58 protein-coding genes, 1 tRNA gene, 1 other RNA gene and 2 riboswitches (1 of these 62 cut by a window edge) are annotated in these 53,110 nt (G+C 63.8%); of the genes, 28 read left to right on the forward strand and 32 right to left on the reverse strand.

Annotated elements, in window-relative coordinates; translation table 11 throughout:
- Window position 1 precedes the first annotated feature (1 nt).
- The 8 genes from Q9Q94_RS06330 (at window position 2) to tpx (ending at window position 6,927) form a co-directional block, all read left to right on the forward strand.
- Window positions 2-622, forward strand: coding sequence for a hypothetical protein (locus Q9Q94_RS06330; RefSeq protein ID WP_305979176.1), 621 nt, complete (start codon window positions 2-4; stop codon window positions 620-622).
- Between the two features lie 33 nt (window positions 623-655).
- Window positions 656-1,243, forward strand: a complete 588-nt coding sequence (locus tag Q9Q94_RS06335) for a TlpA disulfide reductase family protein (RefSeq protein WP_305979177.1) — start codon at window positions 656-658, stop codon at window positions 1,241-1,243.
- A 41-nt stretch (window positions 1,244-1,284) separates the two neighbouring features.
- Window positions 1,285-1,797 carry a type II 3-dehydroquinate dehydratase gene (gene aroQ, locus Q9Q94_RS06340; protein ID WP_305979178.1) on the forward strand — a complete coding sequence of 171 codons (513 nt, stop codon included), beginning with the start codon at window positions 1,285-1,287 and terminating at the stop codon, window positions 1,795-1,797.
- Window positions 1,798-1,854: 57 nt separating this feature from the next.
- Window positions 1,855-2,307, forward strand: a complete 453-nt coding sequence (gene accB, locus Q9Q94_RS06345; RefSeq protein ID WP_305979179.1) for an acetyl-CoA carboxylase biotin carboxyl carrier protein — start codon at window positions 1,855-1,857, stop codon at window positions 2,305-2,307.
- 83 nt (window positions 2,308-2,390) lie between these two features.
- Complete coding sequence (accC, locus tag Q9Q94_RS06350; RefSeq protein WP_305979180.1) at window positions 2,391-3,737, forward strand: acetyl-CoA carboxylase biotin carboxylase subunit; 1,347 nt, start codon at window positions 2,391-2,393, stop codon at window positions 3,735-3,737.
- A 2-nt stretch (window positions 3,738-3,739) separates the two neighbouring features.
- Window positions 3,740-4,633: a 50S ribosomal protein L11 methyltransferase gene (prmA, locus tag Q9Q94_RS06355; protein WP_305979181.1), complete on the forward strand. Its 894-nt coding sequence runs from the start codon at window positions 3,740-3,742 to the stop codon at window positions 4,631-4,633.
- Window positions 4,627-6,018 carry a DUF3426 domain-containing protein gene (locus Q9Q94_RS06360; protein WP_305979182.1) on the forward strand — a complete coding sequence of 464 codons (1,392 nt, stop codon included), beginning with the start codon at window positions 4,627-4,629 and terminating at the stop codon, window positions 6,016-6,018. Before prmA ends, Q9Q94_RS06360 begins: the two co-directional genes overlap by 7 nt.
- Window positions 6,019-6,429: 411 nt before the next feature.
- Entirely contained in the window at window positions 6,430-6,927 is a 498-nt protein-coding gene (gene tpx / locus Q9Q94_RS06365) for a thiol peroxidase (protein WP_305979183.1), read from the forward strand.
- 65 nt (window positions 6,928-6,992) lie between these two features.
- Here the strand turns inward: tpx and Q9Q94_RS06370 are convergent, their stop codons facing one another.
- From Q9Q94_RS06370 to rfaQ, 5 genes are read right to left on the reverse strand one after another with little or no spacing between them, the layout of a single operon-like run.
- The gene (locus Q9Q94_RS06370; protein WP_305979184.1) at window positions 6,993-7,217 is read right to left on the reverse strand and encodes a hypothetical protein; all 225 of its coding nucleotides are present in this window, start codon (window positions 7,215-7,217) and stop codon (window positions 6,993-6,995) included.
- A complete protein-coding gene (locus Q9Q94_RS06375) occupies window positions 7,214-8,347 on the reverse strand; it encodes a glycosyltransferase family 9 protein (RefSeq protein WP_305979185.1) in 1,134 nt (377 codons plus the stop codon). Before Q9Q94_RS06375 ends, Q9Q94_RS06370 begins: the two co-directional genes overlap by 4 nt.
- Window positions 8,344-9,474, reverse strand: a complete 1,131-nt coding sequence (locus Q9Q94_RS06380; RefSeq protein WP_305979186.1) for a glycosyltransferase family 4 protein — start codon at window positions 9,472-9,474, stop codon at window positions 8,344-8,346. Before Q9Q94_RS06380 ends, Q9Q94_RS06375 begins: the two co-directional genes overlap by 4 nt.
- A 33-nt stretch (window positions 9,475-9,507) precedes the next feature.
- Window positions 9,508-10,701 carry a glycosyltransferase family 4 protein gene (locus Q9Q94_RS06385; protein WP_305979187.1) on the reverse strand — a complete coding sequence of 398 codons (1,194 nt, stop codon included), beginning with the start codon at window positions 10,699-10,701 and terminating at the stop codon, window positions 9,508-9,510.
- On the reverse strand, window positions 10,698-11,804 hold the full coding sequence (rfaQ, locus tag Q9Q94_RS06390; protein WP_305979188.1) for a putative lipopolysaccharide heptosyltransferase III: 1,107 nt from the start codon (window positions 11,802-11,804) through the stop codon (window positions 10,698-10,700). The genes Q9Q94_RS06385 and rfaQ overlap by 4 nt, the downstream gene beginning before the upstream one ends.
- Before the next feature lie 140 nt (window positions 11,805-11,944).
- Between rfaQ and Q9Q94_RS06395 the strand changes: the two genes are divergently transcribed.
- Entirely contained in the window at window positions 11,945-12,367 is a 423-nt protein-coding gene (locus tag Q9Q94_RS06395; protein WP_305979189.1) for a hemerythrin domain-containing protein, read from the forward strand.
- Here Q9Q94_RS06395 and cobC read toward each other — a convergent pair.
- The 14 genes from cobC to btuB all read right to left on the reverse strand — a co-directional run bounded on the left by cobC (window position 12,364) and on the right by btuB (window position 25,922).
- On the reverse strand, window positions 12,364-12,882 hold the full coding sequence (cobC, locus tag Q9Q94_RS06400) for an alpha-ribazole phosphatase (protein WP_305979190.1): 519 nt from the start codon (window positions 12,880-12,882) through the stop codon (window positions 12,364-12,366). The genes Q9Q94_RS06395 and cobC overlap by 4 nt on opposite strands.
- Window positions 12,879-13,649 (reverse strand): adenosylcobinamide-GDP ribazoletransferase, encoded by a 771-nt coding sequence (locus Q9Q94_RS06405; RefSeq protein ID WP_305979191.1) that lies wholly within the window; start codon window positions 13,647-13,649, stop codon window positions 12,879-12,881. The genes cobC and Q9Q94_RS06405 overlap by 4 nt, the downstream gene beginning before the upstream one ends.
- Window positions 13,649-14,704 (reverse strand): nicotinate-nucleotide--dimethylbenzimidazole phosphoribosyltransferase, encoded by a 1,056-nt coding sequence (cobT, locus tag Q9Q94_RS06410; protein WP_305979192.1) that lies wholly within the window; start codon window positions 14,702-14,704, stop codon window positions 13,649-13,651. Before cobT ends, Q9Q94_RS06405 begins: the two co-directional genes overlap by 1 nt.
- 78 nt (window positions 14,705-14,782) lie before the next feature.
- Window positions 14,783-15,292 carry a bifunctional adenosylcobinamide kinase/adenosylcobinamide-phosphate guanylyltransferase gene (gene cobU, locus Q9Q94_RS06415; RefSeq protein ID WP_305979193.1) on the reverse strand — a complete coding sequence of 170 codons (510 nt, stop codon included), beginning with the start codon at window positions 15,290-15,292 and terminating at the stop codon, window positions 14,783-14,785.
- Window positions 15,289-16,191 carry a cobalamin-binding protein gene (locus tag Q9Q94_RS06420; RefSeq protein ID WP_305979194.1) on the reverse strand — a complete coding sequence of 301 codons (903 nt, stop codon included), beginning with the start codon at window positions 16,189-16,191 and terminating at the stop codon, window positions 15,289-15,291. The genes cobU and Q9Q94_RS06420 overlap by 4 nt, the downstream gene beginning before the upstream one ends.
- The gene (locus tag Q9Q94_RS06425; RefSeq protein WP_305979195.1) at window positions 16,188-17,030 is read right to left on the reverse strand and encodes an ABC transporter ATP-binding protein; all 843 of its coding nucleotides are present in this window, start codon (window positions 17,028-17,030) and stop codon (window positions 16,188-16,190) included. Before Q9Q94_RS06425 ends, Q9Q94_RS06420 begins: the two co-directional genes overlap by 4 nt.
- Window positions 17,027-18,001, reverse strand: a complete 975-nt coding sequence (locus Q9Q94_RS06430; protein ID WP_305979196.1) for an iron ABC transporter permease — start codon at window positions 17,999-18,001, stop codon at window positions 17,027-17,029. Before Q9Q94_RS06430 ends, Q9Q94_RS06425 begins: the two co-directional genes overlap by 4 nt.
- Before the next feature lie 10 nt (window positions 18,002-18,011).
- A complete protein-coding gene (locus tag Q9Q94_RS06435; RefSeq protein WP_305979197.1) occupies window positions 18,012-18,680 on the reverse strand; it encodes a phosphopantetheine-binding protein in 669 nt (222 codons plus the stop codon).
- Window positions 18,680-20,266 carry a cobyric acid synthase gene (locus Q9Q94_RS06440; RefSeq protein WP_305979198.1) on the reverse strand — a complete coding sequence of 529 codons (1,587 nt, stop codon included), beginning with the start codon at window positions 20,264-20,266 and terminating at the stop codon, window positions 18,680-18,682. Before Q9Q94_RS06440 ends, Q9Q94_RS06435 begins: the two co-directional genes overlap by 1 nt.
- Window positions 20,263-21,255, reverse strand: a complete 993-nt coding sequence (gene cobD / locus Q9Q94_RS06445; RefSeq protein ID WP_305979199.1) for a threonine-phosphate decarboxylase CobD — start codon at window positions 21,253-21,255, stop codon at window positions 20,263-20,265. The genes Q9Q94_RS06440 and cobD overlap by 4 nt, the downstream gene beginning before the upstream one ends.
- Window positions 21,239-22,147: an adenosylcobinamide-phosphate synthase CbiB gene (gene cbiB / locus Q9Q94_RS06450; RefSeq protein ID WP_305979200.1), complete on the reverse strand. Its 909-nt coding sequence runs from the start codon at window positions 22,145-22,147 to the stop codon at window positions 21,239-21,241. Before cbiB ends, cobD begins: the two co-directional genes overlap by 17 nt.
- Window positions 22,144-23,427, reverse strand: coding sequence for a cobyrinate a,c-diamide synthase (locus Q9Q94_RS06455; RefSeq protein WP_305979201.1), 1,284 nt, complete (start codon window positions 23,425-23,427; stop codon window positions 22,144-22,146). Before Q9Q94_RS06455 ends, cbiB begins: the two co-directional genes overlap by 4 nt.
- A 6-nt stretch (window positions 23,428-23,433) precedes the next feature.
- Complete coding sequence (gene cobO, locus Q9Q94_RS06460; protein WP_305979202.1) at window positions 23,434-24,048, reverse strand: cob(I)yrinic acid a,c-diamide adenosyltransferase; 615 nt, start codon at window positions 24,046-24,048, stop codon at window positions 23,434-23,436.
- Between the two features lie 53 nt (window positions 24,049-24,101).
- The gene (gene btuB / locus Q9Q94_RS06465) at window positions 24,102-25,922 is read right to left on the reverse strand and encodes a TonB-dependent vitamin B12 receptor (RefSeq protein ID WP_305979203.1); all 1,821 of its coding nucleotides are present in this window, start codon (window positions 25,920-25,922) and stop codon (window positions 24,102-24,104) included.
- 108 nt (window positions 25,923-26,030) lie between these two features.
- Window positions 26,031-26,256: riboswitch (cobalamin riboswitch) on the reverse strand.
- Between the two features lie 76 nt (window positions 26,257-26,332).
- On the opposite strand from btuB, the gene Q9Q94_RS06470 reads away from it, so the two are divergent.
- The 5 genes from Q9Q94_RS06470 (at window position 26,333) to Q9Q94_RS06490 (ending at window position 28,825) form a co-directional block, all read left to right on the forward strand.
- A complete protein-coding gene (locus tag Q9Q94_RS06470) occupies window positions 26,333-26,536 on the forward strand; it encodes a hypothetical protein (protein WP_305979204.1) in 204 nt (67 codons plus the stop codon).
- Window positions 26,536-26,838, forward strand: coding sequence for a cell division protein ZapA (locus Q9Q94_RS06475; RefSeq protein ID WP_305979205.1), 303 nt, complete (start codon window positions 26,536-26,538; stop codon window positions 26,836-26,838). The genes Q9Q94_RS06470 and Q9Q94_RS06475 overlap by 1 nt, the downstream gene beginning before the upstream one ends.
- Window positions 26,839-26,936: 98 nt before the next feature.
- Window positions 26,937-27,118: non-coding RNA, 6S RNA (gene ssrS / locus Q9Q94_RS06480), on the forward strand.
- A 516-nt stretch (window positions 27,119-27,634) separates the two neighbouring features.
- Complete coding sequence (locus tag Q9Q94_RS06485) at window positions 27,635-28,477, forward strand: neutral zinc metallopeptidase (protein WP_305979206.1); 843 nt, start codon at window positions 27,635-27,637, stop codon at window positions 28,475-28,477.
- A 147-nt stretch (window positions 28,478-28,624) separates the two neighbouring features.
- On the forward strand, window positions 28,625-28,825 hold the full coding sequence (locus Q9Q94_RS06490; RefSeq protein WP_305979207.1) for a hypothetical protein: 201 nt from the start codon (window positions 28,625-28,627) through the stop codon (window positions 28,823-28,825).
- Between the two features lie 100 nt (window positions 28,826-28,925).
- On the opposite strand, the gene Q9Q94_RS06495 is transcribed toward Q9Q94_RS06490, so the two are convergent.
- A tRNA-Gly gene (locus tag Q9Q94_RS06495) sits at window positions 28,926-28,999 on the reverse strand.
- Window positions 29,000-29,131: 132 nt separating this feature from the next.
- Here Q9Q94_RS06495 and thiS point away from each other — a divergent pair.
- The 4 genes from thiS to ruvC are packed head-to-tail and all read left to right on the forward strand — an operon-like array spanning window position 29,132 to window position 31,450.
- Window positions 29,132-29,335: a sulfur carrier protein ThiS gene (gene thiS, locus Q9Q94_RS06500; RefSeq protein WP_305979208.1), complete on the forward strand. Its 204-nt coding sequence runs from the start codon at window positions 29,132-29,134 to the stop codon at window positions 29,333-29,335.
- Between the two features lie 24 nt (window positions 29,336-29,359).
- A complete protein-coding gene (locus tag Q9Q94_RS06505) occupies window positions 29,360-30,145 on the forward strand; it encodes a thiazole synthase (RefSeq protein WP_305979209.1) in 786 nt (261 codons plus the stop codon).
- 8 nt (window positions 30,146-30,153) lie between these two features.
- A complete protein-coding gene (gene trmB / locus Q9Q94_RS06510; protein WP_305979210.1) occupies window positions 30,154-30,879 on the forward strand; it encodes a tRNA (guanosine(46)-N7)-methyltransferase TrmB in 726 nt (241 codons plus the stop codon).
- Window position 30,880: 1 nt separating this feature from the next.
- Window positions 30,881-31,450: a crossover junction endodeoxyribonuclease RuvC gene (ruvC, locus tag Q9Q94_RS06515; RefSeq protein WP_305979211.1), complete on the forward strand. Its 570-nt coding sequence runs from the start codon at window positions 30,881-30,883 to the stop codon at window positions 31,448-31,450.
- A 119-nt stretch (window positions 31,451-31,569) separates the two neighbouring features.
- On the opposite strand, the gene Q9Q94_RS06520 is transcribed toward ruvC, so the two are convergent.
- Genes Q9Q94_RS06520 through Q9Q94_RS06530 form a run of 3 tightly spaced genes read right to left on the reverse strand, consistent with a single transcriptional unit; the run spans window position 31,570 to window position 33,532 of the window.
- A complete protein-coding gene (locus Q9Q94_RS06520) occupies window positions 31,570-32,265 on the reverse strand; it encodes an aspartate/glutamate racemase family protein (RefSeq protein ID WP_305979212.1) in 696 nt (231 codons plus the stop codon).
- An 8-nt stretch (window positions 32,266-32,273) separates the two neighbouring features.
- Window positions 32,274-33,065 (reverse strand): PhzF family phenazine biosynthesis protein, encoded by a 792-nt coding sequence (locus Q9Q94_RS06525; RefSeq protein ID WP_305979213.1) that lies wholly within the window; start codon window positions 33,063-33,065, stop codon window positions 32,274-32,276.
- Window positions 33,062-33,532, reverse strand: coding sequence for a hypothetical protein (locus Q9Q94_RS06530; protein ID WP_305979214.1), 471 nt, complete (start codon window positions 33,530-33,532; stop codon window positions 33,062-33,064). The genes Q9Q94_RS06525 and Q9Q94_RS06530 overlap by 4 nt, the downstream gene beginning before the upstream one ends.
- A 138-nt stretch (window positions 33,533-33,670) precedes the next feature.
- Between Q9Q94_RS06530 and Q9Q94_RS06535 the strand changes: the two genes are divergently transcribed.
- Window positions 33,671-35,098, forward strand: coding sequence for a PLP-dependent aminotransferase family protein (locus Q9Q94_RS06535; RefSeq protein ID WP_305979215.1), 1,428 nt, complete (start codon window positions 33,671-33,673; stop codon window positions 35,096-35,098).
- A 144-nt stretch (window positions 35,099-35,242) separates the two neighbouring features.
- On the opposite strand, the gene Q9Q94_RS06540 is transcribed toward Q9Q94_RS06535, so the two are convergent.
- Window positions 35,243-36,682: a carbonic anhydrase gene (locus Q9Q94_RS06540; RefSeq protein WP_305979216.1), complete on the reverse strand. Its 1,440-nt coding sequence runs from the start codon at window positions 36,680-36,682 to the stop codon at window positions 35,243-35,245.
- 99 nt (window positions 36,683-36,781) lie between these two features.
- The gene (locus tag Q9Q94_RS06545) at window positions 36,782-37,315 is read right to left on the reverse strand and encodes a hypothetical protein (protein ID WP_305979217.1); all 534 of its coding nucleotides are present in this window, start codon (window positions 37,313-37,315) and stop codon (window positions 36,782-36,784) included.
- 115 nt (window positions 37,316-37,430) lie between these two features.
- A riboswitch (TPP riboswitch) is annotated at window positions 37,431-37,532 on the forward strand.
- A 105-nt stretch (window positions 37,533-37,637) separates the two neighbouring features.
- Here Q9Q94_RS06545 and thiC point away from each other — a divergent pair.
- From thiC to Q9Q94_RS06560, 3 genes are all read left to right on the forward strand, one after another.
- A complete protein-coding gene (thiC, locus tag Q9Q94_RS06550) occupies window positions 37,638-39,551 on the forward strand; it encodes a phosphomethylpyrimidine synthase ThiC (protein ID WP_305979218.1) in 1,914 nt (637 codons plus the stop codon).
- 82 nt (window positions 39,552-39,633) lie between these two features.
- The gene (locus tag Q9Q94_RS06555) at window positions 39,634-39,858 is read left to right on the forward strand and encodes a hypothetical protein (RefSeq protein ID WP_305979219.1); all 225 of its coding nucleotides are present in this window, start codon (window positions 39,634-39,636) and stop codon (window positions 39,856-39,858) included.
- A gap of 231 nt (window positions 39,859-40,089) precedes the next feature.
- Window positions 40,090-41,220, forward strand: coding sequence for a PQQ-dependent sugar dehydrogenase (locus Q9Q94_RS06560; RefSeq protein WP_305979220.1), 1,131 nt, complete (start codon window positions 40,090-40,092; stop codon window positions 41,218-41,220).
- A gap of 259 nt (window positions 41,221-41,479) precedes the next feature.
- Here the strand turns inward: Q9Q94_RS06560 and Q9Q94_RS06565 are convergent, their stop codons facing one another.
- The 7 genes from Q9Q94_RS06565 to Q9Q94_RS06595 all read right to left on the reverse strand — a co-directional run bounded on the left by Q9Q94_RS06565 (window position 41,480) and on the right by Q9Q94_RS06595 (window position 47,145).
- Window positions 41,480-43,102: a methyl-accepting chemotaxis protein gene (locus Q9Q94_RS06565; RefSeq protein WP_305979221.1), complete on the reverse strand. Its 1,623-nt coding sequence runs from the start codon at window positions 43,100-43,102 to the stop codon at window positions 41,480-41,482.
- 139 nt (window positions 43,103-43,241) lie between these two features.
- Window positions 43,242-43,709 (reverse strand): PaaI family thioesterase, encoded by a 468-nt coding sequence (locus Q9Q94_RS06570; protein WP_305979222.1) that lies wholly within the window; start codon window positions 43,707-43,709, stop codon window positions 43,242-43,244.
- A 178-nt stretch (window positions 43,710-43,887) separates the two neighbouring features.
- The gene (locus tag Q9Q94_RS06575) at window positions 43,888-44,178 is read right to left on the reverse strand and encodes a hypothetical protein (RefSeq protein WP_305979223.1); all 291 of its coding nucleotides are present in this window, start codon (window positions 44,176-44,178) and stop codon (window positions 43,888-43,890) included.
- A 212-nt stretch (window positions 44,179-44,390) separates the two neighbouring features.
- Complete coding sequence (locus Q9Q94_RS06580) at window positions 44,391-44,774, reverse strand: hypothetical protein (protein WP_305979224.1); 384 nt, start codon at window positions 44,772-44,774, stop codon at window positions 44,391-44,393.
- A 23-nt stretch (window positions 44,775-44,797) separates the two neighbouring features.
- Window positions 44,798-45,322, reverse strand: coding sequence for a hypothetical protein (locus Q9Q94_RS06585; RefSeq protein ID WP_305979225.1), 525 nt, complete (start codon window positions 45,320-45,322; stop codon window positions 44,798-44,800).
- Window positions 45,319-46,824, reverse strand: a complete 1,506-nt coding sequence (locus tag Q9Q94_RS06590) for a YifB family Mg chelatase-like AAA ATPase (protein WP_305979226.1) — start codon at window positions 46,822-46,824, stop codon at window positions 45,319-45,321. Before Q9Q94_RS06590 ends, Q9Q94_RS06585 begins: the two co-directional genes overlap by 4 nt.
- Window positions 46,825-46,875: 51 nt before the next feature.
- Window positions 46,876-47,145 (reverse strand): accessory factor UbiK family protein, encoded by a 270-nt coding sequence (locus Q9Q94_RS06595; protein ID WP_305979227.1) that lies wholly within the window; start codon window positions 47,143-47,145, stop codon window positions 46,876-46,878.
- A 259-nt stretch (window positions 47,146-47,404) separates the two neighbouring features.
- Between Q9Q94_RS06595 and Q9Q94_RS06600 the strand changes: the two genes are divergently transcribed.
- From Q9Q94_RS06600 to thiD, 6 genes are all read left to right on the forward strand, one after another.
- Window positions 47,405-48,187 (forward strand): TorF family putative porin, encoded by a 783-nt coding sequence (locus tag Q9Q94_RS06600; protein ID WP_305979228.1) that lies wholly within the window; start codon window positions 47,405-47,407, stop codon window positions 48,185-48,187.
- A gap of 54 nt (window positions 48,188-48,241) precedes the next feature.
- Window positions 48,242-48,580: a P-II family nitrogen regulator gene (gene glnK / locus Q9Q94_RS06605; protein WP_305979229.1), complete on the forward strand. Its 339-nt coding sequence runs from the start codon at window positions 48,242-48,244 to the stop codon at window positions 48,578-48,580.
- Window positions 48,581-48,598: 18 nt separating this feature from the next.
- The gene (gene amt, locus Q9Q94_RS06610; RefSeq protein ID WP_305979230.1) at window positions 48,599-50,092 is read left to right on the forward strand and encodes an ammonium transporter; all 1,494 of its coding nucleotides are present in this window, start codon (window positions 48,599-48,601) and stop codon (window positions 50,090-50,092) included.
- A gap of 322 nt (window positions 50,093-50,414) precedes the next feature.
- On the forward strand, window positions 50,415-52,061 hold the full coding sequence (locus tag Q9Q94_RS06615; protein ID WP_305979231.1) for a hypothetical protein: 1,647 nt from the start codon (window positions 50,415-50,417) through the stop codon (window positions 52,059-52,061).
- A gap of 183 nt (window positions 52,062-52,244) precedes the next feature.
- Window positions 52,245-52,445, forward strand: a complete 201-nt coding sequence (locus Q9Q94_RS06620) for a hypothetical protein (RefSeq protein ID WP_305979232.1) — start codon at window positions 52,245-52,247, stop codon at window positions 52,443-52,445.
- Between the two features lie 132 nt (window positions 52,446-52,577).
- A protein-coding gene (thiD, locus tag Q9Q94_RS06625) for a bifunctional hydroxymethylpyrimidine kinase/phosphomethylpyrimidine kinase (protein WP_305979233.1) crosses the window boundary here: on the forward strand, window positions 52,578-53,110 show its 5' portion. The gene runs 301 nt beyond the window's last position; 533 of the gene's 834 nt are visible here — the first part of the coding sequence; its start codon is at window positions 52,578-52,580; its stop codon lies off the right edge, out of view.

Here is a 53,110-nt window from a genome sequence, read left to right on the forward strand (position 1 = left end):
CATGCCTGCCCGCCCGAATTCCACGGATAACGTCATTGGCAATCTGCGTCGCAGCATTGCCGCTCAGGCTGCGCGCCTGATCGCCGAAGAAGGCATCGACGATTACGCCTTCGCCAAGCGCAAGGCCGCCCGCCAGCTGGGCGTGCCGGAGCGCGATCTGCCCAGCAATGCCGAGGTGGAAGAGGAGCTGGCGGCCTGGCGCCGGCTGTATCGTGATGCGGATGATGATGAACGCCTGAGCCGGATGCGTGCGGCGGCGATCATCACCATGCGCATGCTTGCCCCTTTCCGGCCTTACGTCACCGGGGCGGTGGTGGATGGGTTGGGCGACGCGTTTTCCGAACTGGTGCTGGAAGTATTCGCCGACAGTGCCAAGGATGTGGAAATCTTCCTGCTTGGCAAGGATGTGCCTTATGAACATCGCGAAGTGCGCAGCACCGGCCATGATGCGCCCGAGGCCATTCTCGAATTCGAATGCGACGACGTGCCCGTGAAGCTCTATATTTATGATCATGTGGCTGAGCGCAGCCCGCGCCGCTCCCATGCCGGCACGATTCAGGAGCGCATGCGTCTGGAGGCGTTCGAAGCCATGCTGAACAGCACTGCGGATGTCGCCGACTGAGGTTCACGACGCTCGCCCGAACTGCAGATCAGCATGATGGCAAACCCCTTTTTCCGCCGGTTGTACCCCAAGGCGCTCGCCGGACTGCTGCTGGTTCTGCTCGGTGCTGCCCTGTACTGGGCGGCCCGTGGACTCATGCCGCCTTCGTCGAGGCTGGTGGTGCCGCCGACAGCGACGGCCGCCGCACAAGATCTCCTGTCCCTGAGCCTGCAGGATGCGTCCGGCCGTCCGCAGGCGCTCGCGCAGTGGCGTGGGCGGCCTCTGCTGATCAATTACTGGGCGACCTGGTGCGGGCCGTGCCGTGAAGAAATGCCCTTGCTGGCGACGTTATCCCGTGAGCAGTCTGCTGTGCAGGTGCTGGGCATCGCGTGGGATAGTGCGGCGAACGTTGCCGAATATGCGCGTCAGCATCCGGAAACGGGCTACCCCTTGCTGCTTGCTGACAGTAAGGCGACGAGCTTGCTGCCGGAGCTTGGCAATCCGGCGCGGGGGCTGCCGTTTTCCCTGCTGCTAGGGGCGAACGGCGAGGTGCTCAGCCTGCGGCTGGGGGCTTTTCGCGCCGGTGAACTGGGCGATTTGCTTGAACGCCATTCTGTGGCGAATGGAAGCAAGATGAAGTGAATAATGGACAACGTGCTGCGAATTGCGGCAAACTCCGCCCCATGAAGAAAACCGCAACCAAGAAAACGAAGCCTGCAGAGGAGGCCAGCCGCGCCGAATCCGCGTCGCCTCGTGCGCGCATTCTGGTGTTGCAGGGCCCGAACCTGAACATGCTGGGCGTGCGTGAGCCAGGCGTGTATGGCCGTACCAGCCTCGCGGATATTCACTGCGCGATGGAAGACCGGGCACGCGCCAGTGGCGCGCAGCTGGAATCCTTTCAGAGCAATCATGAAGGTCAGCTGATCGACCGCATCCAGGCTGCCTACACCGAGGGTGTGGATTTCATCATCATCAACCCGGGCGGCTTTGGCCACACCAGCGTGGCCTTGCGCGACGCACTGGCTGCGGTGGCGATTCCCTTCGTCGAAGTGCACATCTCCAACGTGCATGCCCGTGAGCCCTTCCGGCATCACACCTACCTCTCGGCAATCGCCGTGGGCGTGATCTGCGGGCTGGGGCCTGAAGGCTATCAGTACGCCCTCGATTTCGCGCTGACCAAACTGCTCGCGCGCTGATCCGTATCCCTGGCGTGGCATTGTGTGCCGCGCCATTTTTATTCTATGGAGTGAGACATGGACCTCAGGAAACTCAAGAAACTCATCGATCTCGTGGAAGAGTCCGGCATCGCCGAACTGGAAGTCACCGAGGGCGAGGAAAAAGTGCGCATCGCCAAGCATTCTGCCGCTGCGCCAATGAGCTATGTGACCCAGATGCCGGCGTCTGCACCGGCCGCCGCTCCTGCAGCCGCTCCCGTCGCAGCCGCTGCGCCGGCCGCGCCGGCTCAGCCGGAAGGCCATGTGGTCAAGTCGCCGATGGTCGGCACTTTCTATCGCTCTTCGGCTCCGGGCGCCAAGCCGTTTGCCGAACTGGGCCAGAACGTCGCTGTGGGCGATCACCTGTGCCTGATCGAAGCCATGAAGCTCATGAACGAGATCGAATCCGACGCCGCTGGCGTCGTGAAGGCCATCCTGGTTGAAAACGGCCAGCCGGTCGAATTCGGTCAGCCGCTGTTCATCATCGGGTAATCCGTGACAGGTGACAGGTGACAAGTGACAGGTGAGAGCCGTCACGGATCACGTATCACGCATCACATATCACGAGGTTATCTATGTTTGACAAGATCCTGATTGCAAACCGTGGCGAGATTGCGCTGCGCGTGCTGCGCGCCTGCCGCGAACTGGGCATCCGTACGGTTGCCGTGTATTCCGAAGCAGACCGCGAAGCCAAGTATGTGAAGCTGGCTGACGAGTCGGTGTGTATCGGCCCGGCGTCCTCGGCGCAGTCCTACCTGAACGTGCCGCGCATCATCGCAGCCGCTGAAGTGACTGATGCAGAAGCGATTCACCCCGGCTATGGCTTCCTCTCCGAGAACGCCGACTTTGCCGAGCGCGTTGAAACTTCCGGTTTTGTCTTCATCGGCCCGCGTCCGGAAACCATCCGCCTGATGGGTGACAAGGTGTCGGCCAAGCAGGCCATGATCGAAGCCGGCGTGCCCTGCGTACCGGGCTCGGGTGGAGCCCTGCCGGAAGATCCGAAGGAGATCGTCAAGATCGCGCGTACCATCGGTTACCCCGTCATCATCAAGGCAGCGGGCGGTGGCGGTGGTCGTGGCATGCGTGTGGTACACACGGAAGGTGCGCTGGTGTCCTCGGTGACGACGACGCGTACCGAAGCCGGTGCGGCTTTCGGTAATCCGACCGTGTATATGGAGAAGTATCTGGAAAATCCGCGACACGTGGAAATCCAGGTCCTCGCCGACCAGCATGGCAATGCCATCTATCTGGGCGAACGCGATTGCTCGATGCAGCGCCGTCACCAGAAGGTGCTGGAAGAAGCGCCGGCTCCAGGCATCGACCGCAAGATCATCGCCAAGGTGGGCGAGGCTTGCGTGGCGGCCTGCAAGCGCATGAATTACCGTGGTGCGGGTACTTTCGAGTTCCTGTATGAAAACGGCGAATTCTTCTTCATCGAGATGAATACCCGCGTGCAGGTTGAACACCCGGTGACCGAGCTGATCACCGGCGTGGATATCGTGCAGGAGCAGATCCGCGTTGCCGCAGGCGAGAAGCTGCGCTACACGCAGAAGGAAATCCACTTCAAGGGTCACTCCATCGAGTGCCGCATCAACGCGGAAGACCCCTTCAAGTTCACCCCCTCGCCGGGCAAGATCCATCAATGGCACACGCCGGGCGGCCCCGGTATCCGCGTGGATTCGCATGTGTATGCGGGCTATACGATCCCGCCGCATTACGATTCGATGATCGGCAAGGTGATTGCCTACGGTGATACGCGCGAACAGGCGATCCGTCGTCTGCGCATCGCGCTGTCCGAGATGGTGGTGGACGGTATCAAGACCAACATCCCGCTGCATCAGGAACTGCTGGTGGATACGCACTTCCTGCAAGGCGGCACCAGCATTCACTACCTCGAAAAGAAACTCGCCGGCAATAACTGACCATGTGGTATTCCGTTTCCCTCAAGGCTGCCGCAGAGCAGGCTGAAGCACTCTCCGAAGCCTTGATGGAGGCCGGCGCCCTGTCTGTTTCCATCGAGGACGCCGACGCCGGCACCGAGCGTGAAACACCGCAGTTCGGCGAGCCGGGCAGTGTGAATGAACGCCTGTGGGATCACAGCGTGGTCATCGCCCTGTTCGAGAAAACCGCCAACATTCCAGCGGCGCTTGCACAGGCGGCTGAAGCGGTCGGGCTTGATGACGTGCCGCCGTTCCACATCGAGGAAATCGCCGAACAGAACTGGGTGCAACTGACCCAGTCACAGTTTGATCCGATCCGGATCAACGAGCGCCTGTGGATTGTGCCGTCCTGGCATGACGCGCCGGATGCCGCGGCGATCAATATCGAGATGGATCCCGGCATGGCCTTCGGTACCGGCTCGCATCCCACCACCCGCCTGTGTCTGCAGTGGCTGTGCGATGCGGTGATGCCCGGCGCCAGCGTGCTGGATTACGGCTGCGGCTCCGGCATTCTTGGCATTGCGGCGGCCAAACTCGGTGCGGGCACGATTGTCGGCTGCGACATTGATCAGGCCGCCGTTGACGCCAGTCGGGCCAATGCCGAGCGCAATGGTGTGGCGGATGCAACGTGGCAGAATAGTGCCGGACATGTTCAGGGGCAGTACGATATCGTCGTGGCCAACATCCTCACCAATCCGCTCTGTGTGCTGGCGCCGAATCTGGTTTCGCATGTGAAGCCGGGCGGCCGGCTGGCGCTCTCCGGTGTGCTCGCCATCCAGGCCGAGCAGGTGATCACCGCCTATGCGCCTTACATTGCCCTGCAGGTTGGCGATGAACATGAGGGCTGGATCAGGCTGGAGGGCCGCAAGGCATGCTGACCACGCGCTGCCCGCACTGCAGCACGGTGTTCCGGATTCGCCCGGAACAACTCAGTGTGCGTGGCGGGCGGGTACGTTGTGGCCACTGTCAGCAGCCTTTTTCTGCGCTGGCCCATCTTGAAGAAATGGAAGACGAGGACATCGTTCTCGCACCCAAGGCAGCGGTGCCTCCGGGCCCGGCCGTTGCGCCCACACCACCAGCCCGGCCTGCGCCGGTGGTGCCGCCGGCCGCTCCGGCAACCCCAAAGGCCGCGCCGGTACCGGTTCCCGCTCCTGCGCCCAAAACTCCGCCAGCTGCCACTGCATTCCCGGCGATTACGCCGACAGCTCCGGCCCCGGCGCACCCGTCTCACTCCCCCTGGGGAGCTCTGGATGCCGAGAAAGACGCGCGTCTGCCACCCGCGGTGGCGACGCCTCCGACCCCTGTGCAGGCGCCGCTGTTTCAGCCCGAGCCAGCCCGGCGTGTAACCGATCCGGCGCTCGACACGGAAGCGCCGGCGTTCATCAGCATGCCCGTCGAGACTGCATCAACGCATGTGCCGCGCTCCTTCCCGGCAGTTGAAGAGCCTGCAGTCGGCGACGATTTTTCGATGAACATCGTGCTCGACGGCAATAGTCTGCCCGCGCACTCTCCTGCCGGAGACATGGATTTCGATTTCTCCGGGCTGGAGGAAGAGGCGGCGGCCCCTCCGCCTGCGCCCCAGCAGTCTGAACTGGGCAAGGCTTTGGGCGTGCCGGCCTACGACCCGATGCGGGATCAGGATTTTGGCCAGACCGTGATGCTCGAAGAGCCGATCGATCTGGTCGGCATGTCGTCCATCGACAACGGCCCGGACTCCCTCTTCTTTGAACGCGAGCGGCAGCAATCACGCGTCCCGCGTGAGCGTGTCGAAGACCGCCGCCGCTCCGGCAAATTCTGGTACTGGGCTCTGGGCGTCAGCGGGGTTTTGCTGCTGGCGCTGCTGCAGCTGGCCTACATTTTCCGCGTCGAACTGGCGCGTGAAGTTCCGACCCTGCGCCCCGATATCGAACGCGCCTGCTCCTGGCTGGGGTGCCGCGTACCTTATCCGCAGGATGCCGAGCAGATTTCGCTCGAAGGTCACAGCTTCAACCCCGAAGGCGGCGCCGACGGCAAGTTTCGTCTGGTCGTTACCCTGCTCAACAAGGCCGACCATCCACAGGCCTGGCCGCACCTCGAACTGACCGTGACCGACCGTTTCGACATCGCCGTCGCCCGTCGCGTGCTCACGCCTGCCGAGTGGCTGCCCGCGCCGAACGCCACCGATCCGGCATTCGCCGCGCATTCGGAGATCACTGCCAACCTGCCGCTCAGCATCAATGACGTGCAGGCCGCGGGTTATCGTCTCTACGTCTTCTACCCCTGATGCGGGCTCGCATTCAGGGCGATAGCTGCGTTATCCCTCCTTGCCGTACTTTTCGTACTGTCTGCATCGGTCTGCCTTGCTCTCGCCCTGAATGCGAGCCCGCTGGATTCGCGTAGTGCGGGTAATCTCGCCGGTGCTCAAGGTGCTCTTTCGCCGCATCTGGTTTTAAAACATAAGGCCTCCAAGAGCCGCTTCTGGCGTGCTTCTCCGGGCAGGCATGCTGAAGAATAAGGTCGGGCGAGGCTGTGCGACCATGCTCTTCGGAGGCGTCCGTCCCATGCGGCTCAGCAGGTGGCAAAACCCTATTGCGTTCATAGTTGGCGGATGCCATGGGCGCCGCTATCATCGGCGAACCCTGCCGCATATTCATTCACAACAGCGGCAATTCACCCCCCGAATCAGGAGAGAAGCATGAGCACAGTTACCCTTGGCGGCAACCCGATTGATGTTGCTGGCAATTTCCCGCAAGTTGGTTCGACCGGCGCCGATTTCAGTCTCGTGGCGGCCGATCTGTCGACCGCCACGCTGGCGACGTATGCCGGCCAGCGCAAGGTGCTGAACATCGTGCCGAGTCTGGATACCGGCACCTGCGCCACCTCCACCCGCAAGTTCAACGAGAAGGCTTCCAGCCTTGCCAACACCGTGGTGCTGGTCATCTCTGCCGACCTGCCGTTTGCCGCCAAGCGTTTCTGCGAAGTCGAAGGCCTGGCCAACGTGAAGACCCTGTCCACCTTCCGCGACAGCGCCTTCAAGCAGGCTTATGGCGTGGACATCACCAGCGGCCCGCTCGCCGGGCTCACCGCCCGTGCGGTGGTGGTGCTGAATGCTGACAACAAGGTGCTGCATGCCGAGCTGGTATCCGAAATCAAGAACGAGCCGAACTACGACGCGGCGCTGGCCGTGCTCTGAGCACGCGTTGCGTGAATGAGAAACGGCCGCTGATGCGGCCGTTTTCATTTGAAGGGTGCCGCGCCCTAGCGGTCGAAGAAGACCAGCAGCGAGCACAGCCCGAGCAGCGGCGGCCAGAATCTGACTGGCACGGAATACAGGGACGATTCCTCGTCTTTCAGGAAATGGATGATGACCGCCGCCAGCAGCAGACCGGTGGCACAAATTCGTGGCCCGCCCTGGCTGGCGCCAATGACGATGAGGGCGACCAGTGTCGCCAGCCACATACCCTTGCCACGCCACCAGATCATGCGAGGGTCTCCCTTGGCGAATGGTTTGCCAGCTGTGCGGCGCAGGCCGTCTGTACCGTTTCAAATGTGATGCCTTCCATGCAGCGGGGGCGGGGGCACTGGTCGAGCTGTTCGCCGAAACCGCGGGCGCAGCGCTGGATCCAGTCGCGGTGACGGCGGAAGGTGACGGCCTGATTGCGGCAGGCGATGTCGATGCTGAGCGCCGTGAACGGGCTGTTGCGCCAGTATTCGCCGGCGCCGCTGATCAGGCTGGAGCCGGGGCCGAACAGCGCCACGGTGGGCACCCCAGCGATGCGTGCGAGGTGAGTGACGCCGGTGTCGGGGCAGACCATCAGGCGCGCACCAGCGAGCAGCTGGGCAAGCTGTGGCAGATCGAGCTGGCCGGCTGTGCTGGCGTAGCGACCCTGCGGGTCAGCGGCCTGAACGAGGGCGGTTTCCTTTGGCCCACCACTCCAGACCGGAGTGACGCCTTGCGTGGCGAGCCAGTCGGCCAGCGCCAGCCAGCGCGCGGCGGGCCAGTATTTGAGAGGTGTCGACGCCCCCAGATGGAGCACGGCATAGGGCCGGCTGGGGCGCTCGAAACTTTTGGCGGGTGGCAGTGGCCAGTCGCCGGGGCGATAGGGCGCGGGCGCCGCGCCGTCGATCAGGCCGGCGCAGAAATCACCGAACGCGGCGGGGCTGTGCGGGAAGGGCCGGGCGTCATCGATCAGCCAGTTTTTCCAGGCCGGCGTGTCGTCGGCAAAGGCCACGACCCGGCGGCCGAGGACGCGAGCCAGCGGGCTGTAGCGGTTTTCGGCCGGGATGATGATCAGGTCAAAGGGGGCGGCGGCGCGCAGGGTGGCGATATCGCCCTTGCGCGGATTCCAGCTGAGTGTCTGGATGCCGAAAGGATGATTGGCATACAGCGGAGCGAAAGCCGGGGCGCAGGCAAGAAAGCGTTCGGCCTGTGGATAGCGTGCCGCCAGCTTGGCCAGCAACGGCGTGAGCATGAGGGTGTCGCCGAGCAGCAGGTGCTGCAAGACGAGGATGCGGCGCGGTTCTTCAGAGGGGCCCCGCTGCGAGGCCCGTGGATCAAGGGCCTGCAGGGCGAGGCTGCGCAGAATGAACAGGCGCGCGGCTGTACGGCTCATCCGGCACAGCGCTGGAAAACGGCTTCCATGCGTGTGAGCATGCGCTCGATGCCGCAGTTTTCCAGTGCAAAGGCACGCGCCGCCGCGCCGATCTTGTTGGCCTCCTGTGGAGTGTCGAGGAGGTGGCGGATGGCCTGGGCCAGAGACTTGCTGTCCTTGGGTGTCACCAGCACGCCGGTCAGGCCGGGTTTGATGACATCGGCGGAACTGCCGATCGGTGTGGTGATGACCGGCAGGCCGGTCGCCATCGCCTGCATCACGGCCTGTGAAACGCCTTCATTGGCGAAGGACGGCAGGGCGAACACGTCCAGCGCCTGCAGCCATGGCACCACATCGCGTTGCTGGCCGGCGAAGCGCACCACGCGGGTCAGGCCCAGCTCGACGGTGAGGCGGTTGAGCTTGTCGCGTTGCGGGCCGTCGCCGACGATGACCAGCCGGATGCGCGGGTCATTCAGCTCGGCAATGGCCTTGAGCAGGTACTTGTGGCCCTTCCATGAGCGCAGCGTGGCAATGATGCCGATCCAGGTGGCATTCACGTCCAGCCCGAGCTGGGTACGCGCGGCGACTTTGTCACCGGGTTCGAAGCGTTTGGTGTTGATGCCGGTGAAGACCGACTGCACGCGCTCCGGGCGCAGGCCCAGACTGTCGATCAGCTCATGGCGCAAACCTTCACCAGTGGTCACGATGTGCTCGGCGGCTTTGCCGTAAAGCCAGCGGTTGGCAAAGGAGTTGGCGACCGGAGCCGAGATGTGGCGGGTGCGCACCACCGGGACAGCCTTGTAGCGCAGGCTCAGGTTGGCCAATGCGACCAGCCAGCTGTCGGTAGAGCTGTGGGTATTGATGATGTCGATTTCTTCGCGGTTGGCGAGAATCCAGGCGCGCATGGCCTTGAAGTTCTCCCAGCGTTTTTCCTTGATCGGCAGGGCAACGGTCTTGATGCCCCAGTCACGGGCACGCACGAAAATCGTCGATTCCGACGGGCACAGCAGGGTGATGCGATGCCCCCGTTCGATCAGGCCGCGGGACTCTTCGAGGATGCGGATCTCCTGGCCGCCCCAGCCACAGGAGGATTCGGTGTGCACGATGTGCAGCGAGCGATGCGAAAGCAGCGTGTTGTAGTGCGCCATGATGAGTAGGGCCCTGGGACGATTTGTGCGCGATTATAACTTTGTGGCTACCGGCAGCAGTTGCCGATAAAGCGCTACAAGCTCTGCGGCCATCGTTTCGTTGCTCATGTGCGCAACACTGGCGCGCGCCGCGGCGCTGATGGCGGCTTGCTGTGCCGGATCATGACTGGCTGCGAGCAGGCGGCTAAGCGCGGTGGCCATGCCGGGGATGTCCAGCGCGTCGACGCGTTCGCCGTTTTCGCCCAGGCGCACCAGTTCGGCCGCACCGGAGCTGGTCGAGGTCAGGACCGGCAGGCCGGCTGCCAGGGCTTCGAGGGCGGCGTTGGGCATCGGGTCGTAGAGCGTCGGCAAGGCGAACACATCGGCGGCACCCAGATACGGGGCAACCTCTTTTTTCGGTCCGAGAAAGCGCACCTGGCTGGCTACGCCGAGCGCGGCGGCCTTGCGCTGCAGGCGGCGAGTCAGCTTGTCCTTGCCGATCACCCACAGCTGGGCATTCTGCAGCGCCGGCTGGGCTAGTGCTTCGATCAGCTGTGGCACGCCCTTGCGTTCGAAACCCGAACCGACATAAACGATCACGGGGGTGCAGTCGGGCACGTCAAGCTGCTCACGGATGGCTTCCCGATGCCGGGCGCGCAGGCCGGGATGGAAGTTCTCCAGATCGATACCGTTGTGGATCACGTGCAGCTTGCTGGCGAGCAAGGGGTAACGATGGGCGATGTCCTGGCGCACCATTTCGGAATTGCAGATCACCGCGCGCAGTTTGGGGTCGCGGAACATGCGGTCTTCCATGCGCAGGATGTAGCGATGCCAGGGCGAAATGCGCTGCAGGAAGCGGCCGATCGGCCCGAGCGTGCGCGCCCGCTGCTCCAGCCAGCTGGCATGGATGCCATCGCCGGCACGGAAGATGTCGCAACCGGGGATGCGCTCGTGGCTCTGCACGAGATCGAACACATGGGTCTTGATCAAGGAACGCACGCTGCGCGAAAAACTCATGTCGCGCAGCAGGCGGCTCAGGCGGGGAGCGGCCAGCAACTGCACGCTGAGTCCGGGCCGGGGGTCGCCTTCCCATTTGCGGGTGATCAGGGTGACTTGCACCTTGTCACCACCCAGGGCCCGGATCGCGCGTTCGACGAAGCGCTCGGCACCGCCATAAGGGTTGTAGGCCTGGCGCACGATGGCCAGATGCAGGGGCTGAGTGTGGCTTGCTGCGGTGTTTTCGTTCATGCGGCAAGAACCCGGTCAATCGCGCCCAGCACCTGCTGAACGCTGATGGCATACAGGCATTCTGACACCTTGCCACCACCGCAGCCATCCTGCCCACACGGGCGGCAGCTGTGGTCGCTGGCGACGACCTCGCTCTTCACCATCCAGGGGCCCCATTCCCGGTCGCCGGAGGGGCCGAACAGGGCCACGCAGGGCGTGCCGACCGCGGCGGCAATGTGCATCGGGGCCGAGTCGACACCGACGAAGAGGCGCGCGCGCGTAGTCAGGGCCGCCAGCTGGCGCAGGTTGAAGCGGCCAGCCAGATTGATCACGGGCACTCCGGCGGCGGCAATGATCGCGTCGACCATCTGCCGCTCGCGTTCGTCCGGCGCAGCGGTGATCACGATCTTCTCGCCCCGCGCGACCAGCTGTTGCAGCAGTTGTGCATTGAGTGCAGCAGGCCAGCATTTGAAAAACCAGCGCGAAGCCGGGTGCAGCTGGATGAAGTCGCCAGCCTGCAATCCGTGTTCGGCGAGGAGCGCGTCGACCTGCGCGCGCGCTTCCTCACCCGGCTCCATGCACAGCGCGCGCGCGGCCGGGTCGGGCTGGATACCCAGACGACGCAGTGCATCGAGATGTGTGTCTACGGTGTGGCGACGCCCGCCACCGACCGTGCGATACAGATGCGTGAAGGAGGCCTTCCACCAGCGGGCGCCCTTGGCGCGTTGTGGTGCGACCGACCAGCGCGGCGCGAGCAGGCGTGTCAGCCAGGCGCCACGCGGATGGTCGGTCAGATGAATGATCAGGTCATAACGACGCTGGCGCAGTGTCTGCAGCAAAGCCCATTCCTTGCGCAGCTGGGCCAGCGGGCCGAGCTTCTTCCAGTCGCGCCCGATACTGTGCAGCTGGCTCAATGCGGGGTGGCCGGCCAGCATCGCTGTCGTGTCGGTGAACACCAGAGCGTCGATCTCGCAACCCGGCGCGGCGGCTTTCAGGCTTGAGAGTACCGGCCCGCTCAGCAGTACATCGCCGTGGTGACGCAGCTTGATGACCAGCACGCGGCGCAGTTGCGTGGGGTCGATGGCATCGGGCAGGTAGGTGGCGGGGAGCGGCAGATTCGTCATGGCCGCATTGTAACGGGCAATGTGGCGCCGTGAAGTCCTCCGGCGTGCTGCAATGAGCGCGACGCCGGGGCCGGAAACTGCTACGCTGGCACAAAGCAGAGGGCGCGCAGACGCTCTGATTTCCACATGGAGAAGACAGCATGAGCCGACTCGAATGGCAAGACAGTTTGCACGCCCTGCAAGGCGGTCCGATGGACGCCGCGCATCAGGAGTTCGTCACCCTGACCAATGCGCTGGCCGATGCGCCGGATGCCGAGGAACTTGTGCGTCTGACCCAGCTTTTCGTGCATTGCAAGGAACACTTTGCGCAGGAAAAAAACTGGATGCAGCTCAGTCAGATGCCTGCCATCGACAATCACCTGCGGGATCATGAAGGGGTGCTGACCCTGCTCGAAAGTGCGGCCGCCGATTTGCGTGCCGGCGTTCATGGCGCGGGGCGCGAAGTGGCCGAATCGCTGGCCGCATGGTTTGGCCAGCATGCCGCGACGCTCGACGCCGCACTGGCCTTTCACATGCAGCAGGCCGCGCGGACGGACAAGCCCGGCATTCCCGCCGTCGGTTAGATTTCCAGCGGCAGCAGGCTGCCGTACGCAAAGCCAAGCTGCATCCAGCTCTGCGGCGGCATGCCCTGAAGATGCCCGGCCAGCGCCCGTAGCGGGCCGGCATGCCCCACGATGACCACTGGGCGCGGCTCTTCAGCCAGAGCCTGTTGAAGTGCGGAGATCGCCCGCTCGGCCATCTGCATCACGCTTTCGCCGCCGTGGGCGCGAAAATGCAGCGGATCGGCGGCCCAGGCATCGATCAGATGCCGTTCGATTTCATCCCAGGCCCGCAATTCCCAGCTGCCGAAGTCGATTTCCATCAGGCGTGCATCGAACACCGGTTCGCCCAATGCCTCGGCCAGCAGCCGGCAGCGCGTGAGCGGGCTGCTCAGCAGCCGGAAGCGGGCGGGCAACTGTGCCCGCAGGTGCGCCGCTGTCGCTTCGACCGGGGCGGCCAGGGCAACGTCGCTCTGGCCGTAGCAGATGCCAGGGGGCACGGCGACAGCAGGATGGCGGATGAGGTAAACCTGACTCATGCCATGCCGTGCGCGCACAGGGCCAGATAGCTGGTCAGCTCGCACACCTGTTGCGCGGCGCCGAGCGCATCACCGGTATAGCCCGCGAGGCGCTGGCGGAAATAGAGCGCGCAGATCAGCCCGGCCGCAGCCAGCACGAGGAGCAAGCCCACCGCGCGCAGCGGCGCAAGCAGGCCCAGGGCGACGGCGCACGCCAGCGGCAACAGGCCCAGCAGACTGCCGGTGACCCATTCGGTCATTCCCAATCCTTCGGCGACGGGTTTGGCGCGCGTGCTGTCGTCCTCACGGACATAGGCCATGAAAGCCATGATCAACAGCGGTGGCACGCGCGAGGCGGCGTGCACCAGCGGCAGGGCAAGCAGGGCTTGCCAGCCCAGCGCATCCAGCGCGGCGAACTTGAGCAACAGCGCGCAGACCAGAGCGACCGCGCCATAGGTGCCAATGCGCGAATCCTTCATGATCGCGAGCACCTTGGCTTTCTCCCAGCCTCCGCCGAAGCCATCCGCCGAATCGGCCAGTCCGTCCTCGTGAAAGGCGCCTGTCAGCAACAGGCTCACCAGCATGGACAGCAGCACCGCGATCGGTCCCGTCCAGAACTGCAACGCGACCCACAGGCTGGCCGCCGCAACGCTGCCGACCAGCAATCCCACCAAGGGGAAATAGCGTGTGGCGCGATTCAGCTCGAAAGATGACCAGCCGACCCAGGCCGGCACCGGCAAACGGGTGAAATACCCAAGAGCGATCAGGAAGCGGTGCAGCTCGCGCATCAGGCGGCCCCGCTCACGCCTGCATCCTCAAACCCCGCCATTTCGTTCATGCAGGCCAGTGCGGCGCGGATCAGCGGAAAGGCGCTGGCCGCCCCGGTGCCTTCGCCCAGGCGCATGCCCAGCTGCAGCAGCGGCTCGGCACCGAGGTGTTGGAGTTGCGCAACGTGGCCGGGCTCGGCGCTGCCGTGGGCGAACACGCAGTAATCCAGTACCGACGGATTGATCGCGTGTGCCACCAGCAGCGCGCTGGTGACGATGAAACCATCGACCACGATCAGCATGCGTGCTTCCGCTGCGGCCAGATACGCGCCTACCATGGTGGCAACCTCGAAACCGCCGAACTCAGCGAGTGCCTCAAGTGGCGACAGCTGGCGCCTGGCCACACGTGCGGCAGCCTGCGCCAGCAGGCCACGCTTGCGTGCCAGCCCGGCGTCGTCCAGCCCGGCGCCACGACCGATCACCATGTCGAGATCGGTGCCGACGATGAAATGGGTCAGCAGGCTGGCGGTGGAGGTGTTGCCAATGCCCATCTCGCCGAAACCGATGGCGTTGCAGCCGGCGGCATGCCAGCCGCGGATCAGCCCGGCGCCGCTGGCGATGGCCGCATCGCAGTGAGCCGGGGTCATCGCAGCCTGCTCCAGGTAGTTGGCAGTGCCGTGCCCCTGCTTGGCGACCACGTATTCCACACCGGGGCGCGACTCGCCCTGCACTTCACTGGCCACTCCGCAATCGATCACGGTGATTTCCAGCCCGGCCTGGCGCGCCAGCACATTGATGGCCGCACCGCCGGCGAGGAAGTTCATCACCATCTGTGCGGTTACTTCTTGCGGGTAAGCGCCCACGCCAGCCTTGGCCGCACCGTGGTCACCGGCGAACACGGCGATGCGCGGCGCGGACAGCTGAGGCGTCAGCGTCTGCTGGATCAGGCCCACCTGCAGGGCCAGCGCTTCGAGGCGGCCGAGGCTGCCCAGCGGCTTGGTGCGCGTGTCGATGCGCTGCTGCAAGGTCGGAGCAAGTTCGTGCGAGAGGGGCTGAATGTTGAAGGCAATGGTCATGGTTTGCTCAGTGAGTAGGGTGCGCATTGCGCACCGTTTGTTGATTGAAATCGGTCAGGGGCGTGCGCAATGCGTGCCCTACTTGAGCTTCAGCGGCAGGCCCGCCGCTACCAGCGTGACCTCGTCGCAGAGCGCGGCGACGCGCTGGTTCAGACGCCCCTGCTCATCGCGGAACAGGCGAGCGAGCTTGTTCTCGGGCACGATGCTCCAGCCCACCTCGTTGGAGACCAGCACCAGCTGGCCCTGTGCAGACAGGATGGCTGAAGACAGGCTCTGCACGCGGCTCTCGAGCGTGTCCGGCTGTGTGCACAGAATGTTCGACAGCCACAGCGTGAGGCAGTCGACCAGCACACAGGCGCCGGGTCGGGCGAGGCGGGTGACGGCTTCGGGCAGATCGAGAGGCGCTTCGGTCACGCGCCAGTGTGCCGGGCGCTCGGCGCGGTGTTTGGCGACACGCTCGCGCATTTCTTCGTCGAGGATTTCGGCGGTGACGATCAGCTGGATCTCGCCGGCGTGTGTTTCGGCGATGCCCTGGGCGAAGTGGCTCTTGCCCGAGCGCGCGCCGCCGATGACGAAGTGGCGGCTCATTTCGCCTTCCTCGCGTCGTCCAGCGCCGAGCACACCGCCTGCGCGCCATCGAGGATGCGTGGGCCGTGACGGCTGATGGTGTCACCCGGGATCAGCCACAGCTGTTTGTTTTTCACCGCCGTGAGCGAGCCGAATTTCAGCCAGCCGGCCAGCGAGGCTTCGTCCATTGCCCGCACAGGACCTTCACCGCTGCCGCCCATGCGCGCCGTGAGGATGACATCCGGGTTGGCGGCGATGACGCTCTCGGTGGAGAGTTGCGGCACCAGCGCACTTTCCTTGCCGAAAACGTTCACCCCGCCGCACAGGCGGATCACGTCGGAGATGATCTGCTGATCGTTGATCGTCAACAGCGGCTTCTGGGCAACCTGATAGAACACCCGCAGCTGGGCCCGTCCGGCGTTTTCCTTCTGCAGGGTGGCGTGGCGGGCGCGGAAATTCGTGGCGGCGGCGCTGGCCAGGTGCTCGCTACCCATCAACCGGCCGATGCGCTCCAGCACACCGGGAATGTCGGCGATGCCATGTGGTTCGAACCAGACCATCGGGATGCCCAGGGCACGCAGGCGCTCTACCTCGCGCTGTGCGTTGCCATGAAACCACACCAGTACCAGGTCCGGCTTGAGGGTGGCGATGCGTTCCAGATCGAGCTTCTGGTTGCTGCCGATGCGTGGCACTTTCAGCGCCTGCGGCGGGAAATCGCTGTACTCCACCGCGCCGACCAGCTTGTCGCCACCACCGGCCTCGTAAAGCATTTCGGTGAGGCTGGGCGCCAGCGAAATTACCCGCTGGGCCGGGGCTTTCAGGGTGAGGGTGTGACCGGCATCGTCCTTTACCGTGATCGGGGCCGCGTGGGCGAGGCCCAGCGTGGCACACAGCGCGAAGCCCAGAAAGATATGTTTCATGTCGGATTCTCCAGATCAACGCGGAACCAGCGCGCATCATTTTCCTCGCGCAGGCTCACCGGCACGCCGTAGGCGGCAGACAGCGCGTCGGCGCGCAGCACTTCGTCACGCGTGCCATGTACCGCACCGCCCTTGCCATCGAGCAGCAGGGCGTGGGTCGCCAGCGTCCAGGCCAGGTTCAGGTCATGCACAGCGGCCAGTACCGTGCCGCCATCTGCCGCCCACGCCTTGAGGCGTGCCTGCAGCAAGGCCTGGTGAGACCAGTCCAGATGCGAGCTGGGTTCGTCGAGCAGCAACAGCGGCGCGCCCTGGGCGCAGGCGGTGGCGAGTGCCACGCGCTGGCGCTCGCCGCCCGAGAGCATGCGCACATCGGTATCGGCCAGATGGCCGACGTCGAACTCGGTGAGCCAGCGGCGTGCGTGGCCTTCTACTTCGTTCGCGGAGTGTTCCGGGTGCAGCGCGAACAAGGCGCAGGCCACCGTTTCCCAGGCACTTACCGGGAAGGGATCGAGCCAGAATTGCGGGCACCAGGCACGTTGTTTCGCAAGCGCTTCGCCGGGCCAGTCGGTCAGTTGCCTGCCCTGCATCAGGATGCAGCCTGCATTTGGCGAAAGGAGTCCGGCCAAGGCTACCAGCAAGGTGGACTTGCCTGCGCCATTGGGCCCCAGCAGCACCCAGCGCTCGCCCGGGTTCATCGACAGGGAAAGCTCGCCGATCAGCATGCGGCCGTCGGGTTTGCCACCGGCATTCAGGTGCAGGTTTTCCAGGCGCAAAGAAGCGCCCACGCCTTTATTCGGGGCGGCGTCAAACTTGGGATGAGCTGATGTTTGACTTGTCATGCCCGTCTCCGCAAGAGCAGCATCAGGAACAGCGGCACGCCCACCGCAGCGGAGATCACGCCGACCGGCAATTGCGCAGGGGCGATCACGGTGCGCGCCACGGTGTCGGCCAGCACCAGAAACACGCCGCCGAACACGGCCGAGAAGGGCAGCAGTACGCGCGCCGCACGCAGCCCGGTGAGACGCACGATGTGTGGCGCGACGAGGCCCACGAAGCCGATGCTGCCGGCTGTAGCGACCGCCGCCCCGGTGGCGAGGCAGGCCGCGAAGATCGCGGTGCGGCGGCGCTTGGCCACCGGCACACCCAGCGTCCACGCCCAGGCATCGCCACGCGCGATCCAGTCCAGCTCTTGCGCACGCGGCCAGGCCAGCAGTAGCGCCAGCCCGGTGGCGGCCCACACCGGCCACCACAAAGCTGCACCATTCAGGTCGCCGAGCAGCCAGAAAACGATGTTGCGCAACTGCTGGTCATTGGCCATCGCCAGCATGAAGGACACTGCCGCGCTGCAGGCCGCGCCGATCATCACTCCCACCAGCAGCACGATCACCGTGCCGGGCGAGGCACTGGGGGCGAGGCCCCGGCCCATGCTGCGCCAGGCTAGCGCGAACACCAATGTCATGGCTCCGAGGGCGCCGGCGACCGCGCCGAGCTCGGGCGCCAGCAGCAGGCCGGCCGGCGCCAGCATCAGCATCAGCAGCGCGCCGACCGAGGCCCCGCTGGTCACGCCCAGCACATGCGGGTCGCCGAGCGGATTGCGGGTAACCAGCTGGATCAAGGCGCCGGCCAGTGCCAGCGCCGCACCCGTGCCGAAAGCGGCGAGCACGCGCGGCAGGCGGATCAGCCAGAAGATCTCTTCGGTTGGCCAGCCCCAGCCCGCCGAGCCCGACAGCAAGCCTAGCGCGAACGCCGCCGGCACCGCGAGCGCGGCGAGCAGCAGGGCGAGGGTGAGGGGTGGAGGCTTGAGGGTCATGGTATTCGCCTCAATCGAGACCAAGGTCTTTTACGAAATCATGGTCTGCTTGGATCTTCTCAAGTGGAATAGCCACATAAACGGAGGTGGTCTTTAGTACGCGCTGCAAAATATCGTTGGGAAGAAGATCTTTGTTTTCCGGGATGGCGATGTGTGGCAACAGGTCGCGTACGGCATTCAGGTTTTCGGGTAACTGGTTGGCGACACGACGGCATATCAGAGCAGCACCAATCCATCCAAGCAGCAAAACAGGTAGCATCGCTCCAACCGGGAAGTCCGTCAGGAGTATGCTCGCTGCAAGCAGTACGGGAGTGGAGACAGCTATTTTTTTGATGAATGCCGAGGTCTGCAAACGCGGCAAACTGCGAAGGCATATCGTGGCTCGGAGTTCACGCCAGTGTTCACGCAAGTCTCCGTGCAGAAGGTCTTTCAGCGGAGTATCAGGCTGTATTTGCCGACGCATTGCTCCAAGATGTTTTATCCAGTGCGCACGTAATCGATAAAACTGGGCCTGCGAAAGACAATGAGCCTGTTCTTTACGTCCGATCGCTCCGAGGCGTTTTGCCACGTAGTCTGCCAGCATGCGTGGGGTGGTGAGTTGCCATGCATCCTGATCAGGGATGTCGATGCCGAACTCTTCTTCCGTCGTCATCACCAATTCCACGGCATCCAGACCCATTACAAATCTCCTTTCAGAATCGCCATGAGCTTTTCCGTATCCATGAACTCGGCAATGGTATCCGCCAGCCGTTCGATGCTCGCATCACGCAGCGCGGTGATATCTGGCGATTTTGCTTCACTCAGACCGGCCCAGGCGAGCAGGGCGTCGCAGGCTTCGGGCGAATCGAAGAGGCCGTGCAGGTAAGTGCCGAGGATCTGGCCGTCTGCCGAGATGGCACCATCCGGCCCGCCGGAGAGTTGCACGGCGGGGCGGGCCAGTGCCGGACCGTGCGTGACGCCGGCATGGATTTCGTAGCCACGTACTTCAATTTTGGCGTCATTCCGGCCCTTCGGCAGGCTCAGGACAGGCCGGCCTTCGTCCGGGCCGGAATCCAGATCGGACGTGGCGGCGACGCTTCCACTGGATCCCGGCCTGCGCCGGGATGACGGCAATGGAAGGTTCAGCGTTCCGTGCTCATTGCGCAGCTGCTTCGCAGAGGCAAGCGTGGTGCGCATCTCCAGATAGCCTAGCCCGAAAGCCACGCCCGGCGCGCCTTCCAGACCATCCGGATCGGCAATCTCGGTGCCGAGCATCTGGAAACCGCCGCAGATGCCGATGACTTTTCCGCCGTAGCGCAGGTGCTTGGCAATCGCTGCATCCCAGCCCTGGGCGCGCAGGAATTCGAGATCGGCGCGAACGGCCTTGGAGCCGGGTAGTACGATCAGGTCAGCCACAGGAATGGCTTCATCCGGGCCGATGAAGCGGAAGTCGATCTGCGGATGCAGGCGCAGGGCGTCGAAGTCGGTGTGGTTCGAAATGCGCGGCGTGACCGGCACGATCACGCGCAGACGCTGGCCTTCGCCAGCGGGCGAGACAACATCGCGGGCAATCGCATCTTCGGCTTCGAGCTGCAGGCCGTGCAGATAGGGCAGCACGCCCAGCACCGGTTTGCCGGTGCGCGCTTCCAGCCAGTCCAGCCCGTTCTGCAGCAATGCAATGTCGCCACGGAAGCGGTTGATCACGAAGCCCTTCACGCGCGCCTGCTCGGTTTCGGAAAGTAGTTCCAGCGTGCCGACCAGATGGGCGAAAACGCCGCCACGGTCGATGTCGGCGACGATGATCACCGGGCAATCCACGGCCTCGGCGAAGCCCATGTTGGCGATGTCGTTGGCGCGCAGATTGATCTCGGCGGGCGAGCCGGCGCCTTCGACAATCACCGCCTCATACTGGCCGCACAGGCGTGCGAAGGAGTCGAGCACGGCAGCCTTCGCGGTGGCCTTGTAGGCGTGGTAATCCAACGCATCCATGTTGCCGATGGCATGGCCCTGGATGATCACCTGCGCGCCGACGTCGGTATTGGGCTTGAGCAGCACCGGGTTCATGTCGGTGGTGGGGGCGATGCGGCAGGCCATGGCCTGTGCGGCCTGCGCGCGACCGATTTCACCGCCGTCGGCGGTGACGGCGGAGTTCAAGGCCATGTTCTGCGGCTTGAAGGGCGCCACACGCATCCCGCCGCGTACCAGCCAGCGGCAGAGCGCCGCGACCACGGTGCTCTTGCCGGCATCCGAGGTGCAGCCCTGCACCATCAGGGTTCTGGCCTTCATGCCATCACCTCGGCGAGCACGGCTTCGAACTTTTCCCATTCTTCCTCTGCGCCCGGCAGGCCGATGCGCAGGCCGCCGTCATGTTCGCGCGTGAGGACTGCGCGTTTGGCGAAGGCGATGAACAGCTCATGTGCCAGCGGTGTCGGCACCCAGCGGAACAGCGCGCAGCCGGAGGGTGAGGGCAGACCGTGGGCGGCGAGCAAGGCCGCGAGGCGGGCGCTGGCTGCGTGCAGGCTGTTCGCGGTGGTCTCGCGCCAGGCGCGGTCGGCCAGCGCACGTTGCGCCACCCAGCGTGCCGGGCCGCTGACGGTCCACGGGCCGAGGCGCTCATTGAGCTGATCGAGCACATGGTCTTTCGCGGCGATGAAGCCACAGCGGATGCCCGCGAGCCCCCAGAACTTGCCGAGTGAGCGCAGGACGACCAGCCCCGGCTGATTGGCATCGCCCAGCACGCTGAGCTCGGGGCTTGCATCGATGAAGGCTTCATCCACCACCAGCAGGCCGCCCCGGGTGGCGAGGCGAGAATGCCATGCGCGTAGCGTGGCGGGCGGCACGAGTCGGCCGGTGGGATTGTTCGGATTGGTGAGCAGCAGTACGTCGAGCCGCTCGACGGCCTGTTCGGCGTCCTCGTAAGCAACGCTCTCGACCGGATGCCCGGCGCCGACCCAGGCCTTCAGATGTTCGGCGTAGCACGGTGACAGAATTCCGACCCGGCGCGGGCTGAACAGTTGTGGCAGGATCTGGATCGCGGCCTGCGAGCCGGCCAGCGGCAGCACGCGATGGCCGCCGAAACAGGCGAGGCTGGCCATGGCCAGACCGTCGTCGTCTTCGGGCAGGCGGCGCCACACTTCGGCAGGTAGCGACGGCACCGGCCAGCCCCGCGGATTGATGCCGGTGGACAGATCCAGCCAGCGCTGCAGCGGAATGCGGAAATCATGCGCGGCGGCACGCAGGCGGCCGCCGTGCTGGAGGCTAGAAGAGGTGGACAAGCGTGTCTCCCAAACCCATCACCGCGATCCAGACCAGCAGGCTGCGCGAAATCAGCGTCAGTGCGCGCGGAATGTCGCGCCCCTCGGCAGGGCGGCCTTCGCCGAGCAGCGGACGCTCTTCGACGATGCCTTCATAGATGGCGGCACCACCGAGTTGCAGGCCGAGGCTGCCTGCACCCGCAGCCATTACCGGGCCGGCATTGGGGCTGCTCCAGCCGGCGGCCTGCGCACGCCAGCTGCGCAGGGCGCGGCGCCATTCGCCGAGCAGGGCGTAAGTGAGTGCGGTGAGCCGGGCCGGGATGAAGTTCAGCACATCATCGACGCGTGCCGCGATGCGGCCGAATTCGTTGAAGCGCGCATTGCGGTAGCCCCACATCGCGTCCAGGGTGTTGGCGAGCCGGTACAGGATCACACCTGGCGCGCCGGCCACGGCACACCAGAACAGCGCGCCGAAGATTGCGTCGTTGCCGTTTTCCAGCAAGGATTCGGTGGTGGCGCGGGCGATCTGCTCCTCGTTCATCCGGGTGGTTTCTCGGCTGACGAGGTAGCCGGTGCGACGGCGGGCTTCTTCCATGTCGCCATGCTGCAGGGCTTGCGCCACGTCATGCCCGTGTTCGGTCAGCGCCCGCGCGCCAAGGGCGAAATAGAGGGCGATGCCATCCACAATCCAGCCGTGCTGGAGACCCGCCAGCAGTAAGGCTCCCAGAGCAAGGGGGGCTACGAGGAGCGTCCAGCCTAGCGCTCCACGCAGGATGCGTGCAGAGCCTTTGTTGATGCGCCTCTCCAGCCATGCTGCGCTGCGCCCGAAGCCCACCAGCGGATGCCAGCGCGGCACTTCGCCGAGAAGACGGTCGAGCAGTACACCGAGGAGAATTGCCAGCGTGATCGTCATGCGGTGAACAGCGCGGCGACCGCGTCCGGGTTGGATGGGAAGTAAAAGTGGATATAGCTCGCCGTGGTGCGCCCCACGCGATACACCGCTTCGGTCGTCGGCCCGCCATTCGGATTCGTGCCGGTGGCGATCGGTGTGAGCGGTGTTTCGCTGCGCGAGTAGTGGAAGCTGTGGCCGCGCAGGCTGCCTTCGGGCAGGTCGACAGCCTGCAGGCCCAGAGCGGCGAGTTTCTTCTGCATCAGTGCCGCGCCTTCGAGCAGACCGAAGCCGGCGTGCATGGCGCCGTCGGCGGTCACCAGGGTTTCAAACAGGCTCATCATGCCGCCGCATTCCGCGAGCAGCGGTTTTTCCGCTGAACTGTGGGCGAGCAGGGCCAGCTGCATGTCGCTGTTGGCAGCGATCTTCGCAGCATGCAATTCGGGATAGCCGCCCGGCAGCCAGACGGCATCGCAGGCGGGCAGAGTCTCGTCGCGCAGTGGCGAGAAGAACGTCAGCTCTGCACCCAGCGCTCGCAATGTGTCAAGGTTGGCCGGATAGCTGAAGCAGAAGGCTTCGTCGTGGGCGACAGCGATGCGCTGGCCTTTCAATCGGGAGTGGGGAGTGGGAAGTGGGGCGTCGGAAACCCCTTCCCATTCGAGAATGAGTGAAGGGTCAAAGCGTAGCGCCGCGGCTGCTTTGTCCAGCTTGGCGTCCAGATCAGCCAGTTCGGCGGCCGGCAGCAGGCCCAGATGGCGTTCGGGCAGGGTGATCGCCGCTTCGCGCGGCAGCCAGCCGAGGCCGGGAATGTGCGGTGGCAGGGATTCAAACAGCATGTCGGCATGGCGTTCGCTGCCGACACGGTTGGCAATCACGCCGGCGAACTCCAGATCGGGCTGAAAGCTTGCCAGTCCGTGTGCCAGCGCGCCGAAAGTCTGGGCCATGGCGCTGCCGTCGATGACGGCGACAATCGGCAAGCCGAAGGCGCGGGTCAGATCGGCGCTGGAGGGTTTGCCGTCGAAGAGGCCCATCACGCCTTCGACGAGGATCAGGTCTGCATCCTGTGCAGCTTGGGCGAGCAGCGCGCGGCAGTGCTCGAGGCCGCCCATGAACAGATCAAGCTGATAGCAGGGGGCGCCGCTGGCGCGTTCGTGAATCATCGGGTCGAGGAAGTCCGGCCCGGTCTTGAACACGCGGACGCGCTCGCCACGTGCACGTGCCTGGCGGGCCAGCGCAGCGGTGACGGTGGTCTTGCCCTGGCCGGAGGCGGGCGCGGCGATGAGGAAGGCGCGACAAGTGCTCATGCGTTGTTACCACTCGACGCCGGGCATGGCTTTCACGCCGGCGTGATAGGCATGCTTGGTCAGATCCATGGTGGTCACCGTGTCAGCGATTTCGATCAGACCTTCGGGGGCGGCACGGCCGGTGATGATCACATGTTGCATGGCGGGGCGGCTGTCGAGTTCATGTGTGACTTCATCCAGCGGCAGCCAGCCGTATTTCAGTGTGTAGGTGAATTCGTCGAGAATCAGCAGATCGATGGCCGGGTCGCGCAGATAGACCAGCGCCTGTTCCCAGGCCACGCGCGCGGTAGCTGTGTCCTTGGCGTTGTCCTGGGTGTCCCAGGTGAAGCCGTCGCCCATCACATGCCATGTCACGCGCGGGTGATCGCGGAAGAAGGCTTCCTCGCCGGTGTCCGAGCGATTCTTGATGAACTGGACCACCGCGCAGTTCATGCCGTGGCCTAGGGCGCGGGCCAGCACGCCGAAAGCCGCGCTGCTCTTGCCCTTGCCGTTGCCGGTGTTGATCAGCAGCAGGCCGCGTTCTTCGCTGGCCTCGGCGATGTGAGCGTCAATGATGGCTTTCTTGCGTTCCATGCGCGCTTTGTGGCGGGCTTCTTTGTCTGGATTGTTTTCTTTTGTCATGTCGGGGTGTTCCGCTAGGTCGCAGCCGGCGGGGCGCCGGCTGCGGGCCGATCTTACTTCGGTTGGTAGCGCACGGTCACGAAAGCGCCGATGCCAGGCTGGTTGTAGCCATCGATCGTTTCATAGCGTTTGTCGAGGGCATTCTCGATGCGGGTCTGGACGCGCCACTCCTTGTCGATGCTGTATTCGGCGCGTAGATCCAGTGTGGCATAGCCGCCCAGCTTTACCGTGTTGGCGGCATCGTTGTAGCGTTTGCCGACCGCATTCAGACTGGTACCGAAGGACCACGCGCCAAACGGCTGGTCGATGTCGAAACGGGCTGACTGACGGGCACGCCGCACGAGCAGCTTGCTGTTGCTACCTGACACGTCCTTCGGGTCGAGGAAGGTCACGCTGGCGGCGAGTTTTGTATCGCCAAATCGTTGATTGGCGCCAAGCTCCAGACCTTTGATGCGTGCGGCAGAAACGTTGTCGGGCGCCCAGCGGTAAGGGTCGGCGGGAGTCGGGGCGGGTGCCCAGGCGATGAGGTTCTTCACGTCAGTACGGAAGGCGCTGATCTGCCAATTGAAGTCGCCACGCTTGCCACTGGCACCGATCTCGCTGCTGCGGGATTTTTCTGGCTGCAGATCGGGGCTTTCTGCGCCCGGCCAGTACAGGTCATTGAAGGTGGGTGCCTTGAACGCCGTGCCATAACTTGCACGCAGGCGCAGGGCAGGCGAAAAGGTGTAGCCCGCAGCTGCACTGCCTGTGTTGTGATGCCCGTATTGTTCGTTCTTGTCGTGGCGTGCGGCAAATTGCAGATCGAAGGCCCCCAGATCTGCCAGGTATTGCGCGAAGGCAGCCTGGTTGGTGCGTTTGCTGCGCTCATACGGGGTTGAGCTGAGTATCTCGTCATACTGATAGTCGAGGCCGGCGACGAGCTGGTGACCTTTGCTCAAGGTAACATCGTTCTGCCATGCGGCCTGAGACCGGCGGGTATCAAAGCGGGAGTAAAACTTCTCGTTCGTGAAGTTGCGGCTGGCGTCCAGACTTTGTGCCAGACGGACGCTGCTGCTGTAGTTGTCGTTCGGGACGAAACGCAGGTTGCCGCCATAAACATCTTGTTGAACGTCGCTTGAATTGGGGCTGCCATCGTTCTCGTTGCGGCCTTCCGTATGCAAAGCCTGCAGGTCGAAACTCAGCTTTTCACCGATGCGGCCGCCACCGCGCACACTGCCCGAGTTGCGGGAGTAACCGTCCCGGTCGCCCTCGGTGTAGTTGTTGCGGGCATTGATGCCACTGGTTGTGAAACCGGAGGTGGCGAGGTTCAGCCAGGCGTCCGGCGAGCCAAACCCGCCAGCCGCCGCGCCTTCGAAGGTATGGCGGGTGCCGCCGGACAGACTGATGCTGAGAGGCTGGGGGCCTTTTTTCGTAAAGATCTGCACTACGCCACCAATTGCTTCCGATCCGTACAGGCTGGCACGCGGGCCACGCACGAGCTCGATGCGTTCGATCAGCTCGACCGGGATGTCCTGCAGCGAGGCGCTGCCGCTGGTGGCTGAACCGACCTTTACGCCATCAATCAGCACCAGAGTGTGACCATCGCTGGTGCCGCGCAGGAATAATGAAGTTGCCTTGCCGGGACCGCCGTTATTGACCAGTTGCACGCCCGGCAGGCCACGCAACAGGTCGGAGACGGACTGGACTTGTTGTTGTTCGATCTCCTTGCGCGTGATGACGGTGACCGAAGACAAGGTTTCGTCAGCGGTGCGCGCCACGCGATTGGCGGTGACGACAACCGGCTCAAGCTCGGTTTCCTGCGCTTGCGCGAAGACTGATGGGGACAGAACCAGCGCAATAGCCGCTGGCAGGACTTTGTTGCGATTGAATTTCAAGACGAAGCTCCTTCCGTGCCGCCCGCACGGGTGATAGATAAGGGCGGGGTGTCGGGAAGGAGAAAAGGCGGATCGCGAACAGGCGTTCCGGTCATCGCCCTCCGCAATGCACCTCGTTGGGCTTCGGGCCGGTCTCCGGACTCGCGAGTGAAGAAAGACTCTTCCAACGCAGCGCCTTCCCGTGCGAAAGCACAGTGGCTGCCTGCTGCGTCTTGACTCGCTTACCGTTGCGGGGGCAGTGCCGGCTTGGCCGGCTTCATGTGAAGGGCGCACCGGCTTCCCGTTTAATCTGCGTGAAAGGCTTCGCGCAGACACCTGAAGCAGGGCGGATTCTACCGTACGGCATCTGACGCGTCGATCAAGGCGGCTTGCCTTGACCTGCTTCCGGCCCCGGCACTACCATCCCTGTCATGGATGCCGAACTGACCAATCTGGAAAGCCGACTTGCTTCGCTGCTTGAGGCATATCAGGGCTTGCGCAGCGAAAACCGCGAGCTGACTGCTCGCGTTGCAACCTTGCAGGTTGAGAATCACCGCTTGGCCGAAAAGGTTGGTCTGGTGACTGACCGGATTGAGCGTTTGCTGGCCCGCCTGCCCGTCGAGGATGAAGCCTGATGGCAAACGAAACCATTGCCATCCAGATCATGGGTCGGGACTATCAGGTCTCGGTCAAGCCCGAAGAAAAGGAAACCTTGCAAGCGGCCGTCGTGATGGTTAACGACAAGCTGCAACAGTTGCTCGGCAAGAACTCCTCGGGCAGCGAATCCACTGCGGTGATGTGCGCGCTGATGATTGCGCATGAGGCGGTGGTGGCGCAGCGTACGTCTGTTCTGGACATGCCTGCGTACCAGCGTAGAATTGTTGCCATGGTCGAAAGAATCGATCAGGCTTCAGCTGTACAGGAGAAGCTTTTTTAGACCGGCTGTGAAGTCAGGGGATGTCCTCACAGAAGTTTGTGGATTCCTGACCCATAAAGATATCAAGGGTTGCATGCAACATGCGCGGCCCAGCAGGCTTTCCCCTGCGGTGTTCGTTGGAGCCTTAAACTCCTTGAACCAATGTCTACGTGACATGGTTGTCGGCCCACCAAGCCGCTGTTGTGAGCGCCCCTTAGCCGGGTGCACCTGAAGCGGCCGGGTAGATGACCCCCTGAACCCAGGTTCAGGAATACGGCTCGACGGCACATGTGGGGGAACCTATACGGGGCGCGGAACATTTGTTCCGCGCCCTTTTCGTTGACGCACGGATTTGTTGCAGACGTGTTGCGGGAAAACCACGATAAAAAAGTTTTTAGGGAAAAAGCAAAACTGATAGCCCCATTAGTTCAAATGATGTGTAAGAATGTTTTCACCACGGAGTCAGCTCCGCGCCGACAAGCGCCAGGGCACACCATGGGGAGTGAGGAGACCGGCGTTCCATCAGAGAACGCCATATAAGTGACCGCACCTGCTGCAGTTTGGGTAGCGATCAGCGCAGCAGCACCGGCAGCCGGGCCCGTTGGGGGCCCGGTTTGCGAAACAGTTTATGACCGTAGCCAGTGGCTGCGGTTGCGGGCGAGAGACCGCAAGAAGGGGGAGGGAAATCCGAGACGGATTTCCTCAATTTGGGACGGGAAGTCACTGAAGTGGCTTCCCGTTTTTTTTTCGCCCCGTTTTTGCCTGCATCCCCGTGTGCCAGAATGCAATGAACACCTGATCCTCAAGAGAGGCAAACATGCGTTTCGAAGACGGCGGAGAAAGCAGCAATGTCGAGGATCGGCGTGGTGGTCGGATTGGAGGTCGCTCGATCGGGATAGGCACTGTGGTGCTGGCAATTGCCGCCTGGTATTTCGGTATCGATCCGAGCTTTCTGTTGAACGGCACCGAGGTGTCCTCTGTGTCGCAACAGGATGCCCGTCCGGTAAATGCCTCTCCCCACGAAGAAGCGCTCAAGCACTTTGTTTCGCAGGTGCTGGCCGATACTGAAAAGACCTGGGGCATCTTGTTCCGCAATGCCGGCAAACAGTATGTCGAACCGCGGCTGGTACTTTTTCGGGGCGCTACCGAAACTGCGTGTGGCACCGGACAGGCCGCGATGGGACCGTTCTATTGCCCCGCTGACGAGAAGGTTTATATCGATCTCGGTTTCTACGACGATTTGCAGCAGCGTTTCAAGGCTCCTGGCGATGCGGCGCAGGCTTACGTGATTGCCCACGAGGTTGGGCATCATGTTCAGAAGCTGCTTGGCGTTTCCGAAAAAGTGCAACAGGCACGTTCGCGTCTGCCCGAGGCGCAGGCCAATGCACTGTCAGTAAAGCTCGAGTTGCAGGCAGACTGCCTTGCCGGAATCTGGGTGCATTACGCGAATCAGGAACGGCAAGTGCTCGAGGCCGGAGATATTGAGGAAGTGCTTGGCGCAGCAACGGCAATCGGCGATGACACGCTGCAGAAAAAGGCGCGTGGCTATGTCACTCCTGACAGTTTTACTCATGGATCATCGGTTCAGCGGATGCAGTGGTTCAGGCGTGGATTCGATAGCGGCAGCCTCAAGCAGTGCGACACTTTTCAACGCAGTTAGTCCGCAGAACCAGGCGGGTGGCGGGTTTACCCACGATGGGGAATGCCCGGGTTTCTCGAAAACCCTGATAAATATCAGCGCTTTCCTTGCATAGCATGAAGTACAGGCAACAAGGTTCCTGCTTCATTTTGCCAAGGAGGAGTGATCATGAGACTGATGGAAGCTGCGTATCCTGGTATCGAGCACCAGAAATACCGTGATGATGAAGTGTGCGAACAGGAAGGCCTGCATGACGAAATTGCTCCGCCTGACAGACTGACACACCTGCTTGGTGATCGTGTAACAGGCCCGCGGGGACGGAGTGAGGATTTTGATATGCAGATGCTGCTGAAGGGCGGCCTGATGTAGTAGAAAACAAATCTGGCCCATAGCGAAGCCCGCGCAAGCGGGCTTCTGTTTTCTGGCTGCCGCAAAAAACAGAAAGGCCAGCTGCGGGCTGGCCTTGAAGTGGAGCGGGCGATGAGAATCGAACTCACGGCTCTAGCTTGGGAAGCTAGGGTATTACCATTATACGACGCCCGCTCAAGCTGCCTTCTTGCAAGGCAGGCCGCGATTGTAGGGCCGGGCACGGCCCTGCGCAAGCCTTGGCTTTCGGGCACATGTTAAACTCGGCGCCGCTTCGGGCCTGCCTTCATGGCCCGCGAAAGAGCCCTCATGCTGCATATCACCCTCAATGGCGAAGCCCGCCAGATGCCCCCTGCCAGCACCGTGCTGAACCTGCTTGAAGAGCTCGGGCTCGTGGGCAAGCGGCTTGCTGTTGAACGTAACGGCGAGATTGTGCCAAAGGGCTTGCATGCCACAACCGTGCTGGCTGATGGTGATGCGCTCGAAATCGTCGTTGCCGTTGGCGGCGGTTGATTCACTCTTCTCAGGACTGCAAAAATGACCGATCCGCTGCTGATTGCCGGCCGTGAATACCATTCCCGTTTGCTGGTAGGTACCGGCAAGTACAAGGATTTTGACGAAACCCGCCGGGCGATTGATGCCTCCGGTGCGCAGATCGTTACCGTTGCGGTGCGGCGCGTGAATCTTGGCCAGAACGCCAACGAGCCGAATCTGCTCGATGCGCTGCCGATGAAGGAGTTCACCTACCTGCCGAACACCGCAGGCTGCTACACCGCCGATGAGGCGATCCGTACCCTGCGTCTGGCGCGTGAGCTGCTCGATGGTCACGATCTCGTGAAGCTCGAAGTGCTGGGCGACCAGACCACGCTCTTCCCGAACATGCCCGAAACCCTGAAAGCCGCCGAAGTGCTGGTGAAAGACGGTTTCAAGGTCATGGTCTACTGCTCGGATGATCCCATTCAGGCGAAGATGCTCGAAGACATCGGCTGTGTCGCGGTGATGCCTCTGGCGTCGCTGATCGGCTCCGGCATGGGCATCCTGAATCCGTGGAACCTCAAGCTGATCATCGAGCAATCGAAGGTGCCGGTGATCGTTGATGCGGGTGTCGGCACAGCCTCGGACGCTGCGATTGCCATGGAGCTGGGTTGTGACGGAGTGCTGATGAACACCGCGATCGCCAAGGCCAATGATCCGGTGCTGATGGCTGGCGCGATGCAGAAGGCGGTCGAAGCCGGTCGCGAAGCTTTTCGCGCCGGGCGCATGCCACGCAAACTTTACTCGGCTACGCCGAGTTCGCCGACCACCGGTTTGATTGGTAGCTGAGTCACTGCATGAACGAATCTGATAACAAGCCCGGGCAGGAAACTGCGGGCGAGCCTACCGGCCGTTTCTCGCGCCAGCCCATCCGTTCCTTCGTGCTGCGCCAGGGCCGTATGTCCGACGCGCAGAGGCGCTACATGGACGAACTCTTGCCGCGCTTTGCGATTCCCTACAAGCAAGCGCCGCTGGATTACGCTGCCACCTTCGGGCGCAAGGCGCCGGTTGTGCTGGAGATCGGCTGCGGCATGGGCGACACCACCGCGAAGATCGCCGCCACTCTGCCGGATACCGATTTCATCGGCATCGAGGTGCACGGCCCCGGCGTGGGCAATCTGTGCAAGCTCATCGACGAGCAGGGCCTGACCAATTTGCGCGTGATGCAGCACGACGCGACCGAAGTGGTGCGCGACATGCTGGCGCCCGATTCGCTCGCCGGCATCCATGTTTATTTCCCCGATCCCTGGCCGAAGAAGCGTCACCACAAGCGGCGTATCCTGCAGCCCGCCTTCGTGCGCCAGCTCGCCGAGCGCCTGACTCCCGGCGGCTATCTGCACTGTGCGACGGACTGGGAAGAGTATGCCCAGTTCATGCTCGAAACCCTTTCGGCCGAGCCGCTGCTGCAGAATACTGCGGCCGACTACGCCCCCAAACCTGATTACCGTCCGCTGACCAAATTTGAGGCGCGCGGTCTGCGCCTGGGGCATGGCGTATGGGATCTGGTCTTCAAGCGGGTGTGAGGTGAGCGCACCGCTCGCACTTCCCTTCACCCGCATCCTCGGCATCGACCCGGGTCTGCGCATCACGGGTTTTGGGGTCATTGAACGCCAAGGCAGTCAGCTGCATTACATCGCCAGTGGCTGCATCAAGTCGCCGGATGGCTCCTTGCCCGAGCGCCTGAAGGTGATTCTGGCCGGGGTGCAGGAAGTCGTCGACACGTATCACCCGGCCGAGGCGGCGGTCGAAATTGTCTTCGTGAACGTCAACCCGCAATCCACGCTGCTGCTCGGGCAGGCGCGCGGCGCGGCGATCTGCGGCTTGGTGAGCCGTGATCTGCCGGTGGCTGAATACACGGCGCTGCAAGTGAAGCAAGCGGTGGTCGGCTACGGCAAGGCCAACAAGGAGCAGGTGCAGCACATGGTCAAGCGCCTGCTGCAGCTCGAAGGCGACCCGCAGGCCGATGCGGCCGATGCACTGGCGGTGGCGATTTCCCATGCGCACGGCGGCAGCATGGCGGGGGGGCTGGCGACGGCGGTCAAGAGCGCGCGCAAGCGCGGTGCCCGCCTTACAAGCCTGCCGGTGCGCAAGTAGCTGCCTGAAGAGCCGCATCGGGCAAGCCCCTTCGGCATGCCATGCCGAAGACCTTTGCTGGTCCTTCCTGAGCGGGCTGGCCGGCTGAAGAAGTCCGCCATAGGCGGGTCTCCGGCCTGTCAGTGATCAGCCAGCGCCCAGCGTGCAATGTATCCGGCGTGGATCAGCCCGGTGTCGAAGAGTGGCAGTGCACAGTCACCGGCCTGCAGCAGCATGGGGATTTCGGTACAGCCCAGCACGATGCCCTCCGCCCCGCGTGCGGCCAGGGCGGCCACGATGGCTTGATACGCGGTGCGTGATTCGGCGCGAATGATGCCCTGACACAATTCCTCGTAGATCACCCGGTGCACGATCTCGCGCCCGGCTTCGTCTGGTACGATGGCTTCAATGCCGTGCAGCAGCAGGTGATCCTGATAGAAGCGGTCTTCCATCGTGAAACGCGTGCCGAGCAGACCGACCTTGCGCAAGCCGGCCGCGCGGATCGGGCCAGCCGCCGCATCGGCGATGTGCAGCAGCGGGATGCCGGCGAGCTGCTCGATCTCGGCCGCATGCCGGTGCATGGTGTTGGTACAGATCGCGATGCAGTCCGCCCCGGCGGCCTTGAGCGCGGCGCCGGTCTGGCCGAGCAGGCGGGTGGAGGCATCCCATTCGCCGGCCTTCTGCAGTGCGGCGACTTCGTCGAAATCAAAACTGTAGAGCACGATCCGTGCGGAATGCAGGCCACCGAGCTGGGCACGGACGGCTTCATTGATGATGCGGTAATACGGGACGGTGGATTCCCAGCTCAATCCACCCAGCAAGCCGATGGTTTTCATGACGCGACTCAGTATTCAATGAACAGGGTGGCTTGCGAAAAGCTCAGTGCCCGGCCTGCCAGCAGCACGCGTGCGCCCTGCAGGCTGCAGTGCAGCACCCCACCGCGGGCCGAAAGCTGGTGAGCCTGCAAGGTAGTGCGGCCCAGCCGCTTTGCCCAGAATGGCGTCAGCAGGCAGTGCGCCGAGCCGGTGACCGGATCTTCCGGTACGCCCATTTTGGGCGCGAAGTAACGGCTGACGAAATCCACCTCGCGACCGGGCGCCGTGACGATGACGGCGCGCTTGTCGAGGGCGGCGATCAGGCCGATATCCGGCTGCAGGGCGCGGATCGCGTCTTCGTCGGCGAACACGGCGAGATACACGTCTGCCGCCAGCAGCTCCACAGGCGCAGCGCCCAGCGCCGTCGACAGCGCTGCCGAGGGGGCGCACGCAAGCGCTTCGCGGGCCGGAAAGTCCATGACCAGCATCTCGCCGTCACGCCGCACCGTGAGCGTGCCGCTGCGGGTGAAAAACGCGATCTGCTGGCCGGTGTAACCCAGCTGCGAAAACAGTACATGGGCACTGGCCAGTGTGGCGTGTCCGCACAGATCGACCTCGGCCCGCGGCGTAAACCAGCGCAGGCGGAAGCCCTCCTCTTCGGCCACGAAAAAGGCGGTTTCCGACAGATTGTTCTCTGCTGCAATCGCCTGCAGCAGAGCGTCTTCCGGCCAGTGAGCGAGCGGGCAGACCGCAGCCGGGTTGCCGCTGAACGGCCGGCTGGCGAAAGCATCTACCACGAACTGCTGAATCCCGTTTTTCATTGCAGCACCGTTCTTTCCCCCGTTCTGCCATCCCGGTCATGGATCAGCGCGAAGGAATTCATGCCGACCTGTGCGAAGCGGCTGCCCAGCCCCGTGACCAGTTCGCTGCGCTCAATCAGGCGCAAGCTGTAGGCATCGTAACAGTAGGCCGCATCGTCACCGAGTACCCACAGGCGACGGCCGCTGGCATCCAGTGCCACATCCAGCACCTGGTGGCGCTGGGGCGCGCGCAGCATGCCGAGCTCGCCCACCGTGTTGCGCAGATGCAGGACACGGACGGCGCCATCGGCTTGAGCCACAAACAGCACCTGACGGGCGGCATCAATGGTTTGCTGCGGAGCATCTGCATTGCGGATCGACTCGCCCACCAGGGCCAGCAGACACGGAACGCCAATACAGGCCAGCACCAGGGCCGTGCGGCTGGCCCAGCGCTGGAAGCGGGATGATTCAATGAATTCTCCGGACATGCTCGCTCTCCCTTTGTGCTGTTGTGCGACTGGACAATACCGGACACTTTTCTGATATAACCGATACACATTGGCAGGCAATCCTTCGCTCTGTACCGGTCGGGGCGCCGGGCCAGCCTTGTTCAGAAAGGGAGTCACATGTTGCAGATCAGTCTTTCCGCCCAGAACGGGATTCCCCTTGTGGACCAGATTGTCACGGCTGTCCGGGGGCAGATCGATGACCGCGTACTGCGCCCCGGCGCGCGCCTGGCGGCGATCCGCCAGTTCGCCGAGGCGCATGGCATCAGCCGCTTCACGGTAGTCGAGGCGTATGACCGGCTGGTTGCGCAGGGCTATCTGCAGTCGCGGCGCGGCTCCGGTTTTTATGTAGCCAACCGCAGCCTGCCCGAGGTGGCGCCGACGGCGGCACCTGCGTCGATGGAGCGGGGGGCTGTAGATGCGGCCTGGCTGATGCGGCAGGCACTGGATGCGGGCGCCGAGGGCCTGCGGGCGAGCGCTGGCTGGCTGCCGCGCAGCTGGCTGGACGAGGAAGGCGTGCGTCGCCAGCTGCGCGCCATGCTGCGCAATCCCGACACCAACCTCAGCGATTATGGTCGTCCGCAAGGCTACCTGCCGCTGCGCCAGCATCTGCCCTTCAAGCTCGGCGAGCTGGGCATTGCTGCCCAGCCCGGACAGATCGTGCTGACCCATGGCGCCACGCAGGGGCTGGACATGGCGATCCACCACTTCGTGCGCCGCGGAGACACGGTGCTGGTCGATGACCCTGGCTATTTCTCGCTCTTCGGCTGTCTGCGCCTGCACGGCGCACGCCTTATCGGCGTGCCCTGGACGCCGGAGGGGCCGGACGCGGCCATGCTTGAAAAGCTCGCCGCCGAACACAAGCCGAAGGTCTATTTCACCCAGTCGGTGCTGCACAACCCGACCGGTGCCTGTCTTTCGCCGGCGAATGCCTATCGCATCCTGCAGTGCGCGGAGCGACATGATTTCCACATCGTCGAAGATGACACCTACTGCGATTTTCATCCCGGCGTCACGACCCGGCTGGCTGCGCTGGACCACCTGCATCGGGTGGTCTACATCAGCTCGTTTTCCAAGACGCTGTCCGGCAACCTGCGCGTGGGTTTCGTGGCGGCACGGCCGGACATTGCCGAGGCGCTGACCGACATCAAGGTGCTGACCAGTCTGGCGACACCCGAAGCGGCGGAAGACATGGTCCACCGCATGCTCACCGAAGGGCACTATCGCAAGTACGTGGAGCGCCTGCGCACGCGGCTGGGCGAGGGCTGTGCGCGGGCCCTGCGCATGCTGGACCGGGTGGGGCTCACGCCTTTCATCGCACCGCAGGGTGGGATCTTCATCTGGGCGCGGATTCCGGGGGTGGACGATGCGGTCGACCTGGCAGCCGCGGCCGCGCGCGAAGGCATCATCCTCGCGCCGGGTACCCTGTTTCGCCCGCAGTCACAGGCCTCGCCCTGGTTACGCCTGAACGTGGCCTACGCGGCGGATGTGCGGCTGGAGCGTTTCCTGAAAAAGACCCTGGCGGCGGTGTCGACTACCGAGGGCTGAGCGTGGAGAGCCGCGTCTGGCGGGCCTCTTCAGGCAGACCGGCTGGAAAGGCTTGTGTGGCGCGGGTCTTGCGGCATGCATGCCGGCAGCCATTTCCAGGAGCGGGTCTCCGGCAATCGTGCTGAAACGTTTGCCGCAGGCGGCTCAGCGTGATTCCTTGATCACGCGTCCGGCAGGGTTCTGCACGGGGCGGGCGTTGTTGGCGTAGAAGCGCGCGAATACGCCGATCTGTTCTGCCGAGAGCTGGACCGGCTGCTTGAGCACCAGCCACAGCACGCCCTCGGTGCACGGCGGCGTGGTCAGCGAGCCCATGTAGGCGAAGTAATCGCGGCGCGCGGGCAGCAGGTCGGCAATCTGGAGCGGTGTTTTCGGGGTGTATTCCGCGTTCTGTTCAAGCGGCAGGTTGTTCCACAGGGTCTGGATGAAGGGGTTGGCGCTGCCGCCTTCAAGCAGCACGGAAACCACCGCCAGCTTGCCGTTCAGATCCTTGTGCACAAGGTGCGCCACCATGTCGAAGGCGCGCCCTTCGATGCGTTCTTCCGAGGGGCGGTGGAAGTGGAACTGCACCAGTTCGAACTCGCGCCCCATCACTGCAAGGCGGGAGCCCTGACCGTAATTCACCTGAATCGTGTGGCCGTTGTCGATGATGCGGAAATACGAAGGCTTGTAATCGAACTGGATCGCCTCCTGGTCGACCTTGATGCCCTCGCGGATGTCGATGGGCGATTGCCGCGTGCCGGTGCGGCAGGTGCTGTTCTCCGGGCTCAGCGAGCCCCAGAATTCCGGGCCGGTCTCTCCTTCGTAGCTCCAGTGGGCATGCGGATTGTGCGCCGGTGGGAGTGGCGCGGCGACGCTTGCCGGCTCGGGGCTGCGGGCTTTCGGCGCCTTCGGTGCGACCGGCTTCGGGCTGTACGCCGGTGGCGGGCTGCTGCGATAGGTCGTCATGGGGGCGGTGCTGGTGCGTGGCGCGACCCCGGCGGCCGGGCTGACTGGCTGCGCCGCTTCGGCCGGGATCTTTTCAGCAGTTTTCGGGGCTGGTGTGTCGGATGCCGGGGCGACATCCTTGACCAGTTTCAGGTCTGCACGGGCCATTGGTTCACGCGTGCTGCCCGGGCGATTCTGGACGGACTTGGCCGCTTCTGCGGCGCGACGCTCGGCTTCGCGCGCCAGTTCGTTCAGATTCAGGTTTTTGGTCTTGGCCTTGACCGGCTGCGGGCAGACCGTGTTGAAAAAGCGCTCATCCACCGTGCCGGGGCGGACTGGCGTGGCGACTTTTGCATTAACGGCCTCTTCGTGCAGCGCTTCATCATCGGCCGACAGATAGACCCGTTTGACGATGGTGAATGAGCGGGTGTGGCAGTCGTAGCGGTTCAGGGCGCGCACCGTCTTGTAGCCGGCCTTGGCGGCTTGCGCATCGCTCAGCACGATGCGTCCCCAGGCGACCTTGCTGCCATCATCGGAGTCCATCACGCTGCCCCGGTCGATCTCTACCGTGCGCAGCTTGTCGCTGGCCACGGACACCCAGTCGGCGCCCATGGCAGGCAGGGCGAGAGATAAAGACAGACAGGCAAACAGTTTGCGCATGGCGGCACCCGGGGCATTCGACGACCAATCGGGTTTAGCGGCAAAAACCGGGGCAATCTTGAGGCCGGCGCCCTGTGAAAGTGGCCGGAACCTGACCGTTCAGGGCAGCACGAAGAAGCGGTACAGCTTGGGCAGGCCCTCGCGCAGGATGATCCGGTCGCGCACCAGTGCCGGCTCGCGCACATACACCTGCACCTTGGCCGAGGGTTGGGCGAGCAGGGTGTTTGCGTCGCACAGGATGGCGTCGCCGCTCTGCTGGCGGTAGCTGCAGTACTGCAGCCAGTCCGGCCCGCTTGGGGCATTTGCCGGCGCCGCCTTGGCGGACGCGCGGCGCGTGCTTGCCGGAGCGGGAGCACTGGCAGGCAGTGCTTCCGTGGTGTCTGCCGGCCGTGCCGGTTTGGCGCTCACCTTGCCCGGCTTGCTGGCCGGCGCGGGTGCCGGGCGTGGCTTTGGCACAGGCTTGGGGGCCGCCTGTGGCAGCGGCGGATAAGGCAGCTCGTCCACTACCGGCGCCGGGGCAGGCGCTGGTGCGGGAGGTGGGGCCGGGGCCGGCTCGGGCTTTTCCTCAAGCAGGCTGCAGGCGGTGATGGCCTGCAGAGCCAGAGCGAAAAAGCAGAGGCGGGTCTTGTACATGCTGAATCCGGGGAAACAAGGAATGGACGAATTAACGACCGTCTGCTGCGGGGGCTTAGCGTTGGGCGACGAAGGGCAGGCGGTTGCCTCGGCGCGAGGTTTTCAGTATGGTGCAGCGATTCGCTGGGGGTCCATCGGGGTGTGTGCCGGTGGTGAGAGAGTCCCTTGGAACCTGATCCGGGTCATGCCGGCGTAGGGAAGGCGAGTGCCGCGGCTCCGCGCGCACGTCTTCATTCCAGCTCCCGCGCAATATTTCCCCTCCTCCGTTTTTGGGAGAGGCGACAGAGCGTCGCGCTGCGACCGAATGAAGATTGGAGCCCCAATGAACGCAAAAGAACAATTCATCGCCGCGTCAGCCCACGTTGACGAAGCCGCGATTGCCCCCCTGCCGAATTCCCGCAAGGTCTATTTCACCGGCTCGCGTGAAGACATCCGCGTGCCGATGCGCGAGATCACCCAGAGCGATACGCCCACCGGCATGGGGGGTGAATCGAATCCGCCGATCTACGTGTATGACTGTTCCGGCCCCTACACCGATCCGGCCGCGAAGATCGACGTGCGCAACGGTCTGGCTGCCTTGCGTGCAAAGTGGATCGAAGAGCGTAGCGACACCGAAGTGCTGCCGCATCTTTCCTCCGAATACGGGCGTGGCCGCGAGGCCGACCAGAGTCTCGACGAGCTGCGCTTCAATCTGCAGCGCAAGCCGCGCCGCGCCAAGCCCGGCGCCAACGTCAGCCAGATGCACTACGCGCGCAAAGGCATCATCACGCCGGAGATGGAATACATCGCGATCCGCGAGAACCTGAACCGCGCCGCCTACATCGAATCGCTGAGGGCCAGCGGGCCGAACGGCGAGAAGATGGCCGCCTTCATGGGCCGCCGTCACCCGGGCCAGAGCTTCGGCGCGGCGATTCCGGAGGTGATCACGCCCGAGTTCGTGCGCGACGAAGTCGCCCGTGGCCGCGCCATCATCCCGAACAACATCAATCACCCCGAGAGCGAGCCGATGATCATCGGCCGCAACTTCCTCACCAAGATCAACGCCAACATCGGCAACAGCGCGGTGTCGTCGAGCATTCAGGAAGAAGTCGACAAGCTGACCTGGTCGATCCGCTGGGGCGGTGACACGGTGATGGATCTGTCCACCGGCAAGAACATTCACGAGACGCGCGAATGGATCCTGCGCAACTCGCCCGTGCCGATTGGCACCGTGCCGATCTATCAGGCGCTGGAGAAGGTGAATGGCAAGGCCGAAGACCTGACCTGGGAAATCTTCCGCGACACGCTGATCGAGCAGGCCGAGCAGGGCGTGGACTACTTCACCATCCATGCCGGCGTGCTGTTGAAATACGTGCCGATGACGGCCAGCCGCATGACCGGCATCGTATCGCGCGGCGGCTCGATCATGGCCAAGTGGTGTCTGGCGCACCACAAGGAAAACTTCACCTACACGCACTTCGAAGAGATCTGCGAAATCATGAAGGCCTACGACGTGGCCTTCTCGCTCGGCGACGGCCTGCGTCCCGGCTCGATCTGGGATGCCAACGACGAAGCGCAGCTCGGTGAATTGAAGACGCTCGGCGAGCTCACGCAAATCGCGTGGAAGCACGACGTGCAGGTGATGATCGAAGGCCCCGGTCACGTGCCGCAGCAGCTCATCAAGGAGAACATGGACCTGCAACTGGAGTGGTGCGACGAAGCGCCGTTCTACACGCTCGGCCCGCTGACCACCGACATCGCGCCGGGCTATGACCACATCACCTCGGCGATTGGCGCGGCACAGATCGGCTGGTACGGTTGTGCCATGCTGTGCTACGTGACGCCCAAGGAACACCTCGGCCTGCCGGACAAGGACGATGTGAAGGCCGGCATCATCGCCTACAAGATCGCCGCCCACGCCGCCGATCTGGCCAAGGGCCACCCAGCCAGCCAGATCCGCGATAACGCGATGAGCAAGGCGCGCTTCGAGTTCCGCTGGGAAGACCAGTTCAATCTCGGTCTCGACCCGGACACCGCGCGTTCCTACCACGACGAAACCCTGCCTGCCGAAGGCGCCAAGGTCGCTCACTTCTGTTCCATGTGTGGCCCGCACTTCTGCTCGATGAAAATCACCCAGGACGTGCGCGACTTCGCCGCCGCGCAAGGCATCAGCGAGATCGATGCGCTCAAGCAGGGCATGGAAACCAAGTCGGTCGAGTTTGTGAAGAAAGGCGCCGAGGTCTATCACAAAGTGTGATCGGCGCTTTCCGCAACACCTGCAACGGGCCGCTTTTGCGGCCCGTTTGCGTTGGGGCAGCTGATCCGTAAGGAGACTCATCATGCGCAAGCCCGAGATCAAGGTTGCCGACCTCATCGCCGAAGCCCTCTACCAGCCCGAGCCGCCCGCACTGCCGGGCGATGTGGGTGACGACAGCGTCTTCGCCACCGAAACCCATCCCGAAGGCCTGCGCTACGGCGAGCAGCCTCATCCGCCCGGCACCGTCCAGCATGGCGCCATTCTCAAGAAATCCGGATCAGGGAATGGCGATATTTCGATAGGCTGAAGAGCCGCTTGTGGCGGGCTTCTTCAGCCTGCCTGCCGGCGCCGGCAGGCGCTGTGCTGCTCTTGCCGCAAGGTGGCTGGAGATCATTGCTGGATGCGGCTTTGCGCGAGGCCTCCGGGTGAATGCCGGTTTTGGCCTGGCGACGAAGCGGGCGATTGGCGCGATTGGCGCGCGGTGCGGAACCTCCGCCGGATCAATTTGCCGAAAGCGGATCGTGACCGGAGAACTCTCATGCGCCTGCCTCTTGCCCTGACCCTGCTCGCCTGCCTCGGCAGCGCCCACGCTCAGACCCCCACCGCTTTGCGCTGCGATGCCAGCGTCGCGCCCAGCGCAGGGCGCGTACAGCTCACCGAAATCGCCCGCGGGCTGGAGAACCCCTGGGCACTGACCTTCCTGCCGGATGGGCGAATGCTCGTCAGCGAGCGCCCCGGCCGCCTGCGCATCGTGACCGCCGACGGCAAGCTCTCCGCTCCGCTCGCCGGGGCGCCGGCGGTGATGGCACGCGGGCAGGGCGGCCTGCTGGATGTGGCGCTGGACCCCGAGTTTGCCCGCAACCGCATCGTCTACCTCGGCTACGCCGAAGCGGGCGAAGGCGGTGCCGGCACCGCGATTGCGCGTGCCCGGCTCGATGACGCCGGGCTGGCTCTGCGCGAGCTGCGCGTGATCTATCGCCAGACGCCGAAAGTCTCCGGCAACGGCCACTTCGGCGTGCGCTTTGCCTTCGGCGCCGACGGCAAGCTGTACGCCGCGTTCGGCGAGCGGCAGAAGTTCGAACCCGCGCAAGACCCGCAGCAGAGCCTCGGCAAGGTCTTGCGCCTGAACCCGGATGGCAGCGTGCCGGCCGACAACCCCTTCGCCGGCCGCGCCGGCTGGCTGCCCGAGCTGTACTCACTGGGCCACCGCAACCCGCAAGGCCTCACCCGCGAGCCGGGCAGCGACCGGCTGTGGCTGGTCGAGCATGGCGCGCGTGGTGGCGACGAGATCAATCTGCTCAGCGCCGGCAGCAATTACGGCTGGCCGGTGATCAGCTACGGCGTGCACTACACCGGCTTCAAGATTGGCGAAGGCCAGAGCAAGCCCGGCATGGCCCAGCCGCAATGCTACTGGGACCCCTCCATCGCTCCCGGCAACCTCGTCTTCCACACGGGCGACAAAGCCGCCGGCTGGCGCGGCAACCTGTTCGTCGCCGCCCTCAAGGATCAGGCCGTGCACCGTCTCACGCTGGACGGCAGCCGCATCACCGGCGCCGAGCGCATCCCTGTCGGCAAACGCGTGCGCGACATCCGCGTCGGGCCGGACGGCGGCCTCTACCTCACTACCGACGAGACCGACGGGCAGATCCTGCGCCTCAGCCTGCAGTGAAATGGCAGGGTTGTGTGTGATAGCCTGAAAAGCCGCATGGGGCGGGCGTCTTCAGCAGGCCTGCCTGTAAACGCGCGCTATCTTTGGCTTAGCGGGATGGCTTGCTGAAGAAGCAGTCTGCATGCGCCTTTGTGGGCAGCATCAATGATCGGCTGTGCTGCCGGCCGCAGGCAGTGTTTGCCTTGTTCAGGGGCGATTTTCCGGCAAAGCAGACGGGCCGCGATTGCGGCCCGTTTTTCCTGGTGCGATGAATGCCCGTTCAGAGTTTGTAGGTCTGGACGATCTGCTGCATCGAGGCCGCCAGCGTATCAAGCTCATGGGCGGCGGCGGCGCTCATGGCAGCGCCTTCGTTGCCGACTTCCGCCATCTGCGCGATGCGCTCGACCTGCTGGGCAATGCTGTGGCTGGCGGCGCTCTGTTCGCGGATGGCGTCGGTGATCTCGCGCACCATCTCCACCGCCTGACTGCTCGTCTCGCTGATGCGGGCGATGGCCTGACTGGCGCCCTCGGCGCGGCTCACGCCGATACTGACGCGATCGACGGCAATGGCCATGCTGTTAACCGCGTCCTTGGCGCCATTGCGCACGCCGTCGATCATGGTGGTGATTTCGCGAGTGGAGTTGGCGGTGCGTTCGGCGAGCTTGCGCACCTCATCGGCCACCACCGCGAAGCCGCGGCCCTGTTCGCCGGCGCGGGCGGCTTCGATCGCGGCGTTGAGCGCCAGCAGGTTGGTCTGGTCGGCCACTTCGCGGATTACCGCCACGACCGAGGAGATCTTGTCGCTCTCGGCCTCGACGATGCGGATGCGCGAGCTGGTTTCGTTCACGGTGCTGGCGATTTCGTGGATGTCCTGCACGGTCTGGCCGATGATCTGGCCGCCTTCCTGCGCATGCCGGCCGGAGTCCTGCGAGAGCTGGTTGGCCTCCGAGGCGCGGTCGCCGATGTGGCCGATGCTGACGGTCAGCTCTTCGATGGCGGCAGCCATGGCCGAGGCGGATTCGCTCTGCTGGCCGGAAGACATGGACACCTGTTGCGCGGTGCCGGCCATGTGGCGGGACTTGCCGGCGACATCCCTGGCGTTTTCGCCGAGGTGCTGCAGATTGCTCTGCATCGAGCCGATCAGGCGGTTCAGGCTGGCGCCCATCCGGCTCAGTTCATCCTGGCCGGCTTCCGGCGCGCGGATGCGGAAATCGCGCTCGCCTTCGATGCGGGTAATCGCACCCTGCACACCGGCGAGGGTGCTGCGGATGCTGCGCACCAGCAGCAGGCCGAAACAGGCAATCAGGCCCACGCCGATGATGATGACGGCCCACGAGATGCTGCGATGACGGCTTGCAGCGGCTTCCGCTGCGGTGCGATCCGCTTCGATGTCCTTGAACAGCTGCTCGTAGTGGGCGTTGAGGCTGCGCGCTGCATCGGCCGAGGTCTTCACGACGGCATTGATCAGCTTCTTGGCCTCAGGATCATTCGGGATGTTCTGGCGATTCTGCGCAACGACGGGCGCCAGCGAGGCTTCGAAAACCTTGAGGCTCTCCTTGTCGGCCTCCAGCATCTCCCGATCCTTCGGGTCGGAGACGAGCTTCTCGTAATTGCCCACCTCTTCCCACAGCACGGCCATGCTCTTGGTCATGGCCTTCTCGATCTTGTCCATCTCCTCGGTGGTTTCGGCCCTCGCGTGGTTATAGACATGCACACGTACGCGCAGCGACTGTCCGATGATCCGGTGCAGGGAATTCACCTGCGGCACGGTGACCGACTGGGCCTTGCGCAGCGAATCTGTCAGCGAACCCGTGGCCAGCATGCCGACCAGGCCGACGGTCAGCGCGGTGATCGCTGAGAAGATGACGATCAGGAGCAGGCGGAAGGCGATGGTGGTTTTCATGATCTGTTTGCGGGGAATGCGGGCGAGCTTCTGTTTGCGGCAATCTGCGCCACATCTTAAGTGTGTACGACGAAAAAAATTATGGTTTACCCGTATCAAGATGTCGGTTCAAGCTGCAAACCAGAGACGGCACTGCAGCTCAACTGGCGTGGGGCAAGGGGATCAGGGCAATGGGGGCGCTGGCAGTGGCGACAGGTTTGCCGTCGGTGCTGCTGAGGGTGGCGCGGGTGTGGATGAGCAGGCGCCCGGCGCGTTCGACTTCGGCGTCGACGGTGAAATCGCCGGCCAGGGCGGGGCGCAGGTAGTTGGTGGTCTGGGTGACGGTGGCGAGCGTGTGGCCGGTGTCGGTGCGGGTGAAGGCGGCGAAGATCATGCCAAAGTCGAGCATGGCAGCGAGGATGCCGCCTTGTACAACGCCGTTGCCCTGGGTGAATCCGGTGTCGATGTGGAAGCTGGCGCGGACGTGGTCGGGCCGGCAGGCTTCGATCTGCATGCGGAAGCTCACCGCAAGCGGGTTGGTGGTGACGGCGAGCGGGGCGAGGCCGGGGGCGAGGAGCAGGTGGTGGATGAGGGCACGTTCGGGGTGGTCGGCGAGGCTGGCGGACATGGTGGCTCCGGCGTGAGCGTGGGCATGTCGGGAGTGTAGGCGTCCGCCCCGGCCGGGACGGACACGTCTGCCTGAGGGTCTGCCGCCTGGTGCTGCCAGAAGGAGGCCGGAACGGGGCGCTCGCGCCAGCGCCGGCGCGCTTGCCGAGGCTGGGGGCGCAGAGGGATGACAATGCCCATCAGCGTGGGGCCGGTGGCGGGCTGCCGTTGCCGCCGGGACGCCCGCCCTTGGGTGCGGCGGCGAGAGTCCCGTTGCTGGTCTGGCAGATGCCGGTGAAGGTTTCGCCCTTGCGTCCGGTGAAGCTGACTTCGCTGCCCTCGGTCTTGCCCTTGCAGGCTGCGACCGCCTCGGGTGGTGGGCCCGGGGGCTGAGCGCTGCCGCCCGAGCTGCTGCTGGATGTGGCGGCGCCGGTGGCGAGGCTGATGAGCAGGAGCAGCAGGCCGCTGCCGTACACGAGAGGTCTGGACATGAACACGCTCCACGAAGTGGCTGGTCAGGCCAGTATTGGCGGGCGTACGCCACCCTGCCAAGCGACTTCGCAGCGATTCACGGTTTTTTGCATGGTCTTGCAAGTGAGGCGCCGGGAGAGCCGCATGCAGCCTGGATGAGCGGGCTGCATGCCCGGAGAACAAGGCTGCGTGCGCCTGTTCAGGGCACACGCGGAAGCCGGGTGCGGGAGGCTCAGCCCTTCACGAACATCGTGACCAGCGGCTGGTTGCCGACCTGGCGGCTCCAGTGACCGTGGATCGAGGGGTCGAAGGTGGCGCCTTCGGGCAGCACGTCGGCCGAGTAGAAATGCTCGCCAGCCAGAAACACGCGCGAGCTGCCGTCGGCCAGACCGATCTCCATGCCACCACCGAGGATGAACACCCATTGCGGGGCACCGGTGCAGTGCATCTGGCTGCGGAAGCCGACCGGGCTCTGGCGGAACTGCACGCCGCTGGCGGCTTGCACTTGAGACAGGCGCGAGGCTGGCGTGCCTTCGGTCAGCGGGATTTCCTCGTCGCGAAAACGCGCACGGCCGTCGGTATCGGTGTACAGGATGACTTGGGTGAAGGTGGTCATGGTTTTCCTTGAGTGAAAAAGATTCAGCGCCCGGGGAAGTCCAGCAGCGAATCGAGAAAGGTTTTGTCTGCGCCGCGCAGGCGGGTGAAATCGGCATCGATGCGGAGCGGCTTGAGGGGCTGCTCCAGAGCGGAGAGGATGCGCTGCGCCAGCGCACCGAGCAGGAGGGCGATCGGGATCAGGACGAAATACCCGGAGAGAGTGAATGCCCGGGATAGCTGCGGGGCGATGAAAAATGCGGCAACCAGCGCCAGGCTGAGCCAGCGCAAGGTGAGGCGGGCGCTGCGTGCGCGCCGGTAACGGCGGGAGTGCGTGGCACACAGCGGAATATCCAGTTTCACCTTGCGGTAGTGCAGCGTCAGCAGGCTGCCCCAGTGCAGCTTGCGCACGGCGGCTTCACCATCCGTCACGGCATTGCATTTCACGCAGCGCGGGGGCAATGCGCTGTTGCGCCGCAGGACCAGGGTCTTGCCGTCGCGCCAGTACTGCCTCTCCAGGAATAGATCCAGCTCCGCTTTGGGCGGGGCGTAGGGATTGATGGCGTTCACTTGCGCGACTCGCCGGGCAGACCGCGCCGGTATTGCACGGCTTCGGCCACATGCGCAGCGCTGATCACCTCGGCGGAAGCCAGATCGGCAACGCTGCGGGCGATCTTCAGGGTGCGGTGGTACGCCCGGGCAGACAGCCCCATGCGTTCGATGGCTTGCCGCAGCAGGGCCTTGGCCTTGTCGTCGGCCGGGCAATGCAGGTCGATCTCGCCGGCATCCAGATGGGCGTTGGCCTTGCCCTGGCGTGCGTGCTGGCGGGCATGTGCGGCGATCACGCGTTCGCGTACGCTGGCCGTAGATTCGCCAGTGGGGGCGTTCTGCAATTCGTCAGCCGAGAGGCTGCCGACTTCCATGCTGAGATCGATGCGATCCAGCAGCGGGCCAGAGAGCTTGCCGCGATAGCGCGCGACCTGGTCCGGCGTGCACCGGCAGGCGCGTGTGGGGTGACCAAGATAGCCGCAGGGGCAGGGATTCATGGCCGCGACGAACTGGAAGCGGGCCGGGAAATCCACGCTCTGGGCCGCACGCGAAACGGTGATGTGGCCGGTTTCCAGCGGTTCGCGCAGCGCTTCGAGGACGCGCCGGTCAAACTCCGGCAACTCGTCGAGAAACAGCACGCCGTGGTGGGCGAGGCTGATTTCGCCTGGGCGCGGGTACATGCCTCCACCCACCAGTGCCGGCGCTGACGCAGAGTGATGGGGCGAGCGATACGGGCGGGTGCGGAAGCGTGCCGGATCGAAGCGGCTTTCGAGTGACTGGATCGCGGCGGATTCCAGTGCGTCGGCTTCGCTTAACGGGGGCAGGAGTCCCGGCAGGCGACTGGCGAGCATGGATTTGCCTGTGCCGGGCGGGCCGTAGAGCAACAGCGAGTGCAGGCCGCTGGCGGCGACTTCAAGCATGCGCCGGGCCTGCACCTGACCCTTCACGTCAGCCAGATCGGGGTAGTTCGGTTCGCCGGTAAGTGGTGCGCCTGTGAAGGCTTCGAGCGCAGCATGACCGTTGAAGTGGGCGGCGACCTCCAGCAGATTGCGCGCAGGCAGGATGGTGATACCTTGTACCAACGCCGCTTCAGAGGCGTTTTCGGCGGGCAGGATCAGGGTGCGGCCGGCTTGTGCGGCACGCCAGGCCATCGCCAGCGCACCGCGTACCGGGCGGAGTTCCCCGGAGAGCGAGAGTTCGCCGGCCAGTTCGTATCGGTCCAGCGTGGCGGATTTGATCTGGTCGGAAGCCGCGAGAATGCCTATGGCAATCGGCAGATCGAAACGCCCGCTCTCCTTGGGCAGATCGGCCGGAGCCAGATTGACGGTTACCCGCTTGTTCGGGAACTCGAACTGGCAGGTCAGCAGCGCGGCACGCACGCGGTCGCGAGCCTCCTTGACCTCGGTGTCCGGCAGGCCGACCAGCGAAATCGCCGGCAGACCATTGGCCAGATGCACCTCGACGGTGACTTCCGGCGCGTCCATGCCGCACAGGGCGCGGCTTTTCAGGAGAGCAAGGGACATTCCGTTTCCAGATCAATCCTGCGCTTGTCGACTTTGGCCTTTTGATCGGGCTCAGGGCTCCGGATCTTCCTTGCGGGCGCTTTCCAGTTCGGCGATGCGCTTTTCCAGTGCTTCGATTTTTTCGCAAGCGCTCTGAAGCAGTGCTTTCTGCACTTCGAATTCTTCGCGGGTCACCAGATCAAGCCGCCCCATGGCACTGCTGAACAGGGCCTTGGCGTTCTTCTCGAAGTCCTTGGCCGGGCCGCTCTGCAGCAGTTCGGAGAACTTGTTCCCCATTTCTTCGAAGATCTGCGCGGGTTTGCCGGGATCGATCATTTCCATGCTCCTTGAATGAGGGCGCGCGAGGTGCGCGGGGTCGTGGCGAGTATAGCCCAGCACATCAGCAGGGCCATGCACCAGAGTGATGCACCAGCGTGATGCGGCGTGGGCAGACTGCGCGAAAGCCGTGCCTCACCCTTTCGGGCAGGCCCTTTGAAAACTCCTTGAAAGCCTTGCTGTGACTGGGCTTCGCGAAAGTGGCACGAAACCGGCTAACAGGTTTCTCGCAGCGTTACTTTCACCCTCTTTCAGGAGCCTTACCATGCGTTTGTCGATCATCGCCGCATCCCTGCTGTCTGCCCTGTCTGCCCTGCCTGCTCTGGCTGCCGATGAAGCCCCTGCTTCGCCGCACACCTTCACGGGCAACATGACGGTGGCCTCCGAGTACATCTATCGTGGCATTGCCCAGACTAACCGCAAGCCGGCCATTCAGGGCGGGGTGGATTACAGCCACAGCAGCGGCGTGTATGTCGGCGCCTGGGCCTCGAATATCAGCTGGCTGTCGGATGCACAGGTTGCCGGTGTCAGCGCGCCGGTCGAAATCGACACCTATGGTGGCTACAAGCATGCGTTCGGTGACGTGACCCTCGACGTGGGTGTACTGAAGTACAACTACCCGGGCACCTATCCCGCCGGCTTCGTGAATCCGGATACGCTGGAAGGCTATCTGGGTGTCAGCTACAAGTTTGCCAGCTTCAAGTATTCGCGTTCTTTCTCCAATCTGTTTGGCGCCCAATCGGTGCAGGAAGACGGCAGCACGAAGAAGACGGACGGCAGCCAGTACTTCGACCTGTCCGCCAACCCGGAACTGGGCGCCGGTTTCACGCTGAACCTGCACGCAGGTCGTCAGCAGGTCGCCAACTTCCCGAATGCTTCGTACAACGATTACAAGGCTGGCGTGACGTATGACCTGAAGGGCTGGGCGGTGGGTGTGGCTTACGTCACCACCACGGCCAAGGCCAGTACAGGTGATTTTTATCGCAGTGCGCTGAATCGCGATCTGGGTGCCGACCGCATCGTAGTGTCGCTGGGCAAGACGTTCTAATCATCTCACCCGGGGGTGACGCGCAAGCGTCGCGCCGGAATCAAGGAGTAATCCATGAAATTCGTATCCGCCATCATCAAGCCCTTCAAGCTCGACGAAGTGCGTGAAGGTTTGTCCGCCATCGGCGTGCAGGGCATCACGGTCACCGAGGTCAAGGGTTTCGGTCGTCAGAAGGGCCATACCGAGCTGTACCGTGGCGCCGAGTACGTGGTCGATTTCCTGCCCAAGGTCAAAGTGGAGATCGCCATTGACGACGCCCTGCTCGATCAGGTGATCGAAGCTATCGAGAAGGCTGCCAACACCGGCAAGATCGGCGACGGCAAGATCTTCGTGTTCGACCTGCAACAAGCCATCCGCATCCGCACCGGTGAAACCGGCGTGGAAGCCCTCTGATCCAAAGGGAGTAGAGACATGAAAAAGTTTCTCGCCATTGCATTGACGGCGCTTGCCGTCATGCTCTCCGGCGCTGCGTCGGCTGAAGAAGCCGCCAGTGCGCCCGTTGTTGCCGAAGCGTCGGCCCCCGCTGCGGCCACACCGGCTGTGGCACCTGCTGCCGATGCTTCTGCGCCAGCCGCTGCAGCCACTCCGGCGCCGGTGCCGAATAAGGGTGACAACGCCTGGTTGCTGGTTTCCGCAGCCTTCGTGATCCTGATGTCGATCCCCGGTCTGGCCTTGTTCTACGGTGGTCTGGTGCGCACCAAGAATGCCTTGTCGGTGTTGATCCAGGTCTTCGTGGTGTTCGCGCTGATTACAGTGCTGTGGGTGGTGTACGGTTACTCGCTGGCCTTCACCGAGGGCAATGCTTTCATCGGCAGCTTCAGCAAGATTCTGCTCTCCGGTGTGACGCCTGACAGTGTTGCGGCCACCTTCTCGAAGAACACCGTGGTCTCCGAACTGATCTACGTGGCTTTCCAGGGCGCTTTCGCAGCGATCACTGTCGGCCTGATCCTCGGCGCCTTTGCCGAGCGCATCAAGTTCAGCGCCGTGCTGGCTTTCTCGGTGATCTGGTTCACCTTCTCCTACCTGCCGATCTGTCACATGGTGTGGTACTGGGCGGGTCCGGATGCCTACACCTCGGCTGACGCAGCAACGGCTGCCGGTGCGACTGCAGGCCAGCTCTTCCAGTGGGGCGCTCTGGACTTCGCGGGTGGCACGGTGGTGCACATCAATGCGGCGGTGGCCGGTATTGTTGGCGCCTTCCTGGTGGGCAAGCGGATCGGTTTCGGCAAGGAATCAATGGCACCGCACAGCCTGACCATGACCATGATCGGCGCTTCGCTGCTGTGGGTGGGCTGGTTCGGGTTCAACGCCGGTTCGGCGCTGGAAGCCAATGGTTACGCGGGTCTGGCTTTCGTGAATACCTGGCTGGCAACGGCTGCGGCAACGATGTCCTGGCTGGTGGCTGAATGGCTGATCAAGGGCAAACCCTCGATGCTGGGTGCTGCTTCCGGTGCGGTGGCGGGTCTGGTGGCGGTGACGCCGGCAGCCGGCTTCGTCGGTGTGGGCGGTGCACTGATCATCGGTCTGGCTGCGGGCGTGGTTTGCCTGTGGGGTGTGAATGGTCTGAAGCGCCTGATTGGTGCGGATGATGCACTCGACGTGTTTGGTGTGCATGGTGTGGGCGGCATCCTCGGCGCCTTGCTGACCGGCGTGTTTGCAGCTCCGTCGCTGGGCGGCATGGGCATCTTCGATTACGTTGCCAACGCGGCTTCGGCTGACTACTCCATCACCGGTCAGGTCTGGATTCAGGCCAAGGCTATCGGCATGACGATCATCTGGTCTGGCGTGGTGTCCTTCGTGGCCTACAAGCTGGTCGACATGTTCATCGGTCTGCGTGTGCCGGAAGACGAAGAGCGCGAAGGTCTGGACGTTACCAGCCACGGCGAATCGGCTTACCACTATTGATTTGATCCGGGTCCGCCAAAAGCGGAATTTCACGGGCGCCTGCGGGCGCCCGTTTTTCTTTTTCCGGCCGGAGATCTTTCGGGCGCCTGCCCGAAAGCCGCTTGTGGCAAGCCTCTTCCGGGGGCTCTGCCGGAGAGACCCGTCTGGCAACGGTTTGCAGGCATTGGCCCTGCAATGCCAGGCGCACAGCCCCTTTGCAAGGGAGTGGTGGACGTCTATCAACACGATAGTCTGGCGCCTTCTCAAGCTCGCTGCCGCGCCAGCCGTAAGTTATTCGACGTATCATCGCCGTTCTCGCTCCGCCGCTTCAGGAATGCACACCATGGACAAGATGCTCGCCTACATCCGTCAGTACGCCGATACCATTCTCGACAAGTATCGGGACCCCTATCACGGTACGCCGCTGTTTTTTGACGGCATGAACACCTTCACGGGTGAGCCGGTGAAATGGCGCAACATGGAAGGTCGCGACTGGGAGCCGTCGAACATCGCGTCGCAGCAGAACCTGTTCCGCACGCTGACGGCGCTGTCGGCCCTGACCGGCGAGCCCAGATACAAGCAGGCCGCCAAGGATGCGATCCGCTGGCACTTCGATCATGCCGACGAGAGTGGCTTGCTGACCTGGGGCGGGCACTGTTTCCTGGATCTGAAAACGCTCGACACCGTTGGCCCCGAGGGCAAGAGCAAGGTGCACGAAATCAAGCACCACTATCCGTTTTACGAACTGATGTTCGAAGTCGATGCGCGTGCTGCTGCCCGCCTGATCAAGGCCGAGTGGAACTGTCACATCGACAACTGGGAAACCCTGGAGCTGACGCGCCACGGTAGCTACGGCCGGCCGCTGGTCGAAGAGGGCTTCTGGGACAAGCCGATGCACCCGGACCTCGAACTGATGCGCGAGGCCAAGGGCCTGTCCTTCGTGAATATCGGCAACGACCTGATCTATTCTGCCGGCCTGCTCGGCCAGATCGTGCCGGGTGAAGAGAAGGCGCTCGAGTGGGCCGAGTTCATGGCCTGGCAGTACGTGCGTACGCGCTACCCTTCCACGGGTCTGGGCTGTTACCAGTTCAATCGTCCGGTCAAGCGCGAGGAGCCGCCAGAAGACGAAAATCACCCGCAATTCACCTACTCCTTCTACGGTGATCGCGCCCAGCGTCAGTTCGGCCCGGAATACGGCGATGTGGCCAAGGAAGCATGGGTGCTGTTCAAGATGGACCCGGACGCCATGAATGGCCCGGAAGGCATCTATGGTGACAGTACGCTGGCCCAGCTGACCCTCGCGCGCCAGCTCGGTCCCAAGGGCGAGAAGCTCAAGCAGTGGGCGGTTGATGGGCTGGATGCCTGGCTCAAGTATGCCTACGTGCCGGAAACCAACCAGATCAAACCGATGTTTGCCGACGGCAAGGATCTGACCGGCCACGAATTCAAGCGGCGTGGCTTCTACGGCCGCAAGGGCTGGGTCTTCGAGCGCAAGCCGATCAATACCATCGTGTTCCTGTCCACCGTCACCGCCTGGGTCATCTCGGGGCGTGATTCCCTGTGGCAGCACGTGGTGGCGATGGCGAAGAACTTCGGTCTGGGCGAATGGAATCCGGCCGATCCGAAGGCACCGAAGGGGCCGCTGGTGGCGACCAAGGCTGACGCCATCCTGCTCTTCGCAGTGCTTGAAGTCGCGCGTGCCACGGGAGCCTCAGCCTATCTGGAGCTGGCCAAGAGCATCGGTGAACGGATCATGGAAAAACATGCTCATCGTGGCATGTTCGTGCCGAGCGAGAAGCACATCCACTGCCGTTTTGACGATACCGATGCGCTGGCGCTGCTGACACTGATCGCCACCGAGCGCGGTTGTCCTGAAGTGGTGCCGGGCTTCCGTTCGCAGGGCGGCTATATCCATGGCGACACCTTGCTGGCCGATGGGCGCAAGAACATCATGGACATCAAGGACATTTATCCGCTGACGGTTGACTGATGCACGCTGCGTGAGCGGTGAGAAAGGCGCGGAGTGATTTCCGCGCCTTTTGTTTGTGCGTTTGCGGAACACGACTTTACTTGACCGACATCAGCCAATGCTGCGCTGCAGCAGCAAAATCCGGCCTTGTGAGGGGGAGGCGAGCTTTCTATGCTTCACTGCATGCAGTTGCGGAGAAGTGCCATGAAGCGTACGCCGATGTTCCTGATGCTCTTGCTGGCGACAGCGCTGTCTGACAGTCAGACCAGCGGCGCCGTGCGCAGCACGAAACCGCTGCCGGGGACCGACGCGGCCGGGCTTGCGCTGCAGGGAGCGGACAGCGACAGCTCCGCTCTTGACGAGGCGCATCGCGCCGCTGTCCGGCGGATCAAACCGGCGGCCTGAAGACCCGCGCCGGTACTGCTTCTTGCGGCAGCCTGCCGGTGCAGCAAGGCTGTGTATGGTGGTGCAGACAGGCACTGCGAAGCGCCGCCGCATCTGCGACAATGGCGCCTCCGGTTTTTCCGCGTATCCGCCATGACCCGCAGCATTCCCAATGTCGTTTCCATCGCCGGCGTAGACCCCTCGGGCGGGGCTGGCATTCTTGCCGACATCAAATCCTTCTCGGCGCTTGGCGCCTATGGTTGTGGCGTGGTCGCTGCACTCACCGCACAGAATACGCAGGCGGTCACGGGTGTGCATGTGCCGCCGACCGATTTTCTCCGTCAGCAGATTGATACCCTGTTTGCCGACGTGCGCATCGATGCGGTCAAACTCGGCATGCTGGGTGCCGCCGATATCGTTGCCACGGTGGCCGAGCGCCTGCATCACTGGCAGGCCGCAAACGTGGTGTGTGATCCGGTGATGGTCGCCAAGAGCGGCGACCACCTGCTCGCTAAAAGTGCGGTCAGCATGCTGATCGAAGCCTTGCTGCCGAAGACCTTCATGCTGACGCCGAACCTGCCGGAGGCAGGGGTGCTGCTTGAATGCCGTGCCCCGGAGTCGGTGAAGGAAATGTATCGCGCGGCCGAGCGTCTGCGCGAGATGCTGCCTGTGTCGAGCGAGCGCTG

This window comes from Uliginosibacterium sp. 31-16 (genome assembly GCF_030730865.1).
GTDB lineage: Bacteria > Pseudomonadota > Gammaproteobacteria > Burkholderiales > Rhodocyclaceae > Uliginosibacterium.

Excerpts from the sequence above, each read along its gene's own strand:
- Q9Q94_RS06490 (WP_305979207.1), top strand. The coding sequence starts at position 28,625 with ATGAGACTGATGGAAGCTGCGTATCCTGGTATCGAGCACCAGAAATAC.
- Q9Q94_RS06505 (WP_305979209.1), top strand. The coding sequence starts at position 29,360 with ATGACCGATCCGCTGCTGATTGCCGGCCGTGAATACCATTCCCGTTTG.
- Q9Q94_RS06440 (WP_305979198.1), bottom strand. The coding sequence starts at position 20,266 with ATGAAGGCCAGAACCCTGATGGTGCAGGGCTGCACCTCGGATGCCGGC.
- Q9Q94_RS06385 (WP_305979187.1), bottom strand. The coding sequence starts at position 10,701 with ATGAACGAAAACACCGCAGCAAGCCACACTCAGCCCCTGCATCTGGCC.
- Q9Q94_RS06620 (WP_305979232.1), top strand. The coding sequence starts at position 52,245 with ATGAAGCGTACGCCGATGTTCCTGATGCTCTTGCTGGCGACAGCGCTG.
- glnK (WP_305979229.1), top strand. The coding sequence starts at position 48,242 with ATGAAATTCGTATCCGCCATCATCAAGCCCTTCAAGCTCGACGAAGTG.
- Q9Q94_RS06600 (WP_305979228.1), top strand. The coding sequence starts at position 47,405 with ATGCGTTTGTCGATCATCGCCGCATCCCTGCTGTCTGCCCTGTCTGCC.
- amt (WP_305979230.1), top strand. The coding sequence starts at position 48,599 with ATGAAAAAGTTTCTCGCCATTGCATTGACGGCGCTTGCCGTCATGCTC.
- Q9Q94_RS06470 (WP_305979204.1), top strand. The coding sequence starts at position 26,333 with ATGGATGCCGAACTGACCAATCTGGAAAGCCGACTTGCTTCGCTGCTT.
- Q9Q94_RS06590 (WP_305979226.1), bottom strand. The coding sequence starts at position 46,824 with ATGTCCCTTGCTCTCCTGAAAAGCCGCGCCCTGTGCGGCATGGACGCG.
- aroQ (WP_305979178.1), top strand. The coding sequence starts at position 1,285 with ATGAAGAAAACCGCAACCAAGAAAACGAAGCCTGCAGAGGAGGCCAGC.
- trmB (WP_305979210.1), top strand. The coding sequence starts at position 30,154 with ATGAACGAATCTGATAACAAGCCCGGGCAGGAAACTGCGGGCGAGCCT.
- Q9Q94_RS06475 (WP_305979205.1), top strand. The coding sequence starts at position 26,536 with ATGGCAAACGAAACCATTGCCATCCAGATCATGGGTCGGGACTATCAG.
- Q9Q94_RS06555 (WP_305979219.1), top strand. The coding sequence starts at position 39,634 with ATGCGCAAGCCCGAGATCAAGGTTGCCGACCTCATCGCCGAAGCCCTC.
- Q9Q94_RS06455 (WP_305979201.1), bottom strand. The coding sequence starts at position 23,427 with ATGAGCACTTGTCGCGCCTTCCTCATCGCCGCGCCCGCCTCCGGCCAG.
- Q9Q94_RS06380 (WP_305979186.1), bottom strand. The coding sequence starts at position 9,474 with ATGGCGCACTACAACACGCTGCTTTCGCATCGCTCGCTGCACATCGTG.
- Q9Q94_RS06405 (WP_305979191.1), bottom strand. The coding sequence starts at position 13,649 with ATGCGCGAGCTGCACCGCTTCCTGATCGCTCTTGGGTATTTCACCCGT.
- Q9Q94_RS06525 (WP_305979213.1), bottom strand. The coding sequence starts at position 33,065 with ATGAAAAACGGGATTCAGCAGTTCGTGGTAGATGCTTTCGCCAGCCGG.
- cobC (WP_305979190.1), bottom strand. The coding sequence starts at position 12,882 with ATGAGTCAGGTTTACCTCATCCGCCATCCTGCTGTCGCCGTGCCCCCT.
- Q9Q94_RS06395 (WP_305979189.1), top strand. The coding sequence starts at position 11,945 with ATGAGCCGACTCGAATGGCAAGACAGTTTGCACGCCCTGCAAGGCGGT.
- Q9Q94_RS06530 (WP_305979214.1), bottom strand. The coding sequence starts at position 33,532 with ATGTCCGGAGAATTCATTGAATCATCCCGCTTCCAGCGCTGGGCCAGC.
- accC (WP_305979180.1), top strand. The coding sequence starts at position 2,391 with ATGTTTGACAAGATCCTGATTGCAAACCGTGGCGAGATTGCGCTGCGC.
- cobO (WP_305979202.1), bottom strand. The coding sequence starts at position 24,048 with ATGACAAAAGAAAACAATCCAGACAAAGAAGCCCGCCACAAAGCGCGC.
- cbiB (WP_305979200.1), bottom strand. The coding sequence starts at position 22,147 with ATGACGATCACGCTGGCAATTCTCCTCGGTGTACTGCTCGACCGTCTT.
- Q9Q94_RS06520 (WP_305979212.1), bottom strand. The coding sequence starts at position 32,265 with ATGAAAACCATCGGCTTGCTGGGTGGATTGAGCTGGGAATCCACCGTC.
- tpx (WP_305979183.1), top strand. The coding sequence starts at position 6,430 with ATGAGCACAGTTACCCTTGGCGGCAACCCGATTGATGTTGCTGGCAAT.
- Q9Q94_RS06425 (WP_305979195.1), bottom strand. The coding sequence starts at position 17,030 with ATGACAAGTCAAACATCAGCTCATCCCAAGTTTGACGCCGCCCCGAAT.
- Q9Q94_RS06615 (WP_305979231.1), top strand. The coding sequence starts at position 50,415 with ATGGACAAGATGCTCGCCTACATCCGTCAGTACGCCGATACCATTCTC.
- Q9Q94_RS06485 (WP_305979206.1), top strand. The coding sequence starts at position 27,635 with ATGCGTTTCGAAGACGGCGGAGAAAGCAGCAATGTCGAGGATCGGCGT.
- cobU (WP_305979193.1), bottom strand. The coding sequence starts at position 15,292 with ATGAGCCGCCACTTCGTCATCGGCGGCGCGCGCTCGGGCAAGAGCCAC.
- Q9Q94_RS06435 (WP_305979197.1), bottom strand. The coding sequence starts at position 18,680 with ATGGGTCTGGATGCCGTGGAATTGGTGATGACGACGGAAGAAGAGTTC.
- Q9Q94_RS06570 (WP_305979222.1), bottom strand. The coding sequence starts at position 43,709 with ATGTCCGCCAGCCTCGCCGACCACCCCGAACGTGCCCTCATCCACCAC.
- Q9Q94_RS06330 (WP_305979176.1), top strand. The coding sequence starts at position 2 with ATGCCTGCCCGCCCGAATTCCACGGATAACGTCATTGGCAATCTGCGT.
- Q9Q94_RS06595 (WP_305979227.1), bottom strand. The coding sequence starts at position 47,145 with ATGGAAATGATCGATCCCGGCAAACCCGCGCAGATCTTCGAAGAAATG.
- Q9Q94_RS06335 (WP_305979177.1), top strand. The coding sequence starts at position 656 with ATGATGGCAAACCCCTTTTTCCGCCGGTTGTACCCCAAGGCGCTCGCC.
- Q9Q94_RS06540 (WP_305979216.1), bottom strand. The coding sequence starts at position 36,682 with ATGCGCAAACTGTTTGCCTGTCTGTCTTTATCTCTCGCCCTGCCTGCC.
- cobT (WP_305979192.1), bottom strand. The coding sequence starts at position 14,704 with ATGACCATTGCCTTCAACATTCAGCCCCTCTCGCACGAACTTGCTCCG.
- Q9Q94_RS06430 (WP_305979196.1), bottom strand. The coding sequence starts at position 18,001 with ATGACCCTCAAGCCTCCACCCCTCACCCTCGCCCTGCTGCTCGCCGCG.
- Q9Q94_RS06545 (WP_305979217.1), bottom strand. The coding sequence starts at position 37,315 with ATGTACAAGACCCGCCTCTGCTTTTTCGCTCTGGCTCTGCAGGCCATC.
- Q9Q94_RS06375 (WP_305979185.1), bottom strand. The coding sequence starts at position 8,347 with ATGAGCCGTACAGCCGCGCGCCTGTTCATTCTGCGCAGCCTCGCCCTG.
- accB (WP_305979179.1), top strand. The coding sequence starts at position 1,855 with ATGGACCTCAGGAAACTCAAGAAACTCATCGATCTCGTGGAAGAGTCC.
- Q9Q94_RS06370 (WP_305979184.1), bottom strand. The coding sequence starts at position 7,217 with ATGATCTGGTGGCGTGGCAAGGGTATGTGGCTGGCGACACTGGTCGCC.
- Q9Q94_RS06560 (WP_305979220.1), top strand. The coding sequence starts at position 40,090 with ATGCGCCTGCCTCTTGCCCTGACCCTGCTCGCCTGCCTCGGCAGCGCC.
- prmA (WP_305979181.1), top strand. The coding sequence starts at position 3,740 with ATGTGGTATTCCGTTTCCCTCAAGGCTGCCGCAGAGCAGGCTGAAGCA.
- thiC (WP_305979218.1), top strand. The coding sequence starts at position 37,638 with ATGAACGCAAAAGAACAATTCATCGCCGCGTCAGCCCACGTTGACGAA.
- Q9Q94_RS06535 (WP_305979215.1), top strand. The coding sequence starts at position 33,671 with ATGTTGCAGATCAGTCTTTCCGCCCAGAACGGGATTCCCCTTGTGGAC.
- rfaQ (WP_305979188.1), bottom strand. The coding sequence starts at position 11,804 with ATGACGAATCTGCCGCTCCCCGCCACCTACCTGCCCGATGCCATCGAC.
- Q9Q94_RS06420 (WP_305979194.1), bottom strand. The coding sequence starts at position 16,191 with ATGAAACATATCTTTCTGGGCTTCGCGCTGTGTGCCACGCTGGGCCTC.
- Q9Q94_RS06360 (WP_305979182.1), top strand. The coding sequence starts at position 4,627 with ATGCTGACCACGCGCTGCCCGCACTGCAGCACGGTGTTCCGGATTCGC.
- Q9Q94_RS06565 (WP_305979221.1), bottom strand. The coding sequence starts at position 43,102 with ATGAAAACCACCATCGCCTTCCGCCTGCTCCTGATCGTCATCTTCTCA.
- Q9Q94_RS06575 (WP_305979223.1), bottom strand. The coding sequence starts at position 44,178 with ATGTCCAGACCTCTCGTGTACGGCAGCGGCCTGCTGCTCCTGCTCATC.
- Q9Q94_RS06580 (WP_305979224.1), bottom strand. The coding sequence starts at position 44,774 with ATGACCACCTTCACCCAAGTCATCCTGTACACCGATACCGACGGCCGT.
- thiS (WP_305979208.1), top strand. The coding sequence starts at position 29,132 with ATGCTGCATATCACCCTCAATGGCGAAGCCCGCCAGATGCCCCCTGCC.